At 73.9% G+C, this 57671-nt stretch carries 47 protein-coding genes and 1 pseudogene (2 of these 48 cut by a window edge); 15 read left to right on the forward strand and 33 right to left on the reverse strand.

All coding sequences use genetic code 11. The features are described 5' to 3' along the window. Both LRS74_RS10990 and LRS74_RS10995 read right to left on the reverse strand, forming a co-directional pair. Positions 1-209: the 5' portion of a molybdenum cofactor biosynthesis protein MoaE gene (locus LRS74_RS10990; protein WP_277740837.1), read on the reverse strand. 265 nt of this gene lie to the left of the window's left edge; only the first 209 of its 474 coding nucleotides appear in the window; the start codon lies at positions 207-209; its stop codon lies beyond the left edge, outside the window. Between the two features lie 120 nt (positions 210-329). Then, complete coding sequence (locus LRS74_RS10995) at positions 330-1439, reverse strand: SDR family oxidoreductase (protein ID WP_277740838.1); 1110 nt, start codon at positions 1437-1439, stop codon at positions 330-332. Positions 1440-1628: 189 nt separating this feature from the next. Between LRS74_RS10995 and LRS74_RS11000 the strand changes: the two genes are divergently transcribed. Then, positions 1629-3077, forward strand: coding sequence for a zinc-dependent metalloprotease (locus LRS74_RS11000; RefSeq protein WP_277740839.1), 1449 nt, complete (start codon positions 1629-1631; stop codon positions 3075-3077). Continuing rightward, positions 3074-3595 carry an NUDIX hydrolase gene (locus LRS74_RS11005; RefSeq protein ID WP_277740840.1) on the forward strand — a complete coding sequence of 174 codons (522 nt, stop codon included), beginning with the start codon at positions 3074-3076 and terminating at the stop codon, positions 3593-3595. The genes LRS74_RS11000 and LRS74_RS11005 overlap by 4 nt, the downstream gene beginning before the upstream one ends. Positions 3596-3688: 93 nt before the next feature. On the opposite strand, the gene LRS74_RS11010 is transcribed toward LRS74_RS11005, so the two are convergent. The 4 genes from LRS74_RS11010 to LRS74_RS11025 form a co-directional block, all read right to left on the reverse strand. Then, positions 3689-4444, reverse strand: a complete 756-nt coding sequence (locus LRS74_RS11010; protein WP_277740841.1) for an AIM24 family protein — start codon at positions 4442-4444, stop codon at positions 3689-3691. Between the two features lie 18 nt (positions 4445-4462). Continuing rightward, positions 4463-5146: an AIM24 family protein gene (locus LRS74_RS11015; RefSeq protein ID WP_277740842.1), complete on the reverse strand. Its 684-nt coding sequence runs from the start codon at positions 5144-5146 to the stop codon at positions 4463-4465. Between the two features lie 11 nt (positions 5147-5157). Then, positions 5158-6909 carry a TerD family protein gene (locus tag LRS74_RS11020; RefSeq protein ID WP_277740843.1) on the reverse strand — a complete coding sequence of 584 codons (1752 nt, stop codon included), beginning with the start codon at positions 6907-6909 and terminating at the stop codon, positions 5158-5160. 841 nt (positions 6910-7750) lie between these two features. Next, positions 7751-8374, reverse strand: a complete 624-nt coding sequence (locus tag LRS74_RS11025) for a M48 family metallopeptidase (protein WP_277740844.1) — start codon at positions 8372-8374, stop codon at positions 7751-7753. Positions 8375-8600: 226 nt separating this feature from the next. Between LRS74_RS11025 and LRS74_RS11030 the strand changes: the two genes are divergently transcribed. Next, positions 8601-9752 (forward strand): ThiF family adenylyltransferase, encoded by a 1152-nt coding sequence (locus LRS74_RS11030; RefSeq protein WP_277740845.1) that lies wholly within the window; start codon positions 8601-8603, stop codon positions 9750-9752. 80 nt (positions 9753-9832) lie between these two features. Beyond that, entirely contained in the window at positions 9833-11338 is a 1506-nt protein-coding gene (locus LRS74_RS11035; protein ID WP_277740846.1) for an AarF/ABC1/UbiB kinase family protein, read from the forward strand. A 91-nt stretch (positions 11339-11429) separates the two neighbouring features. Here LRS74_RS11035 and LRS74_RS11040 read toward each other — a convergent pair whose 3' ends face one another. The 5 genes from LRS74_RS11040 to LRS74_RS11060 all read right to left on the reverse strand — a co-directional run bounded on the left by LRS74_RS11040 (position 11430) and on the right by LRS74_RS11060 (position 15286). Beyond that, positions 11430-11627, reverse strand: coding sequence for a hypothetical protein (locus LRS74_RS11040; protein ID WP_277740847.1), 198 nt, complete (start codon positions 11625-11627; stop codon positions 11430-11432). A 178-nt stretch (positions 11628-11805) separates the two neighbouring features. Beyond that, entirely contained in the window at positions 11806-12129 is a 324-nt protein-coding gene (locus LRS74_RS11045; RefSeq protein WP_277740848.1) for a hypothetical protein, read from the reverse strand. Beyond that, positions 12126-12488, reverse strand: a complete 363-nt coding sequence (locus LRS74_RS11050; protein WP_277740849.1) for a WhiB family transcriptional regulator — start codon at positions 12486-12488, stop codon at positions 12126-12128. Before LRS74_RS11050 ends, LRS74_RS11045 begins: the two co-directional genes overlap by 4 nt. A gap of 114 nt (positions 12489-12602) precedes the next feature. Next, complete coding sequence (locus LRS74_RS11055; protein WP_277740850.1) at positions 12603-12887, reverse strand: hypothetical protein; 285 nt, start codon at positions 12885-12887, stop codon at positions 12603-12605. Positions 12888-13036: 149 nt separating this feature from the next. After that, the gene (locus tag LRS74_RS11060) at positions 13037-15286 is read right to left on the reverse strand and encodes an ATP-dependent DNA helicase UvrD2 (protein ID WP_277740851.1); all 2250 of its coding nucleotides are present in this window, start codon (positions 15284-15286) and stop codon (positions 13037-13039) included. Positions 15287-15624: 338 nt separating this feature from the next. Between LRS74_RS11060 and LRS74_RS11065 the strand changes: the two genes are divergently transcribed. Continuing rightward, a complete protein-coding gene (locus LRS74_RS11065) occupies positions 15625-15867 on the forward strand; it encodes a mycoredoxin (RefSeq protein WP_144381398.1) in 243 nt (80 codons plus the stop codon). Positions 15868-15905: 38 nt separating this feature from the next. Here the strand turns inward: LRS74_RS11065 and nudC are convergent, their stop codons facing one another. The 5 genes from nudC to LRS74_RS11090 all read right to left on the reverse strand — a co-directional run bounded on the left by nudC (position 15906) and on the right by LRS74_RS11090 (position 27106). Next, entirely contained in the window at positions 15906-16856 is a 951-nt protein-coding gene (nudC, locus tag LRS74_RS11070) for an NAD(+) diphosphatase (protein ID WP_277740852.1), read from the reverse strand. A 49-nt stretch (positions 16857-16905) separates the two neighbouring features. Then, entirely contained in the window at positions 16906-18327 is a 1422-nt protein-coding gene (locus tag LRS74_RS11075) for a dipeptidase (RefSeq protein WP_277740853.1), read from the reverse strand. Positions 18328-18384: 57 nt separating this feature from the next. After that, positions 18385-22578 carry an ATP-dependent DNA helicase gene (locus LRS74_RS11080; RefSeq protein WP_277740854.1) on the reverse strand — a complete coding sequence of 1398 codons (4194 nt, stop codon included), beginning with the start codon at positions 22576-22578 and terminating at the stop codon, positions 18385-18387. A 59-nt stretch (positions 22579-22637) separates the two neighbouring features. Beyond that, positions 22638-26222 carry an ATP-dependent DNA helicase gene (locus LRS74_RS11085; RefSeq protein WP_277740855.1) on the reverse strand — a complete coding sequence of 1195 codons (3585 nt, stop codon included), beginning with the start codon at positions 26220-26222 and terminating at the stop codon, positions 22638-22640. A 500-nt stretch (positions 26223-26722) separates the two neighbouring features. Next, complete coding sequence (locus LRS74_RS11090; RefSeq protein ID WP_277744700.1) at positions 26723-27106, reverse strand: MGMT family protein; 384 nt, start codon at positions 27104-27106, stop codon at positions 26723-26725. 785 nt (positions 27107-27891) lie between these two features. Here LRS74_RS11090 and LRS74_RS11095 point away from each other — a divergent pair. Beyond that, the gene (locus LRS74_RS11095) at positions 27892-30621 is read left to right on the forward strand and encodes a lysylphosphatidylglycerol synthase domain-containing protein (protein WP_277744701.1); all 2730 of its coding nucleotides are present in this window, start codon (positions 27892-27894) and stop codon (positions 30619-30621) included. A 106-nt stretch (positions 30622-30727) separates the two neighbouring features. After that, complete coding sequence (locus tag LRS74_RS11100) at positions 30728-32320, forward strand: alpha/beta hydrolase (protein ID WP_277740856.1); 1593 nt, start codon at positions 30728-30730, stop codon at positions 32318-32320. A gap of 107 nt (positions 32321-32427) precedes the next feature. Here the strand turns inward: LRS74_RS11100 and moeZ are convergent, their stop codons facing one another. From moeZ to LRS74_RS11150, 11 genes are all read right to left on the reverse strand, one after another. Next, positions 32428-33606, reverse strand: coding sequence for an adenylyltransferase/sulfurtransferase MoeZ (gene moeZ / locus LRS74_RS11105; RefSeq protein ID WP_277740857.1), 1179 nt, complete (start codon positions 33604-33606; stop codon positions 32428-32430). Positions 33607-33666: 60 nt separating this feature from the next. Beyond that, positions 33667-34395, reverse strand: a complete 729-nt coding sequence (locus LRS74_RS11110) for a spherulation-specific family 4 protein (RefSeq protein ID WP_277744702.1) — start codon at positions 34393-34395, stop codon at positions 33667-33669. 26 nt (positions 34396-34421) lie between these two features. Continuing rightward, a complete protein-coding gene (locus LRS74_RS11115; protein ID WP_277740858.1) occupies positions 34422-35516 on the reverse strand; it encodes an NAD-dependent epimerase/dehydratase family protein in 1095 nt (364 codons plus the stop codon). Beyond that, positions 35513-36160, reverse strand: a complete 648-nt coding sequence (locus LRS74_RS11120; protein WP_277740859.1) for a hypothetical protein — start codon at positions 36158-36160, stop codon at positions 35513-35515. Before LRS74_RS11120 ends, LRS74_RS11115 begins: the two co-directional genes overlap by 4 nt. Before the next feature lie 505 nt (positions 36161-36665). Continuing rightward, positions 36666-38501, reverse strand: coding sequence for an ABC transporter ATP-binding protein (locus LRS74_RS11125; protein WP_277740860.1), 1836 nt, complete (start codon positions 38499-38501; stop codon positions 36666-36668). Next, a complete protein-coding gene (locus LRS74_RS11130) occupies positions 38498-39487 on the reverse strand; it encodes an ABC transporter permease (RefSeq protein ID WP_277740861.1) in 990 nt (329 codons plus the stop codon). Before LRS74_RS11130 ends, LRS74_RS11125 begins: the two co-directional genes overlap by 4 nt. Beyond that, entirely contained in the window at positions 39484-40626 is a 1143-nt protein-coding gene (locus LRS74_RS11135; RefSeq protein WP_277740862.1) for an ABC transporter permease, read from the reverse strand. Before LRS74_RS11135 ends, LRS74_RS11130 begins: the two co-directional genes overlap by 4 nt. Next, the gene (locus LRS74_RS11140; RefSeq protein ID WP_277740863.1) at positions 40626-42347 is read right to left on the reverse strand and encodes an ABC transporter substrate-binding protein; all 1722 of its coding nucleotides are present in this window, start codon (positions 42345-42347) and stop codon (positions 40626-40628) included. The genes LRS74_RS11135 and LRS74_RS11140 overlap by 1 nt, the downstream gene beginning before the upstream one ends. A 146-nt stretch (positions 42348-42493) precedes the next feature. After that, positions 42494-42586 carry an Ms4533A family Cys-rich leader peptide gene (locus LRS74_RS33600; protein WP_347178121.1) on the reverse strand — a complete coding sequence of 31 codons (93 nt, stop codon included), beginning with the start codon at positions 42584-42586 and terminating at the stop codon, positions 42494-42496. 340 nt (positions 42587-42926) lie between these two features. Continuing rightward, positions 42927-44666, reverse strand: a complete 1740-nt coding sequence (locus tag LRS74_RS11145; protein WP_277740864.1) for a DUF3152 domain-containing protein — start codon at positions 44664-44666, stop codon at positions 42927-42929. After that, positions 44659-45690, reverse strand: a complete 1032-nt coding sequence (locus LRS74_RS11150) for an alpha/beta hydrolase (protein ID WP_277740865.1) — start codon at positions 45688-45690, stop codon at positions 44659-44661. Before LRS74_RS11150 ends, LRS74_RS11145 begins: the two co-directional genes overlap by 8 nt. A gap of 137 nt (positions 45691-45827) precedes the next feature. On the opposite strand from LRS74_RS11150, the gene LRS74_RS11155 reads away from it, so the two are divergent. The 4 genes from LRS74_RS11155 (at position 45828) to LRS74_RS11170 (ending at position 47748) form a co-directional block, all read left to right on the forward strand. After that, positions 45828-46046: a hypothetical protein gene (locus LRS74_RS11155; RefSeq protein WP_277740866.1), complete on the forward strand. Its 219-nt coding sequence runs from the start codon at positions 45828-45830 to the stop codon at positions 46044-46046. A 134-nt stretch (positions 46047-46180) separates the two neighbouring features. Then, on the forward strand, positions 46181-46825 hold the full coding sequence (locus LRS74_RS11160; RefSeq protein WP_277740867.1) for a TetR/AcrR family transcriptional regulator: 645 nt from the start codon (positions 46181-46183) through the stop codon (positions 46823-46825). Between the two features lie 232 nt (positions 46826-47057). Next, entirely contained in the window at positions 47058-47285 is a 228-nt protein-coding gene (locus tag LRS74_RS11165; RefSeq protein ID WP_277740868.1) for a DUF3107 domain-containing protein, read from the forward strand. Between the two features lie 196 nt (positions 47286-47481). Beyond that, entirely contained in the window at positions 47482-47748 is a 267-nt protein-coding gene (locus LRS74_RS11170) for a hypothetical protein (RefSeq protein WP_277744703.1), read from the forward strand. Between the two features lie 67 nt (positions 47749-47815). Here LRS74_RS11170 and LRS74_RS11175 read toward each other — a convergent pair whose 3' ends face one another. Then, on the reverse strand, positions 47816-48586 hold the full coding sequence (locus tag LRS74_RS11175) for a ferritin-like fold-containing protein (protein WP_277740869.1): 771 nt from the start codon (positions 48584-48586) through the stop codon (positions 47816-47818). Between the two features lie 320 nt (positions 48587-48906). On the opposite strand from LRS74_RS11175, the pseudogene LRS74_RS11180 reads away from it, so the two are divergent. Together LRS74_RS11180 and LRS74_RS11185 are read left to right on the forward strand one after the other, a co-directional pair. Then, positions 48907-51064: pseudogene (locus tag LRS74_RS11180) on the forward strand (DEAD/DEAH box helicase). 113 nt (positions 51065-51177) lie between these two features. Beyond that, positions 51178-52053 carry an alpha/beta hydrolase gene (locus LRS74_RS11185; RefSeq protein ID WP_277740870.1) on the forward strand — a complete coding sequence of 292 codons (876 nt, stop codon included), beginning with the start codon at positions 51178-51180 and terminating at the stop codon, positions 52051-52053. Between the two features lie 105 nt (positions 52054-52158). On the opposite strand, the gene LRS74_RS11190 is transcribed toward LRS74_RS11185, so the two are convergent. Further along, positions 52159-53106: an NYN domain-containing protein gene (locus LRS74_RS11190; protein ID WP_277740871.1), complete on the reverse strand. Its 948-nt coding sequence runs from the start codon at positions 53104-53106 to the stop codon at positions 52159-52161. A gap of 218 nt (positions 53107-53324) precedes the next feature. On the opposite strand from LRS74_RS11190, the gene LRS74_RS11195 reads away from it, so the two are divergent. Then, positions 53325-53477 (forward strand): hypothetical protein, encoded by a 153-nt coding sequence (locus LRS74_RS11195; protein WP_186318845.1) that lies wholly within the window; start codon positions 53325-53327, stop codon positions 53475-53477. 117 nt (positions 53478-53594) lie between these two features. On the opposite strand, the gene LRS74_RS11200 is transcribed toward LRS74_RS11195, so the two are convergent. From LRS74_RS11200 to LRS74_RS11215, 4 genes are all read right to left on the reverse strand, one after another. After that, positions 53595-54200, reverse strand: a complete 606-nt coding sequence (locus LRS74_RS11200) for a MarC family protein (RefSeq protein ID WP_277740872.1) — start codon at positions 54198-54200, stop codon at positions 53595-53597. 237 nt (positions 54201-54437) lie between these two features. Next, a complete protein-coding gene (locus LRS74_RS11205; RefSeq protein WP_277740873.1) occupies positions 54438-55325 on the reverse strand; it encodes a PHP domain-containing protein in 888 nt (295 codons plus the stop codon). Positions 55326-55504: 179 nt separating this feature from the next. Then, positions 55505-56143, reverse strand: coding sequence for a DUF6758 family protein (locus LRS74_RS11210; RefSeq protein ID WP_144381376.1), 639 nt, complete (start codon positions 56141-56143; stop codon positions 55505-55507). Between the two features lie 167 nt (positions 56144-56310). Continuing rightward, on the reverse strand, positions 56311-56943 hold the full coding sequence (locus tag LRS74_RS11215) for a suppressor of fused domain protein (protein WP_277740874.1): 633 nt from the start codon (positions 56941-56943) through the stop codon (positions 56311-56313). 480 nt (positions 56944-57423) lie between these two features. Here LRS74_RS11215 and LRS74_RS11220 point away from each other — a divergent pair, with 480 nt between their 5' ends. Continuing rightward, positions 57424-57671: the 5' portion of a magnesium and cobalt transport protein CorA gene (locus LRS74_RS11220; RefSeq protein ID WP_277740875.1), read on the forward strand. The gene runs 871 nt beyond the window's last position; only the first 248 of its 1119 coding nucleotides appear in the window; the start codon lies at positions 57424-57426; its stop codon lies off the right edge, out of view.

Genomic DNA, 57671 nt, shown 5'->3' on the forward strand with positions numbered 1-57671 from the left:
GCGGAGTAGCCGAGCCCGGCGACCCCGGCGCCGCCGTCGTGGTCACGCACGGTCCCGACGAAGAGCGCGGTACCGCCCGCGGCGGCGTCACCGACCGCCCCGAAGACCTCGTCCACCGACAGCGGGGTGTCACGGATCGCGAGGAGCCGTATCGGGTCGTCTGCCGCCCGCTCACCGGGGTGGTCGTACGTGTGTGCCATGGGGTCCATCGTGCCGCACCCGCTCTCGCGATCGGAATACCGTATTGCGGAAACCGACTTCCACCGTTTGCCCCCGGGACGGGCTCGCGACGCGGAGAGGGGCTCGTGGACCAGACGCGGGCCCGCGGATCAGATGCGGCGGCGTGCCTTACGGGCCCGGCGCACCAGCGCCGCGGTGCCCAGCAGCGCGACGGTCGCCCCGGCGGCCCCCGCGGCGGTGGCGTCCTTGCGACCCAGCCGGCGACCGGCGACCGTGTGACGTCCGGAGACCTCCTCCAGCAGCTCGGCGAGGACCTCCTCGTTCGTCCACTTGGGCCGCCAGCCCGCCGCGTGCAGCCGGCTGCCGCTGACCGCCCAGGGGTGCATGGTGTACGCGAGGTCGCCGGCCGGGGACGGGGTCAGCCCGAGCCGGTGCAGCCGGGAGGCGGCCCCCAGCGCGACGGCCGACGGCAGCTCCATGCGCCGGATGCCGGAGAGCTCCTCGACCTCCTCCTGCTCCAGCCAGCCGTCGCAGGCCACCGCCAGCTCGCCCTCGACCTTCTCCAGCGCCGCGTACTCCAGGGCGCTGACCAGGTCCTCCACATGGCAGAACTGCCAGGTGGGACGGGATCCGGCGACGACCAGCAGGCGCGGGGACTCGAAGTAGCGGGTGAGCGCGGTGTCCGTGCCGCCGACGAGGATCGCCGGACGGAGGATGGTGACGTTCAACCCTGGGTGCGCACGCGGTGCGCGGCGTCCCAGATGTTCTATCTCCAGCAGATCCCCCACGCCGGTGGCCTCGGCGGTGGCACGCAGCTCGGCGTCCTCGGCGAGCGGAACATCGTTGTCGGCCAGCGCGCCGTAGACCATCGCCGAGGTGCACAGCACCACCCGGCGCACCCCGGCGGCCGCGGCGGCCGTCAGCACCGTCTGGGTGCCGCGCACGTTGTACGCGGTCCGCGCGGCCGCGTCGGTCCCCAGGTCCAGGTCGACGGCGAGGTGGACCACCACGTCGGCGCCGCGCAGCTTGTCCGCGATGGCCGGGTCGCGCACGTCCAGGACGTGCCAGTGGGCGGTGATCGCCTCACCGCGCCGCTCGTCGATGGCCAGGACCTGCTTGACCTCCGCGGACTCGGCGAGCCGCTGCGTCAGCAGCGCTCCGACCCCGGACGCGGCACCGGTCACCGCCACGACGGGACGGCGGGCGGCGTGGGCCGTATCGTTTCGCGCTGCGCGAACTTCTCGGTCTGGGGAACTCACCGGGCGACTCCAGCGGTTGTCTTCAGTACACACGCGATGACGCGTACGTACGAGGTGACGTCCATCCTGCCGCAGGCCATGGATCGGCGGAGCACCGAGCCCGGAAACCGGCGAGGTGTCTACGCTGGGTGGTGATGTCGGGCATTCGCCGCCGGCCGGAGCCGGCGGCCCTACGAGCCGAGGAACCCCGTGAGTGACACCCCATTCGGATTCGGCCTTCCGCCGGAGGAGCCGGAGGACGGCGACAACGGTAAGAAGAAGGACGGCCAGAGCGGCGGCCCGAGCCCGCAGAATCCGTTCGGGTTCGGCGCCGGCGGTGCCGGCGGCGCGGACAACCCCTTCGCCGCGATGTTCGGCTCGCTGAACCCCGGCGACCTGGGCGCCGCCTTCCAGCAGCTGGGCCAGATGCTCTCCTACGAGGGCGGCCCGGTGAACTGGGACATGGCCAAGGACATCGCACGGCAGACGGTCGCCCAGGGCACCGCCGACGGCTCCAAGGACGCCAGCGTCGGCGCCGCCGAGCGCTCCGCGGTCGAGGAGGCCGTGCGCCTCGCCGACCTGTGGCTGGACGGGGTGACCTCGCTGCCGTCCGGCTCCGGCACGGCGGTGGCCTGGAGCCGCGCGGAGTGGATCGAGGCGACGCTGCCGGTCTGGAAGGACCTGGTGGACCCGGTCGCGGAGCGGGTCGGCTCGGCCATGGGCGATGTGCTGCCCGAGGAGATGCAGGCCATGGCGGGCCCGCTGCTCGGCATGATGCGGTCCATGGGCGGCGCGATGTTCGGCAGCCAGATCGGGCAGGCGCTGGGCGTGCTGGCCGGCGAGGTGGTCGGCTCCACGGACGTCGGGCTGCCGCTGGGCCCGGCCGGCAAGGCGGCCCTGCTGCCGGTGAACATCGCCGCCTTCGGGTCCGGCCTGGGCATCCCCGAGGACCAGGTGCGGCTCTATCTGGCGCTGCGCGAGGCCGCCCACCAGCGGCTCTTCGCCCATGTGCCGTGGCTGCGCTCGCATCTGTTCGGCGCCGTCGAGGGCTACGCGCGCGGGATCAAGGTCGACACCGCCAAGCTGGAGGACGCGGTCGGCCAGCTCGACCCGACCCACCCCGAGCAGCTCCAGGAGGCGCTGCAGCAGGGCATGTTCCAGCCGGAGGACACCCCGGAGCAGAAGGCGGCCCTGGCGCGCCTGGAGACCGCCCTGGCGCTGGTGGAGGGCTGGGTCGACGCGGTGGTCCACGCGGCCGCCGCCCCGCACCTGCCCGCCGCCGACGCGCTGCGCGAGACGCTGCGCCGTCGCCGGGCCACCGGTGGCCCCGCCGAGCAGACCTTCGCCACGCTGATCGGCCTGGAGCTGCGGCCGCGGCGGCTGCGTGACGCCTCCCGGCTGTGGGCCTCGCTGACCGACGCCCGCGGCATGGAGGGGCGCGACGGGCTCTGGGAGCACCCGGACATGCTGCCGACCGCCCAGGACCTCGACGACCCGGACGGCTTCGTCCACCGCGAGCATCTGGACTTCTCCGAGCTGGACAAGATGCTCGGCGAGGCGGCCCAGAGCGGCGGCATGGCCAAGCCGGCCGCCGACGACTCGGACACCCGTGGCGCCCAGGGCGAGGGCGGGGACGACAAGGGCGACGACGCCCGGTGAGCCTGCACGAAGACGCCGCCCTCGTGCTCCGTGGGTACCCGGGCCAGCCGCAGCTGCGCGAGCTCTACCTGGACCACCTGGCCGGCCACGCGGACGGGATGTGGAAGGCCTGTGAGGCGGGGCACATCACCGCCAGCGCGCTGGTGATCGACCCCTCGCGCGGGCGGGTGCTCCTCACCCTGCACCGCAAGCTGCGCATGTGGCTCCAGATGGGCGGGCACTGCGAGCCCGGCGACACCACCCTGGCGGACGCGGCGCTGCGCGAGGCCACCGAGGAGTCGGGCATCCAGGGGCTCTCCCTGCTGCCCGTCGGGCCGGTGCGGCTGGACCGCCACCCCATCCCGGCGCCCTGCAACTGGCACCTGGACGTGCAGTACGCGGCGGTGGCGCCGCCCGGCGCCGCCGAGGCGATCAGCGATGAGTCCCTCGACCTGCGCTGGTTCGACTACGACGAGGTGGCGGGCGTGGCCGACACATCGGTCGTGCTGCTGACCGAGGCGGCGCGCGCGGCGCTGTAGCGGCGCCGGACACCGCCCGCCCAGGGCATGCGTAAGGGGCGGCCTCCTAGGGAGGCCGCCCCTTACGCGTACGCCTCGGGCGCTGTGGAGCGGTCAGCTCCAGACGTTGCCCTGGTTCTGGCCCCGGGCGCCCTGCTGGCCCATACCGAACTGAGCGGCCGCCCCCTGGCCGATCGTCGCGTTCTGCGGCGGGAGCTGCTCGCTGGGCTGGACGAGCGCGTAGCCCTGGCCCAGGAAGCTGAGCTCCCAGCCCTCGCCGGTGTTACCCCGTCGCCGCCACACGCCCGAGGAGTGCGTCTGGGCCTGCATCTGGACCCGCAGCGAGCTGGACCAGGCGACGATCGCGTCGGCGTCGGCGTTGACGTACTTGTCCGGCGTGACCTGGAGCACCAGCGGCTGACCGGAGGTCATCAGGGCGACCTTGCCCTGCCCGGAGATGTTGAGGTTGTACTTACCGGAGCCGGAGATGCCGAACTGGCTGTCCACCGCGATCACTTCCCAGTGCAGGGTGGAGTCCAGCGCCAGCACGTAGGCGCTGTCGACGGTCAGCCCGTCCCGGTCGACGTCCACGATGTGGATGTACTGGGCGAGATTGGCGAAATAGATGCTCCCCTGGCCCGAGCAGCGCATCAGGTCCAGGCCCTCGCCGGTGTTGGCGCGGGCGCGCCGCTGCGACTGGGTCTGGAACTCGGCGTCGAACTCGATCAGCCCCTGGTAGGCGACCATGGACCCCTTACGGGCCAGGACGTCCTCATGGCCGCTGAGGGTGACCCGCAGCAGCTGCGGGTTCTGGATCGCGTACCGGTCCTGCGACTGGTTCTCGGTGTGGGCGAAAAGCGGGCTCTGCATGGTGTGGTTCGCTCCCCCTCAGCCCCGGGCCCGGAGCCGGTCGGTACTGTCCTCGCTGGGCTGCACGACGACGAAGCCCTGCCCGGAGAAGCCGAGCTGGTACGCCTCGCCGCTGCCCCGGCCGATCATCGACGAGGCCTTGAAGCTGCGCTTGCCCTTCATCTTGAGGCTGGTGGACCAGGCGACGAGCGCGTCCGGGTCCACGTACGTCTCGTCCTCGCCGCGCCCGCAGTCGACGACGATCGGCGTGCCGCGCGAGGTGAGCGCGACCCAGCCGGTGCCCGAGACGGCCACGTTGAACAGGCCCTGTCCGGCGAACTTGGCCATGCCCTTGACCCGCTGGACGCCCCACTGGAGGTGCGCGTCGAAAGCGAGCAGATTGGTGCCGTTGACGGAGAGCGAGTCGCCGTTGAGGTTCACGCAGACGACGTCCGCGCCGTAGTCGGCGAGGTAGAGCAGCCCGTCACCGCTGCACTTCATGAGCGGGGCGCCCTCGCCGGTGAGCCACTGGGAGGCCATCTGGCGCACGGCGGGCGGGTTCGGCTCGTACTGGACGAAGCCCTCGTACGCCACCATCGAACCGGTCCGCGCGAACAGGTCCTGGCCGCTCTGCATGGCGACCTTGAGCATGCTGCTGCCGTGGTTCTCCATTCGGGCGGCCACCGGGGTCGGGGCGTAGCCCGCGATCATTTGCTGGTCCATGACGGGCTCCCTCAGACCTCGTAGGGCTGGACGACGATGAAGTTTCCGGGCGCGCCCCGGAACTGGAGGTTCACGGCCTCCCCGGTGTGGCCCGGGTAGGACGTGCGGCGCAGCCTGACCTGGCTGGAGATGATCACCTGCGAGCCGGCGGACCAGGCGACGATGGCGTTGCTGTCCGCGAAGGTGGTCGGGGTGACCGGCAGCACGACCGGGGTGCCCTGGGTCTTGACGACGAGGGTGCCGGTGCCCTGGAACTGCATGGTGAACAGCGCGCCACCGGGGATGCCGTGGCCCTCGATCCTGCGCACCTCGTACTGGAGCGACTCGTCGAAGGCGAGCACGCTCTCGGCGGAGACGCAGATGGCCTCGCCCTGGAGCTCGATCGGGTGGACTTCCGCGGCGTTCTCGGCGAGGAAGACCTGACCGTAGCCGGAGCAGCGCATCAGCTGCATCTCCTGGCCGGTGGCGTTGCCCACGATCCGGCCGCGGAAACCCGCGCCCTTGTAGCCGAAGTCGACCTTGCCCTGGTACAGCACCATGGAGCCCTGCCGGGCGAGCACGGGCTGGCCGCCGATGCTCAGGTCGACGCGGACCAACCTGGGGTTCTGCGGGGTCCAGCGCTGGCCGGTGGGCGCCTCACGGTACTTGGCGAGCGCGGCCTGCACACCGGGCGCGGCGGCGCCCTGCGGGGGCATGCCGGGCGGGGCCATGCCCTGCGGCGGCATCCCGGGCGGGGCCATGCCGGGCTGCTGGCCGGGGAACTGGCCGGGCTGGCCAGGCTGGCCGTACGGGCCGGGCTGGGCCGGGTACTGGCCGGACTGCTGCCCGTACGCCGGCTGGGCGGGCGCGCCGTGACCGTACTGCGGCGGCTGGCCGGGCTGGCCGGCCGGCGGAACGGTGCCGCCGGGCGGCGTCAGCGGCCCGACGAGGGTCGGCGCCGTGTGCACCTGCTGCGGGGTGCCCTGCTGCGGCGGCGCGGCCGGCGGCGGGGTGCTGCCGGGCGGCGGCGCGAAGCCCTGCGCGGCCGCCGGCTGCGGGGCCGGCGGCACCGGCGGAGCCGGCTGCGGCGCGGTCGCGCCCTGCGGCGGGCCGAAGTCGGGGGCCGGCTGCGGCGGCGGGGCGGGCTGCGGGGGCGCGGCGGCACCCGGCGGCGCGAAGGACGGCGCGGGAGTGGGCTGGCCCGGCGGGGCGAAGCCGGGGGCGCCGGCCGGTTCGGGCGCCGGCGCGGGCTCCTCCTCGGCGACCTCGCCGCCGAAGTTCCGCAGCAGCGCCTCCAGGCCGCCGTCGAAGCCCTGGCCCACAGCGGCGAAGCGCCAAACGTCCTTGAGGTAGAAGTCGCCGAGCATCACGGCCCGCTCGGTGCTGAACTCCGCTCCGGTGAAGGAGTACCGCACGACCTCCTCGCCACCCGCGACGACCCGGATGTAGCCGGGGCCGATCTGCGACATCTGGCCCTCGCCGTCCAGCGTCGCCGTGAAGGACAGCTTGTGGATGTGGGACGGGATGCCGTCGAGGGTGACCCGGAACGACTCGGCGTCGCCCGCCTGCGGCCCGAGCTGCTGAATCGCCTCTTCGGGGGACTTGGGCTGGTTGTAGAAGATGAAGTACCGGTCGTCGGAGAGCCGCTCGTCGGCGTCGAGACCGAAGCAGCTGATGTCGAAGGTGAGCCCGGGCCCGGCGATCTGCACACCGATGTACAGGTCCCTCCCGGCTGTCAGGTCACTGATCTTGGCCTTGTGGCCGCGCTGGAATTCCCTGGCCATACGTTACGACCGTCCCCCATCCCGAACCGGTGAGTGCATTGCGCGCCAGGCTAACCGCTGCCGCCGACTGTGAGCGACGCCGGGGCGAGGGGGCCCGGTTCCTTCCCGTCGAGCCGTGCGCGCCGTCCGCCCGCGCCGTAAGCGCCGCTCAGACGGTCGGCGCACGCCGTTCCTTGGGATGACGCGCCCCCACTGACGGGGCGCGAGCGCCGTCCGGGGCAGGACCGGAGGCGGCAGCCGAGGGGGCGGGAGCGGTGGCCGGGGCGGGACCGGAAGCGGCAGCTGAGGGGGCGGGAGCGGCGCCCGGGACGGGACCGGTGCGGCGGCTGAGACGGGCAGGGTCAGCCGTGATGGGCGGGGCGCGGTCGTCTTCGGGGTCCGCGGCGTCCGCGGGGGCGCCGGGCGCGGGGGTCTTCAGCCCGCCGGGCGCGGGCGTCTCCAGCCCGCTGGGGGCGAGTGCCTTCGGTCCGCTGGGCGCGGGCGTCTTCGGTGCGCTGGCGGCGGCACCCGGGGCGCGAGGCGCGCGGACACCTCCGGGACCGTCCGGGCGTCAGCCGGGGCGCCGGTCCGGGGCGTTACCAGGGGGCGGCACCCGGGGCACCGAGGCGCGGGCATCTCCGGGTCCCCTGCGTCAGCCGGGGCGCCGGGCACGGGCGTCTTCGGCCCGCCGGCGGCGGCACCCGGGGCGCGAGGCGCGCGGACGTCTCCCGGACCGGCCAGGCGTCAGCCGGGGCGCCGGTCCCGGGCGTTACCAGGGGGCGGCCCCCGGCGCCGGCCGTTGGCCTTGGCGGGGCGTCCGCCCGGAACACACGTCTCGACCGCGCGGGTCGCGGCTCCGCCGCTACTCGCGGCGCGCGGCGGGGAGGTGCGGCAGCCTGCCCGCGGCCACCACGCCCTCCAGATAGCCGCGCGCCCGCTCGGTCCGCGGATAGGGCTCCAGAAGCCGCCAGAAGTCCGGACCGTGACCGGGCACCAGCAGATGCGCGAGTTCGTGGAGGAGCACGTAGTCCACGACGTACTCCGGCATGCCCTGGAGCCGGTGGGAGAGACGGATGCTGCCCTCGGCCGGGGTGCACGAGCCCCAGCGGGTGTTCTGGTTGGTCACCCAGCGGACGGTGGCGGGCCGGGCCCGCCCGCCGAGGTACTGGTCCGACAGCCGCTCGGCGCGGTCGGCCAGATCCGTGTCGCCCAGCATCCGCTTGCTCTCCTGGGCGGCGAGCTTGTCGAGCATCACGCCCACCCAGCGCCGCTCCTCCGCCTCCGACATGCGGGCCGGGATGAGGACCACGGTGCGGTCGCCCTCGCGGTACGCCGAGACCGTCCGGCGGCGCCGGGAGCTTCTGCGGACCTCGACCGCGCTCGCGCGGGAGCCGCGGGCCTGCGGGCTCGGGGCGCCGGGCGGTGGCGGCGCCGCACGGTCCGGGGGCGTCTCGCCGGCGAGGCGAGGGGAAGGGTCGGCGGGCACGCCCCGACGTTACCGGCTGACGGTGGCGGAAGTCCCGCCCCGCACGCCGTGGCCGGGCGGACCGCCACCCGCCCCCGCTTGTACGACTAATACCCGAGGCTGTGGATAACTCCGGGCGCCGTGGGCGGCGGGGCGCGCATGCTGTGGGCGTGGCGCCGCTGTGGCGCGACGCGGATCCGCGGGGGACACGGGCGGATCCGCCCGAGAGGGACGGGGGACCGCGGTCATGCATCCGATGCTCAAGCCCGCGCTGCGGCGCGGCTGGCGAAGCCGGGACACGGTGCGGTTCGGGGTGGCCCCGGCGCACGCCGTGGTGCTGGGGCCGCTGGACACCGCCACCGGCTGTTTCCTCGAACTGCTCGACGGCACCCGCGGGCTGCCGCTGCTGCGGGAGGAGGCACGGGCGATGGGGCTGCCCGAGGGACGGGCCGACGCGCTGGTGGAGCGGCTGGCCGCGGCCGGGCTGCTCGACGACCCGACGGGCGGCGGGGCGGCGGCGCAGGCGCTGCGGGAGCGGCGGGGCGTGCTGGAGCGGCTGCGCCCCGACCTGGCCTCGCTGTCGGTGCTGCACCCCGTCCCGGGCGCGGCGCTGCGGGCGCTGGCCGCGCGGCGGGAGATGCGGGTGCGGGTCAAGGGCGCCGGCCGGGTCGGCGCGGCGGTCGCGGCGGTGCTCTCCGCCTCCGGTGTGGGCCGGGTCGAGGTGATGGACGGCGGCCGGGTCGAACCCTGGGACGTGGCGCCCGGCGGGCTGACCGCCGAGGACATCGGCGAGCGGCGGGAGGCGGCGGCGCGGCGGATGGTGCGTCGGGCCGCCCCCGAGGACCGGGCGCGCCGGACGGTGCCCGCGGCTCGGCGCCGGGACACCGCCGGAGAACCGGGCCTGACGCTGGTGGTGATCGCGCCCCGCGACGGGCTCGCGGCGTACGCGCCGGACCCGGCCGAGGCCGAGCCGCTCATCGCTGCGGGAATCCCGCATCTCTACGCGGGGGTCATCGAGGCGACCGGGGTCGTGGGGCCGCTGGTGCTGCCGGGCCACACCCCCTGCGCCGGGTGTCTGGCCGCGAGGACCGCGGAGCGGGAGCCGGACTGGCCCCGGATGGTCGCCCAGTGGCGTTCGGGCCGCCGTCCCGCCGCTCCGGCCTGTGACACGGCGCTGGCGACGGTGGTCGCGGGGCTCGCCGCGGTCCACGCCTTGGGCTTTCTCGACGGTCAGCTTCCTGCCAGCGCCGGTGCCCGGTTGGAGCTGCCGATGCCCGCTGCCGCCTGGCATCCACGCCCGTTCGAGGCCCATCCGGAGTGCGTCTGCGGAGCGGCGATGTCAGGGGATGGGGGATATCCCGCAGGCTCCCGGACGCCGCACGCAACAATGGCCGGGTGACCGGCGTCCGCTGGGTGGGCGACGGGACCCGGGGGTGCCGTTCCCCGGGATGGCTCGGTTGCAGGTAGTTGGAGGGGCGCATGTCTGATCTTCCGCGCAAGGCGATCACCCGTACCGCCAAGTTGGCCTCGCTGCCACTCGGCTTCGCCGGGCGTGCCACCTGGGGTCTCGGTAAGCGGATCGGCGGCCGGTCGGCGGAGATCGTCGCCCGGGAGCTGCAACAGCGCACGGCGGAGCAGCTGTTCAAGGTGCTCGGCGAGCTGAAGGGGGGTGCGATGAAGCTGGGCCAGGCGATGTCGGTCTTCGAGTCGGCGCTGCCCGAGGAGATCGCCAGGCCCTACCGCGCCGCTCTGACCAAGCTCCAGGAGGCGGCGCCGCCGATGCCGGCCCGCACGGTGCACACCGCCCTGTCCGAGCGGCTTGGCCCGAACTGGCGCGAGCTGTTCCTGGAGTTCAGCGACAAGCCCGCCGCGGCGGCCTCGATCGGCCAGGTGCATCGCGCGGTGTGGCACGACGGGCGCGAGGTCGCCGTCAAGGTGCAGTACCCGGGAGCGGGCGAGGCGCTGCTGTCGGACCTGAACCAACTGAGCCGCTTCGCCAAGGTGCTGGGGCCGCTGGTGCCCGGCATGGACCTCAAGCCGCTCATCGCCGAGCTCCGCGACCGGGTGTCCGAGGAGCTCGACTACGGCCTGGAGGCGCAGGCCCAGCGGGCTTACGCGGAGGAGTTCGCCGACGACCCCGACGTCCTGGTCCCGGACGTGGTGCACCAGGGCGACCAGGTGCTGATCACCGAGTGGATGGAGGGCACGCCGCTCTCCCAGGTGATAGCCGAGGGCACGCCGGAGGAGCGGAACCGGGCTGGACAGCTGCTGACCCGCTTTCTCTTCTCCGGGGTGTCCCGCACCGGGCTGCTCCACGCCGACCCGCATCCGGGCAACTTCCGGCTGCTGACCTCCGACGCCCCGGACGGTCCGGCCGAGAAGTGGAGGCTGGGCGTCCTGGACTTCGGCACGGTGGACCGGCTTTCCGAGGGGCTTCCCCCGACCATCGGCATCGCCCTGCGGCTGGCGCTCGCCGGCGAGGCCGACGCGGTGTACCAGCTCATGCGGGAGGAGGGGTTCGTCAAGGAGAAGTTCGAGCTCGACCCCGACGCGCTGTTGGCGTATCTGCTGCCCATCATCGAGCCCGCGCAGGTGGAGGAGTTCGCGTTCACCCGCGGCTGGATCCGCGGCCAGGCCGCGCGGCTGGCCGACCGCAAGTCCCCCCTGTACGAGCTGGGCAACCAGCTCAACCTGCCGCCGTCCTACCTGCTCATCCATCGGGTCAGCCTCAGCACCATCGGCGTGCTCTGCCAACTCGACGCCACGGTGGGGATGCGAGGGGAGCTGGAGGACTGGGTACCCGGCTTCCTGGCGGAGGACGACAGCGACGACGGCGTGGCGGAGGACGGCGCCGAGGAGATCGGGGAGGACGGGGAGGACGGCAGCGAAGCCGACCGGGAGGGCCCGGAGGACGCGGCGGAGGACGCCGAGCGGGGGGCCACGGCGGACGGCGGGCCGGCGCGGGCCGAGGGGGCCTCCGCCTGAGGGCCCCGCCCAAGCCGGCCGGGCCTGGCGCCTCCGCTCACGCACCGGCGGTGCGGCTCGCCTCCGGCCTCGAGAGGGCCGGGGGCGCGCGTCACCACCAGGAGGAGTCGAGACGCCCCTCGATCGCCCGGAGGTTGGCGCGGGCGCAGTCGTCGCAGAAGTAGCGGCGTGTGCCGTTCTCCACGGAGCAGGTCCAGGTGAGCGGCGTCCCCTCGGCGACGGCGCCGCAGCGGGCGCACACCGGGTTCTCGGACTCCAACGGCACGGGGTCATGCGTCTTCTGGTCCACCTGGCGACGATATCCCCGCCCGTGGTGGGGACCGTGCTAACGCGCCCTCAATCACCCCCCTTCGGGGGGAGGAGAGGCCGAAGGGCCGGTCACGTGAACCGGCCCTCGGGTATGCGGGGTGTGGTGGTGTGCCCACCGGGACTCGACGTCGGTGTCCCGGAGGTCAGCGCCCCGGTGGTCAGTGCATGACCGCCATCGCCAGAGCGCGGCGGGCACGGCGCGAGGCGCGCTCGGCTCGGCGCTGCATCCGACGGGCGGTCACCAGCCGGAGCGCCCTGCGTTGGGAGTCGGCCTCGCGCAGGCGATCTTCCATGTGTGCGCGAGCCAGGGCTTCTGGGATGAGTTGCATGGCGCGGGTCCTGTTCTGGCGCGACTCGATCACGCCGGTGGTGGTGCGTGCGGTGGTTTCTGGGGATCGCTCGTCAGTGGACGGCGTCATGATCAGTTCCTGCTTCTTCGGGTCGTGCGCCGCTGGGCGGTCGATGGTGCCGGCGGAGATCATGCCGAGACCGGGTTCTTGCGCGGGCGGCCACGCGGCCGCTTGCGGGCCACGACGACCCCCTGGACGAACAGCTCGCCGCCCCAGACGCCCCACGGCTCGCGGCGGTCCTTGGCGCCGGCGAGGCAGGCCTCACGGAGCGGGCAGGTCTGGCAGAGCGACTTGGCGTACTCCACGTCCTCCGGGGACTCGGCGAAGAAGACCTCCGGGTCGTAGGAGCGGCACGGGACGGCTACGCCGAGGTTCTCGATGGCGTCATCGAGCTCGGTGAGGGCGGTGAGCGAGGTCAAGGGGTCCTCCGAGGAGTCAGGCGGGGGGATCAGGTCGGTCGATACGGACGGGGTGTGCGCCTTGAGTTGCACGGTGTGTTCCTCGTCTCTTCGTTCCGGCTGGTGGCCGGGCTGGTGGCAAATCAAAAGGGCCGCGGATCCCGGTAGGGGTTCCGCGGCCCTGGAAGGTGCCGACCTGATCCTGGATCAGGTGCGATAACTCCAGGGTTTGAGCCCACGGAAGGCCCACATCGGGTGCTGCTGCTGAGCGGTCGTCAGGGATCCGGCACCATTGGCCGCCACCGCGAAGGCAAAGGCATAGGTGGGAGCCGTCGCCACGGTCACTGCCGCAGGTGCCTGGGTCGGTCGCTCACTCACGACGGATTCCAGGACGGAGGACAGACCGGTGCCCCGGAGACGCGAAGCGCCGAGCGGGCAGGCGGCGATGACCGGGCGATCGGTCATTTTGATCGTCTTGATGAAGCTGGTCATTGTCTCCGCCTCCTCTCGGCGTCTCGGGGGGCTGGCCGCAGCCAGTCCACGGGGTTTTCAGTACAGCAGCGCAGCAGGTTCGAACGCGCCCCGAAAGGCTCGTTCTCTCCTGCTCGGAAGGCTATGGGTACGGCCTCCGCGTGCGCAAACTATTTTTCCAGCGAGTTCTTTTCGTCTGCGCGGGGCATCTCGCCGCTACAGAGCGCGAGGACATCGGCACCGAACGCGTCGAGCTTCCGCCTCCCCACACCAGAGATGGCGGAAAGCTCCATTTCGGTTCCCGGAACGGCCTCCGCGATCGCGAGCAGGGTCTTGTCGGTGAAGACGCAGTAGGCCGGCTGGCCCAGTTCGCGGGCGCGCGCGGACCGCCACTCGTGCAGCCGCTCATAGAGCCCCTCGTCCAGCTCGCAGGGGCAGTCCTCGCAGCGCATGAGCTTGATCTCGCCGGCGTCGGTCAGCGTCCTGCCGCACACCCGACAGCGCACCGGCGCCCGGCGCCGGCGCGGCCCGCCGCCCCGCTCCCCGGGGCCGTGGGCCGAGGACGGCGCCCCCGACTCCAGGCCCGACCCTCGGCCGCCCGCGGAGGCGGCACGGCCGCCCGCCGGCACGGTGCCCGGCCGTAGCCCGTGCAGAAAGCGGCTGGGGCGACGCCCGCCACGGCTGCCCGGGGCCCGCGACAGGGCCCAGGACAGGGAGAGATGGCGGCGCGCCCGGGTGACCCCTACATAGAGGAGCCGCCGCTCCTCCTCGATCTGCTCGTCGGTCCTGGCGTAGGTGATCGGCATCATGCCCTCGGTGAGACCGACCAGGAACACCGCGTCCCACTCCAGGCCCTTGGCCGCGTGCAGTGAGGCGAGCGTCACACCCTCCACCGTGGGGGCGTGTTGCGCCGCGGCCCGCTCGTCCAGCTCGGCGACCAGGTCGGCGAGGGTGGCCCGCGGCCGGGACCGGACGAAGTCCTCGGCGAGCCGCACCAGCGCCGCCAGCGACTCCCAGCGGTCCCGGGCCGCACCGGAGCCCGCCGGCGGCTCGGCCGACCAGCCGCGGGTGCCCAGCACCGCCCGCACCTGCGAGGGGACGTCCACATCCGTCAGCGTCGGGTCCGCAGCTCCGGCGCGGGCCGCGCCGCGCAGCAGCAGCCCGGCCTCGCGCACCTCGGGCCGCTCGAAGAAGCGCTCAGCGCCGCGCAGCTGGTAGGGCACCCCGGCGTCCGCCAGGGCCTGCTCGTAGAGCTCGGACTGGGCGTTGACCCGGAAGAGCACGGCGATCTCGCTGGCCCGGACGCCGGAGTCGAGCAGCGCCCGGATGCGCCGGGCGACGCCCTCGGCCTCGGCGGGCTCGTCCCCGTACTCCGTGTAGTTGGGGGCGGGGCCCGGCTCGCGCTGCGAGACCAGCTCCAGCCGGTGCTCCGCGGCGCGGCCGCGCGCCTGGGCCAACACCCCGTTGGCCAGGTGCACCACCTCGGGGGTGGAGCGATAGTCGCGGACCAGCTTGACCACCGTGGCGCCGGGGTGGCGCCGGCGGAAGTCCAGCAGATGGTCCGGGGTGGCGCCGGTGAAGGAGTAGATCGTCTGGCTGGCGTCGCCGACCACGCACAGGCTGTCCCGGTCGCCCAACCACAGCTCCAGCAGCCGCTGCTGGAGCGGGCTGACGTCCTGGTACTCGTCCACCACGAAGTGCTGGTACTGGCGGCGCACCTGGTCGGCGATGTCGGGCCGGTCCTGGAGCACCGCCACCGTGAGCAGCAGCACGTCCTCGAAGTCGATCTGGCCGCGCTCGCGCTTGAGCTCCTCGTAACCCGCGTACACCCGGGCGATCTCGGCGGGGTCGCGCGGGGCCTCGCGGCCCGCCCTGGCGGCGGCCGCCGGATAGTCCTCGGGGACGGTCTGAGTGACCTTGCACCACTCGATCTCGCCGGTCACATCGCGCAGCTCGGTGCGGTCCAGCCGGAGCCGGCAGCGCGCGGCGGCCTCCGCGACCAGCTGCGCCTTGCGCTCCACCAGCCGGGGCAGCTCGCCACCGACCGCCTTCGGCCAGAAGTACTGGAGCTGGCGCAGCGCGGCGGAGTGGAAGGTGCGGGCCTGGACGCCGGCCGCGCCGAGCTGACGCAGCCGCCCCCGCATCTCGCCCGCCGCGCGGTTGGTGAAGGTGACGGCGAGCACACTGGCGGGCTGGAGGATTCCCGCCTGCACCCCGTAGGCGATCCGATGGGTGATGGCGCGGGTCTTGCCCGTGCCCGCGCCGGCCAGCACGCACACCGGACCGTGCAGCGCGAGGGCGACCTCACGCTGCTCCGGGTCGAGGCCCTCCAGCACCGCGTCGGCGTCACGCGGCGTCGCCGCGTACTCGCTCGGCGCGGAGGCCGGCGGGAAGAGGGTGGAAGGCGTTGCTGGTGTCACCCCGCCATGCTGCCAGGTCCGCCGGGACACCTGAGCCGGTTGTCCACAGGTGAGTGGTCGCGGTCATACGAATACCGGTCCCCCGCCCGCCATCGGATGTCCATCCAGCGTCTACCGTTGGCCCCTGCGGCCGGCGGGCCACGGCGGGGCCGGGCCTCGCCCACGCCTCGCCCGCGGTCCCTGCGCCCGGCGACCGGCGACCGGTGCGGAATGCGACGTTTCGCACATCGGGTCGGCGTTCCAGGGGACGGGCCCGGGAATGGTGCGGTCCGGCCGCACGTTGGACCACTGGAACCGCGCCAAGCGTCCCCTCACACCCTTAAGGAGCACCGAGACCGATGTCGGGCACTGTGACGATGTACAGCACCACCTGGTGCGGCTACTGCCGCCGTCTGAAGAGCCAGCTGGACCGCGAGGGCATCACCTACCACGAGATCAACATCGAGCAGGACCCCGAGTCGGCCGCCTTCGTGGAGAAGGCCAACGGTGGCAACCAGACGGTTCCGACCGTCCTGTTCGCCGACGGCTCGACGCTGACCAACCCGTCGCTCGCGCAGGTGAAGGCGAAGATCAGCGTCTGACCGGCCGTCGGTGCGGCGCGCCCCGCGGCCCGCGGGCGTCAGCCCTGGCGGCCGACGCCCGACGGCAGGGGCTCGCCGTACCAGCGTTCGATCAGGTGGGCCGCGATCGAGATGCCGGACGGAGGGAGCACCTCCCCGACCTCGAACGCGGCCCGCAGCTCCTCTCGGGAGAACCAGCGCGCCTCGTGGATCTCCTCCCCGTCCACGTCGATCCGGTCGGACGTGGCTCGCGCCATGAAGCCGAGCATCAGACTGGACGGGAACGGCCAGGGCTGGCTGGCCACGTACTCGACCTCGCCGACGGTCACGCCCGCCTCCTCGGCCACCTCGCGGACGACGGCCTGTTCGATCGACTCCCCCGGCTCCACGAACCCGGCCAGCGTGGAGAAGCGCCCCTCGGGCCAGTGCATCTGGCGGCCCAGCAGCGCCCGGTCGTGATCGTCGGTCACCAACATGATCACGGCGGGGTCGGTACGCGGGTAGTGCTCGGCGCCGCACGCCGGGCAGCGCCGGACGTGGCCCGCGGCCGCGATGACCGTGCGCTCGCCGCAGCGCGAGCAGAAGCGGTGCAGCCGCTGCCAGTTCTCCAGCGCCACGGCATGGGTGAGCAGCGCCGCGTCGCGGTCGGAGAGCAGCGCGCCCGCCTCCCGCAGTCCGGCCGGCCGCGCGGACTGGTCCATCCGTCCCGGCAGCGCGTCCTTCTGCAGCGCGAAGTAGCGCACGCCGTCCTCGTCGGTGCCGAGGAAGTAGCGGTGCGTCTCGGTGAGCGGGGCCTCGAAGGCCGGGGTCATGACCAGCTCGGTGCGGCCGTCCGGGCCGTCGTCGACCAGCGCCTGGCCCCCGGAGACCACGAACACTCGGGTCGTGGGGTGGCTCCAGGCCGCCGCCAGCCATGCCTCGTCCAGGCGATGGTGTGCCGCGCGGTCGATCCCGCTGGCGCTGGTGAGCGCGATCGGATGGTCGACGGTGCGTTCGGTCCAGATGGTCACGACGGTTTCCTACTCCCCCTATGACGGCTCGTTCTCTTGCTCGCCCGCATCACGGCGCGGGCCGTCCGGCCGATGCGGGGCGCCAGGTGTCCGCGAGGTCCCCCCACAGGTACGCGGTGGTCTCGACGCCCTTCATCAGCAACTCCAGTTCGACCTTCTCGTTCGGCGCGTGCCAGCCGTCCGAGGGCACGGAGATCCCCAGGAAGAGCACCGGCGCGCCGAGCACGTCCTGGAGGTCGGCGGCCGGTCCCGAGCCGCCCTCGCGGGTGAACCGGATCGGCTGTCCGAAGGCCCGCCCCATCGCCCGCACGACGGACTGGAGGGCCGGGTGGTCGAGTGGGGTGAGACAGGGTCGGGTCGCGCCCCAGAAGGTGATCTCGTGCCGGATGCCGGCGGGCAGCCGTTCGGCCACCCAGGCGCGCACGGCGTCCTGGACGCGCTCCGCGTCCTGGCCCGCGACCAGCCGGAAGGACAGCTTCAGCTGGGCGGTGGACGGGACGATGGTCTTGCCGCCCGGCCCCTGGTAGCCGCCGCCGATGCCGTTGACCTCGGCGGTCGGGCGGGCCCAGATCCGCTCCAGGGTGGTGTGGCCCGCCTCGCCCAACGCGGCGTGCGAGTGGGCGGTGCGCAGCCAGACGTCCTCGTCGAAGGGCAGCTCGGCCAGGAGTTCGCGCTCCCGGTCGGTGAGCTCCACCACTCCGTCGTAGAAGCCGGGGACCGCCACCCGGCGCTCGGAGTCGTGCAGCGCGGCGGCCAGCCGGGCGGCCTCGGTGGCCGGGTTGGGCACGGCGCCGCCGAAGGAGCCGGAGTGGATGTCCTGATCGGGCCCGTACAGGTCGATCTGGCAGTCGGTGAGGCCGCGCATACCGGTGCACACGGTCGGGGTGTCCTCGGACCACATGCCGGTGTCGGAGACGACCACCGCGTCGCAGGCGAGCCGGGCGGCGTGCGCGCGCACCAGGTCGGGGAAGTGCGGAGAGCCGGACTCCTCCTCGCCCTCGACGAGCAGCTTGAGGTTGACGGCCGGGGCGGTACGCCCGGTGGCGTGCAGATGGGCCCGCAGCCCCAGGGTGTGGAAGAACACCTGGCCCTTGTCGTCGGCGGCGCCCCGCGCGTACATCCGGCCGTCCCGGACGACCGGTTCGAAGGGGTCGGTGTGCCAGCCGTCCTCCCGCGCGGCGGGCTGCACGTCGTGGTGGCCGTAGACCAGCACCGTGGGCGCCTGCGGATCGCCGGAGGGCCACTCGGCGAACACCGCCGGAGCACCCGCGGTCTCCCAGATCTCCACCGTCGGGAAACCCGTCGCCGTCAGCCGGTCCGCAAGCCACTCGGCGCTGCGCCGGACGTCGTCGGCGTGACCGGGATCGGCCGATATGGAAGGAATGCGCAGCCACTCGGCGAGGTCGTCGAGAAAGGCGGCACGGTGGCCTTCGACGTAGGCGCGGACAGCGGCGTCCGGGGTGGTGCTCATGCCGACGAGCCTATCCGGCCCACGCCGCGGGCCGGGCAGCGAGCTCTGAGGCGCTCGTCACCCGGCGCCACCCTCGTCCGCACCCCCGGCCGCGTCCGGGCCGGCCCCGTCCGGGCCCCCGGTCTGATCCACTCCCCCGGTCCGGTCCCTCCGCTCCGCGCCCGCGGCCCCGCCGACCTCCGGGGTGCCCTCCGGCACGGCGGGCTCGCCCGTCAGGATGCGCTCCAGCTCCGCGCGGTCGGGCAGCGACCGCGGCCGTACGATCTCGCCGCCGCGCACGTACAGGAACGCCGCCGTGACCGCGGACAGCGGCACGCCGCGCTGCTCGGCCCAGGCGACCCGGTAGACGGCCAGCTGGAGCGGGTCGGCGTCGTGGAACCGCCCGGTCTTCCAGTCGACGATCTCGTAGCTGTCCCCGCGCGGGCCGCGTTCCCGGTAGACCGCGTCGATGCGGCCGCGGATCGTACGGCCGGCGAGCACCAGCTGGAACGGCGCCTCGACGCGGTACGGGGTGCGTCGCGCGTACGGGGTCCGGGCGAACGCCTCCTTGAGCGCGGCCAGCTCCCGCTCGTCGGCGATCTCCGCGCCGGCCAGTCCGTCGTCGGCGCCGCCGGGCAGCTCGTCGGGACCGAGCATGGGCAGCGGCAGCTCCTCGAAGCGCGACTCCACCCACGCGTGGAAGCGGGTGCCGCGCCGCGCGGCGGGCTGCGGCGGGCGCGGCATCGGCCGGGCCAGCTCCCGCGCGAACCCGTCGGGGTCGGCGGCCAGCCGCAGCAGCTGCGAGGCGCTCAGCACCGGCGGGACGGGGACGTCCCGCACCACCGCGCGGGCGCGCCGCAGCTCGCCGGCGAGCGCCTCCAGGTCGCGATCCCAGGAGGCGGCCAACCGCGCCTCCTCGGGCAGCAGGCGTTCGCCGCGGCGCCACCGCCCACCCCCGGGCGCGGCAGTCCCGCGCGGGGCGTCGTCCGCGGGCCGGGGCCGCGCGTGGGGTATGACCGCGCGCGGCCGGCCGCGGTCGCCACCGCTCGGACCGGGGTCGTCGTCGGGGTGCGACGAAGGCTCGGGAGCCCCGCCGGCCACGGGCGGCGGCACGGCGTCCCCGATGCCGTAGGCGTCGCCGGCGTCCTCGACGTAACCGGCGTCCTCGATGTCGTCGATGCCGTCGGTGTTCCCGGTGTCCTCGGTGGCCTCGGTGGCCTCGGTGGCCTCGGTGGCCTCGGTGGCCTCGGTGGCCTCGAAGTGTGCGCGGGCCTCGACGTCGTCGGGGCGTGCGACGTCGGCCGGCGCACCGGGGCCGGCCTGGGCCGGCAGGCGCACGTCCACGGCGGGGACGGGGCGCTCCGTGCTCCAGGCGTCCCAGTCGGCGGGGTCCTCCGCCCCCTCGGCGTACGGGTCGTCCTCGGGCGGCTCGTCACCATAGGGGGCGTCGTCGTACGCGTCGCCATACGAGCCGTACGGGTCGCCGTGGGACGCGTCCACGTGAGGCGCGGCCGCGCGGGGGGCGCCGGAGGAGGGCTCGTCGCCGAACGGCCCTCCGTGGGGCTCGTCCTCGGGCTCGTCGTCCGGTGGCGGCGGCCAGTCCGGGTCCGGGACGGTCGCGGGGTGCTCGACGTCATGGGCGACCGGAATCCGCGCGGGGGCGGCGGCGTCCTGATCCGCGTCGGCGCTGTCCGCGACGGCCTCGTACGCGTCGTCCTCGCCCCCGCCGCTCTCCTGGTCGGCGCGCGCCGCGGCCTCCAGCCGCCTCAGGTGGCGCAGGACGATGTCGCGGGCGCGGCGGCGGCGGGCCAGTGCGTCCGGGTCCAGCGGAAGCGGCCAGGCGCTGTCGGCGGTGTCCGCGCGGAGCGCGGGGTTCTCGTCCTCGTCCCCCGGCTGATCCGCCCACGCCTCCACCTCGCCGTGGGCCGGGTCCGTCTCGCAGTGCGCGCGCAGCGCCTCCAGGAAGGCGGAGGGCCCGCGCGGGCGCTTCTGGCTGGGACCCCACCAGTGGCCGGAGCCCAGCAGCAGGGAGCGGGGGCGGGTGAACGTCACATAGCCCAGCCGCAGCTCCTCGGTGTGCTGGTGCTCCTTCATCGCCTCCTTGTAGGCCGCCATGCCCTTGCTGTCCCAGGCGTCGACGTCCGGAAGCGTGGCGGCGTCGCCGCGCAGGGCGTGCGGCAGCACCTTGGCGTGCGCCGTCCAGGACTCGCGCCCCTGCTCGCTGGGGAACTGCTTGGCGACCAGGCCCGGCACCGCCACCACGTCCCACTCCAGGCCCTTGGACTTGTGCGCGGTGAGCACCTTGACGGTGTTCTCACCGCCGGGCAGGGCGTTGTCGAGCCCCTTCTCGTACTGCGCTGCCGTGCGCAGGAAGCCCAGGAAGGCCAGCAGGGTGGTCTCCCCGTCCAGGGCGGCGAAGTTCGCGGCGACGTCGAGGAAGTTGCCGAGCGTCTCGCGGCGGCGGGCGGCGAGGGCGTGCGGCGAGGCGGAGAGCTCGACCTCCAGGCCGGTGACGGCCAGCACCCGGTGCACCACGTCCATCAGCGGGTCGGCGAGCGAGCGGCGCAGCTCGCGCAGCTCGGCGGCGAGCCGCGCGAAGCGGAGCCGGGCCTCGGGCGAGAAGGGCAGCCCGTCCTCGTGGCCGCCGTCGCCCAGGAAGGTGTCGAGCCCGTCGGCGAGCGAGACCACCTCCGCGGGGTCGACCCCCTCGACGGCCTCGGCGAGCCGCCGCTGGGCGTCCCGCGCCGCGTCCCCGCTCGGCTCCTCGCCGGCGCGGCCGTCGCGCACCAGCGCGCGGGCGCGCCGACCGAGCAGCGCCAGGTCGCGCGGGCCGATGCGCCAGCGCGGGCCGGTGAGCAGCCGGACCAGGGAGGCGTTGGCCGACGGGTCCTGGAGCACCTCGCAGACGGCGACGAGGTCGGCGACCTCCGGCAGGTGCAGCAGGCCGGAGAGGCCGACCACCTCCACCGGCACATCCCGCTCCACCAGGGCGCCCTGGATCTGTGCGAAGTCGGTGGCCGTGCGGCACAGCACGGCGATCTCGCCGGGGGCCGTCCCGGTGCGCACCAGGTGCGCGATCGAGTCGGCGAGCCAGGCCAGCTCCTCGGCGTGGGTGGGCAGCAGGGCGCAGCGCACCACACCGTCCCGCTCGGCGCCCGGGGCCGGGCGCAGCGCCTCGACCCCCTCGTGCATGGCCCGCAGCGGCGCGGCCAGCCCGTTGGCGAGGGACAGCAGCCGGCCGCCGCTGCGCCGGTTCTCGCTGAGCGCGAAGCGCCGGGCCGGCCGACCGTCGGCGTGCCGGAAGTGCTCGGGGAAGTCGTCCAGGTTGGCGACGGAGGCGCCGCGCCAGCCGTAGATGGCCTGGCACGGGTCGCCGACGGCGGTGACCGCGTGTCCCGTGCCGCCGCCGAACAGCCCGGACAGCAGCAGCCGCTGGGCGACGGAGGTGTCCTGGTACTCGTCCAGCAGGACGACCGCGAACTCCTCCCGCAGCATCCGGCCGACCTCGGGGCGGCCGCGGGCCAGGGTCGCCGACAGCGCGATCTGGTCGCCGAAGTCCAGCACGTCGCGGGCGCGCTTGTGGTCGCGGTACGCCTCGACCAGCCCGAGCAGCTCGAGCCGGGCGCGGGCGGCCTCGGGCACCCTGCGCAGGTCGGCGTTGCTGAGCCTGGTGCCCTCCAGGGTGCGCAGCAGCTCGGTGTCGTGCGCGCGCAGCCGCTCGGCGGGGACCAGGTGCTCGGCCAGCTCCGCGTCGAGCGCGAGCAGGTCGGTGACGAGGTCCGCGAACGGGCGGGTGAGTGCCGGGTAGGGGCCGGGCGCGGTGCGCAGCACCCGCGCGGCGAGCTGGAAGCGGGTGGCGTCGGCGAGCAGCCGCGCGGAGGGTTCGAGGCCGACGCGGAGCCCGTGGTCCTTGAGGAGCTGCCCGGCGAAGGCGTGGTACGTGGAGATCCGCGGCTCCCCCGGCGGCTGGTCGGGGTCGACCGGGTCCGGGTCCGTCACCCCCGCCTTGACCAGGGCCTTCCGCACCCGCTCCGCCAGCTCCCCGGCGGCCTTGTTGGTGAAGGTGAGGCCCAGCACCCGCTCCGGGGCGACCTGCCCGGTGCCCACCAGCCAGACCACGCGGGCGGCCATCACCGTCGTCTTCCCCGACCCGGCGCCGGCCACGATCACCTGCGGAGCGGGCGGCGCGGTGATACACGCCATCTGCTCCGGGGTGAACGGGATGCCGAGGAGCTCCTTGAGCTCCTCGGGGTCGCTGAGATGTGGGGACACCCTGCGAGGCTAACGGGTGGGTCCGACATCCCCGACCACCTTCGTCCGGCGGCCCGGGGTCACTCCACGATGTGCCGGCCCTCCGGCTGGGCGCTGCACGAGGCCCGGAAGGCGCAGCGGGCGCAGTGGTCGCCGGTGCTGGGGGCGAAGCGCTCGTCCAGCACCCGGCCGGCGGCCGTGGCGAGGAGCTCGCCGACCCACTCTCCGGTCAGCGGCTCCTGGGCCTGCACCTTGGGCAGGCCCTCTCCGCCGTCCCTCTTGGCGGCCCCCTGGCGCAGCTGGACGAGCTCGGCGCCGCCCGGCTCCAACCTCGTCACTCCCGTGTCCTCCGCGCGGACCGTGCCCTCCGCGCGGACCTCGCCGTCCCCGGCGTCCCCGGGGACCGTGCCCTCGGGGTGGACCCCGCCGTCCGCTCCGTCCGCTCCATCCGCGCGATCCCCGTCGACCGTGTCGACCGGGAAGAGGCCGTCGACGGCGCCCTCCCGCACGGCGAGCTGGTAGACGGCCAGCTGGGGGTGGCGGGCGACCGCGTCGCGCGAGACGGGCTGCTTGCCGGTCTTGAAGTCGACGACGTACGCGCGCCCCGCGCGGTCGGTCTCGACGCGGTCCATGCTGCCGCGGATGCGCACCTTGTAGTCGTCGGCATCCAGGGTGACGTCGAATCCGTGCTCGGTGGCGACGGGGGTGCGGCCGCCGCGCTCCATCACGTGCCAGTGCAGGAAGCGCTCCAGGGCGGCCCGCGCGTTCTCCTTCTCCTGACGCGACTTCCAGGGCGCGTCGAAGGCGAGCGCGTCCCACACCGAGTCCAGCCGCTCCATCAGCACGGAAAGGTCGGCCGGCGTCTGTCCGGAGGCCACCTCGTCGGCCAGTACGTGCACCACGTTGCCGAAGCCCTGGGCGGCGGTGGCCGGCGCGTCCGCCTTGACCTCGCGGCCCAGGAACCACTGCAGGGAGCAGGTGTTCACCAGCTGATCGAGGGCGCTGCCGGACAGCGCCACCGGCCGCTCGGGGTCGCGCAGCGGCACCGCGCTGCGCGTCGGCTCCTCCAGGCCCCACCAGCGGTACGGGTGGGCCGCCGGCACCAGCGGCTGCCCCTCGTCGTCGCGCAGCGCCGCCAGCCGGGCCAGCCGGAGCGCCGCGGCGTCGCGCAGCGCCTCCGACGCCTCGGGGTCGACGGTGGTCGCCCGCAGTTCGGCGACGAGCGCGGCCACCGACAGCGGGCGGCGCGGGCGGTGGGTGACGTCGACCGCCTCCACGCCCAACTCGCCCAGGAACCGGGACGGCTGGTCCCCGTCCTCCGCGGCCGCCTTCACGGCGGTGACCACCAGGCGCTGCTTCGCGCGGGTCGCCGCCACGTAGAAGAGCCGCCGCTCCTCGGCCAGCAGCGCGCCCTGGGAGAGCGGTTCGGCCAGGCCGTCCCGCCCGATCCGGTCGGCCTCCAGCAGCGATCCGCGCCGCCGCAGATCCGGCCACAGGCCCTCCTGTACGCCCGCGACCACCACCAGCCGCCACTCCAGGCCCTTGGAGCGGTGCGCGGTCATCAGCCGCACGGCGTCAGGGCGCACCGCGCGACGGGTGAGCGTGTCGGCGGCGATGTCCTGCGCGTCGAGCTCTTCGAGGAAGTTGAGCGCGCCCCGGCCGCCGCTGCGCTGCTCCGCGCGGGCGGCGGTTTCGAACAGCGCGCACACCGCGTCGAGGTCGCGGTCGGCGTTGCGCCCCGCGGCCCCGCCCCGGCGGGCGGCCCGCTCCAGCCGGCCCGGCCAGGACGTGCCGTCCCACAGCGTCCACAGGGCCTCTTCCGCGGTCCCGCCGGCGGCCAGCAGCTGCCGCGCCGTGCGCAGCAGCTCACCCAGCTGCCGGGCGCCGCGCGCGTACGCGGAGTCGTGCGCGACCAGCCGCTCCGGCTCCGCGAGCGCCTGCGCCAACAGCTCGTCCGACGGCGGCGGCACGGCCTGTCCCGCGGCCCGCGCCTCCTCCCGCAGCGCCCGGCCCAACCGGCGGAGGTCGGTGGCGTCCATGCCGGCGAGGGGCGAGGCGAGGAGGGTCAGGGCGGTCTCGGTGCCGAGCCGGGCACCTCCCGGCGCGAAGTCGTCGCTCTGCTCGTCGCCGGGGGAAGCGGCCCGCCCCTCCGGGGCGTCGTCGCCTCCCGACGCGGGGTCGTGGGTGTCCTCTCCCGACGCGGGGTCGTGGGTGTCCTGGGTCCGCGCCTCCGGCGCGGGGGACTCGCCCGCCGGCCCGGCCCCCTCGCGCGAGGGGGCGCCCGTGGGGGTGTCGGTCAGGGCGGCGGTCGCGGCGGCGCGGAGGGCGGTCAGCAGGGGGGCCACGGCGGGTTCGTGGCGAAGCGGGATGTCGTCGCCGTCGATGTCGACGGGGACGCCGGCGGCGGTGAGGGCGCGACGGAGGGCGGGCAGGGAACGGGCGCCCGCGCGGACCAGGACGGCCATCTCACTCCAGGGCAGGCCGTCTTCGAGGTGGGCGCGGCGGAGCACGTCGGCGATGTTGTCGAGCTCGGCGCCGGCCGTCGGGTAGGTGTACACCTCGACGTGGCCCCCGGGGCGCTCGGCCGTCAGCTCCCGGTGGGCCCGCACCGCGTCCGCCGGGAGGCGGGTGAGGGGCATCCGGCGGGCGATGAGCCGGGTGGCGGCCAGGAGCGCCGCGCCGGAGCGGCGGCTGGTGCCGAGCACCTCGACCGGGGCCGGCTCCCCGTCGGTGCGCCGGAAGGAGTGCGGGAAGTCGAGGATGCCGTTCATGTCGGCACCGCGGAAGGCGTAGATCGACTGGTCGGGGTCGCCGAAGGCGACGAGGGTGCGGCCACCGCCCGCCAGCGCCCGCAGCAGCCGTGTCTGGGCCGCGTCCGTGTCCTGGTACTCGTCCACGAAGACCGCGTCGTAGCGGCCGGCAAGCCGGCCGGCGACCTCGGGGCGCTCGGCCAGCAGCACCGCGCGGTGCACGAGTTCGGCGTAGTCGAGCACCCCCTGGGCGTCCAGCACGTCGAGGTACTCGGCGAGGAAGGCCGCCGCGGCGCGCCAGTCCGGCCGTCCGGTGCGGGCGGCGAAGGCGTCCAGCGCGTCGGGGCCGAGCCCCAGTTCGCGGCTGCGCGCGAGCACCGCGCGGACCTCGTCGGCGAAGCCGCGGGTGGTCAGGCAGGCGCGCAGCTCGTCCGGCCAGCGGACCGCGGCGCGCCCCTCGCGCTCCAGCTCGGTCTGGCCGGCGAGCAGCTCGCGGACGACGACGTCCTGCTCCGGGCCGGACAGCAGCCGCAGCGGATCGGCGAAGAGGTCGGCGTCCTGGTGGGCGCGGACCAGCGCATAGCAATAGGAGTGAAAAGTCGTGGCCTGGGGTGCGTGTGCGCCCCCCAGGCGCGCCGCCATCCGGTCCCGCAGCTCCACCGCCGCCTTCCGGCTGAAGGTGAGCACCAGGATCCGATCCGGGTCCACGCCCCGCCCGACGCGCGCCGCCACGGCCTCCACCAGCGTGGTCGTCTTGCCGGTGCCCGGCCCCGCCAGCACCAGCAGCGGTCCTCGGGTGTGCTCAACCACGGCGCGCTGCCGAGCGTCCAGGACAGGAGGAGTCGCCGGCTCCGGCGGGGTGCGCACCAAGCGGTACGGTCCCGAGGACGGCTCTCCCCCGCGCGGCTGCCCCATGGATCGCGATCGCGCGGACGACGGACGCGGCTGCCGTGTCTGCCGCGGTTGTCGTTGCCCCGCAAGGGACGAGGAGGAGGAGCTCACGTGGATCGCCGGTCCTGGTGGGTGTGCTGGGTGTGGTCGGGCGGACCCGCCTGCCGTACGGGGCGCACGGCACCCGCGCGCCGGGAGGTGGCCGGGCGGTGACGAGGGCCGGTGTGCCGTGGGCGCCTGGCGCGCCGCGAGCGGCGGAGGTCGCCCCCGACGCTACGCCAGGCGAGGCGTCTCGCGCATACGCCTCCCGACGTACGGCCGGCGACCTCCCGCGCCCCGGCGGAGGCGTCTCGCGCGTCCGAAGCGGTGGGAACGGGAGCCTCCAGCCGCTCGTCGGTGCCGGCGGCCCCTCCGCCGACGGCGTCCGGAAGCCCCAGCCCGTCCCGGTCGCGTCCGCTCGGCCGCCGATCCTCGGCGCGCGGGTCGCGCCCGGCACGCATGGGCGGGCCCGCTCGCGGAAGGTGTCAGGTGTGAGCGATGTCTCCGTCGTGCCCGTCGACCCCGTCGCGCCCCTGGTGCCGGCGGTCCGTCTCGGACGCCCCGTCCCAGCGCGCCCGGGCGAGGTCCACGCGCGGCAGGTGGCCTTCGGTGGAGCGGGCCGGTCCGCGCAGCGGGGTGCCCTCCTCGCGGTAGTGGGCGAGGGCGCGGAGCTCATGGCCGGGCAGCAGGGTGCCGTCCGCGCGGATCACACGCCACCAGGGGACGGCGCCCCCGTAGAGCGCCAGCACGCGGCCGACCTGGCGCGGGCCGCCCTCCTCCAGCCACTCGGCGATGTCGCCGTAGGTCATCACCCGCCCGCGCGGGATCAGCTCGACGACCTCCAGCACCCGCTCCGCGTACTCGGGCAGCTCCGCGCCGGGCGGCCCGTCGGTGCGGACGGGCCGGGCGCCGGCGGGCCGGTCCCGCCCCCCGTCCCGCGGCCGGCTCCGCGTCTCGTCCCGCGGACCCCTCCGGCCCCTGCTCTTCGGACTCCGGTCGTTGCTCTGCGGACTCATCCGAACCATCCTGCCGCACCCCACCGACACCACAGGCGACACCGGCCACAACCCGTCGCCGTGCGTGCACCAGACGACTACAGGGCGTACGATCCGAATTTCACGCCCCCGAAATGCACCCTGATGCCCACCTCCGCAGCCCGGGCGTGCCACCATCTTCCGGGCGGTGACTGGTGATACGAGATCGAGAAGAGACGGCCGAGCAGCAGGGTGCGCAACCTCCGGAGGAGGCCCGCGCCCCTGACGCGCTGCCGCGCTCCGACGCCCGGCGACCGGCCGAGGCGCTGGCTCCACGCCTCCCCGGCGCGGGCGAACACCGGCCCTCCACCGGGGACGCGGACCGCTCGCACGGCGCACACGACGCGGGCGCCGACCGCCCCACCGGCGCCGGCCCGTCGTCCCCCGCCAACCGACCGCCCGACCCGGATCGACCGCCCCACCCGGACGGACCGTCCAGCCCCGAGCGACCCTCCGACCCCGACCGGTCGTCCCGCGCCGACCACCCCGCGGGTGCCGACTCCTCGTCGCCCGCGCAGCACCCGACCACCGCGGCGGACCCGCCCGAGGCGGACCCCGCCCCCGGCGCGGACCGTGCGTCCGGGGCGGGCAGGAGCGGCGACGGAACCGAGCCGCCCGGCGTGGACCGGGTCTCCGGGGACGAGCCGCTGCTGCCCGCGCGGGTGCACCGCCCCTCCGACCTGCTGCGGCTGCTGCTCGGTATCCTCGGCATCGCGGCCGTCCTGGCCATCGCCGCGTTCGCCCACCGCACCACCCAGGGCCTGGAACAGGACATCGGCCAGAGCACCGACGACGCGCCCCGGCTGCTGATCGACTTCGCCGGCTTCTCGGCCAGCGTGGCGGTGCTCATCCTGCCGGTGGCCTTCGCCATCGAGCGGCTGATCAAACGGGACGGGCTACGCATCGCGGACGGGGTGCTGGCCGCCGTGCTCGCGCACGGCGTCTCGCTCGCCACCGACCTGTGGGTGGCCGAGGGCGCCCCGCCGTCGATCCGTGAGGCGCTCACCCAGCAGTCGCCGGGCGGCACCCTCAGCGACCCCGTGCACGGCTATCTGGCGCCGGTCATCGCCTATATGACCGCGGTCGGCATGGCCCGCAGGCCACGCTGGCGCGTCGCCATGTGGTGCGTCCTGCTGCTGGACGCGTTCGCCGTCCTGGTCGGCGGCTACACCACCCCGTTCTCCATCATCATCACCGTCCTCATCGGCTGGACGGTGGCCTTCGGCACGCTCTACGCCGTCGGCTCGCCCAATGTGCGCCCCACCGGCCAGCACCTGCTGGCCGGGCTGCGGCGGGTCGGCTTCAACCCGGTCAGCGCGGCCCGCGCGGAGGACGTCCAGCCCCCGGCCGGCCAGGCCGACGAGCTGACCGGCGGGGCACGGGCGGGCACCGGTCAGCCGGCCGCAGCCAACCAGGTGCCACCCCCCGAGCGCGGCCGCCGCTACCTCGTCACCCTGGAGGACGGCCCGCCGCTCGACGTCACCGTCGTCGACCGCGAACAGCAGGCGAAGGGCTTCTTCTGGCGGGTGTGGCAGCGACTGGCGCTGCGCAGCATCACCCAGCCGCGCGGGCTCCAGTCGCTGCGCGAAGCGCTCGAACAGGAGGCGCTGCTGGCGTACGCGGCCATCGCCGCCGGGGCCAACGCACCCAAGCTGATCGCCACCTCCGAGCTGGGCCCCGACGCCGTCATGCTGGTGTACGAGCACACCGGCGGACGCCCCCTGAACTCGCTGCCCGACGAGGCGGTCACCGACGAGCTGCTGGCCGGCGCCTGGCACCAGGTCAGGGCGCTGCACTCGCGGCGCATCGCGCACCGCAGGCTCGACGGGGAAGCCCTGATGGTGGATCGTTCCGGCACGGTGATGCTCACCGACCTGCGGGGCGGCGAGATCGCGGCGGGCGATCTGGTGCTGCGCATGGACATCGCGCAGCTGCTGACCACGCTCGGGCTGCGGGTCGGCGCGGAGCGCTCGGTGGCCGCCGCGGTCGCCGTGCTCGGCCCGGACACCGTCGCCGACAGCCTGCCCCTTCTCCAGCCGCTGGCGCTCAACCGCTCCACCCGCGCGACGCTGCGGCAGCTCGCGCGGGAGCGCGCCGAGCGGGAGCGCGAGGCGGTGCTGGATGCCTCCCGCGCGGCCAAGGAAGCCAGAGAGGCCGAGAAGGCCGACCGCGCGGAGAAGGCGGCTCGCGCCGAACGGCCCGAGGCGGCCGAGGGCGCCGGGCGAGCCGAGCGGACGGAGAAGACCGAGAAGGCGGACCGCAAGGCGCTCAAGGCGGAGCGGCAGGCCGAGAAGGCCGAGCAGCAGGCCCAGAAGCGGGCCATAGACGAGGCGCTGGAGGAGGCGCGCGAGGAGGACCTGCTCTCCCAGATCCGGCAGCAGGTGCTGCTGATCCGCCCGCAGGCGCCCATAGAGCCGGTACGGCTGGAGCGCATCAAGCCGCGCACCCTGGTCAGCTTCGTGGCCGGCGCCTTCGCCGCGTACTTCCTGCTGTCCCAGTTCACCCACATCCAGCTGGGCACCGTGGTCGGCGGCGCCAACTACATCTGGGTGGTGATCGCGCTGCTCTTCTCCGCGCTCACCTATGTGGCCGCCGCGATCAGCCTGCTCGGCTTCGTCCCGGAGAAGGTGCCCTTCTGGCGCACCGTGCAGGCGCAGGTCGCCGCCTCGTTCGCCAAGCTGGTGGCGCCGGCCGCGGTGGGCGGCGTGGCGCTCAACGCCCGCTTCCTCCAGCGGGCAGGGGTGCGGCCGGGGCTGGCGGTGGCCAGCGTCGGCGCCTCGCAGCTGTTCGGTCTGGCCAGCCACATCATCCTGCTGATGACCTTCGGCTACATCACCGGCACCGAGCGCACCCCGGCGCTCTCCCCGTCCCGCACGGTGATCGCCGGGCTGCTGACGGCGGCGGTGCTGGCGCTGGTGGTGACCGCGATCCCGGCCCTGCGGAAGTTCGTCGCCACCCGGGTGCGGTCGCTGTTCGCCGGCGTCGTGCCGCGCATGCTGGACGTGCTCCAGCGCCCGCAGAAGCTGTTCGCCGGCATCGGCGGGATGCTGCTGCTGACAGCCGCGTTCGTGATGTGCCTGGACGCCTCGGTCCGGGCGTTCGGCGGCGAGCTGAGCTACGCCAGCATCGCGGTCGTCTTCCTCGCGGGCAACGCCCTGGGGTCGGCGGCGCCCACCCCCGGCGGCGTCGGCGCGGTCGAGGCCGCGCTGATCACTGGTCTGACCTTCGCCGGGCTCCCCTACGAGACGGCGACGCCGGCGGTGTTCCTGTTCCGGCTGATGACCTTCTGGCTGCCGGTGCTGCCCGGCTGGCTGTCCTTCACCCACCTCACCCGCAAGGAAGCGTTGTAGCGGCCCGCGCGGGCCGCCGTCGCCGCAACCGAGCGGCCCGCTGGTGCGTCCACCCCCTACGCCCCCCGTCTTCCATCCGACCAGCCCTGGTAAGGAAACACCCGATATGTCACGCTCCTCACGCACCATACGGACCAGGGCGCTGGTCTCCGCGGGCCTCGTGATCGCCCTCGCCGCGCTCACCGGCTGCAACGGCGACGACGGCGACAAGGACAAGAAGGGGGCGGGCTCGGGCTCCGACACCCCGTCGTCCTCGGGTCTCCCGGCCTCGCTCACCGGCCAGCAGCCGGCCTGGAAGAAGTGCGCCGCGCCCACCGCGGCGCAGGGCATCGGCGAGGCGCCGGGCGACGACTGGGAGTGCGCCACGCTCAAGGCCCCGCTGGACTACGCCAAGCCCGACGGCGAGACCATCGACCTGGCGTTGATCCGCGCCAAGGCCACCGACTCGAAGAAGCGCATCGGCTCGCTGGTGTTCAACTTCGGCGGCCCCGGCGGCTCCGGCGTCTCCTCGCTGCCCAGCTTCGCCCAGGACTACGAGAACCTGCGCACCCGCTACGACCTCGTGAGCTTCGACCCGCGCGGTGTGGGCGAGAGCGCCGGAGTGACCTGCCTGAGCGACAAGGAGCTCGACGCCTCCCTCCAGATCGACGGCACCCCCGACGACGACGCCGAGCTCAGGACGGCCCTGGCGGAGCGCGCCAAGTACGTCGCCGGCTGCAAGGAGAAGTCGGGCACGGTCCTGCCGTACGTGGACACCGTCAGCGCGGCCCGCGACATGGACCTGATGCGCGCGGTGCTCGGCGACAAGAAGCTGCACTACTTCGGCATCTCGTACGGCACCGAACTCGGCGGCGTCTACGCGCACCTGTTCCCGAAGAACGTGGGCCACGCCGTGCTGGACGCGGTCGTCGACCCGACCGAGGACCCGGTGTCGGGCGCCCTGGGCCAGGTCGAGGGCTTCCAGCTGGCGCTGGACAACTACATGAAGGACTGCGCCAAGAAGGGCAAGATGTGCCCGACCGGCAAGGGTGGCGCGGAGGGCAACGCGAAGATCGCCTCGCTGCTCAAGGAGATCGACGCCAAGCCGCTGCCCACCCGGAGCGGCCGTGAGCTCACCGGCGACCAGGCACTGAACGGGATCGCCGCCGCGCTCTACTCCGAGGAGGCGTGGGAGTTCCTGTCGATGGGCCTGACCGAGGCGTCGAAGCTGCACCGGGGCGACATGCTCCAGCTGCTGTCCGACTCGATGACGGGCCGCCACACCAGCGGGCGGTACAGCAACATCCAGGCCGCGAACACGGCCATCAACTGCGTGGACGACAAGCAGCGCTACACCGTCGAGGACGTGAAGGCGAAGCTGCCGGAGTTCCGCAAGGCCTCGCCGGTCTTCGGCGAGTTCCTCGCCTGGGGCATGCTGGGCTGCACCGACTGGCCGGTGAAGGGCACGACGGACGGCCCGGAGGTCTCCGCCAAGGGCGCGGCGCCCATCCTGGTCATCGGCAACACCGGCGACCCGGCGACCCCGTACGAGGGCGCGCGCAAGATGGCGCGGGAGCTGGGCGACGGCGTGGGCATCGAGCTCACCTTCAAGGGTGAGGGCCACGGCGCCTACAACAGCGGCAACGAGTGCATGACCAAGGTCGTCGACGGCTACCTGCTGGACGGGAAGGTGCCCGCGAAGGGCACCACCTGCTCCTGACGGACCGATCGACGAACCGACCGAGGGCCGGCCCCCCGTGTGGGGGCCGGCCCTCGGCGTTCGTCCTGTCGCCCCGGGCGCGTCGACGCGTCCCGCGGGCCCCGGTGCTAGTAGACCGGCTTCTCGGGCTCGATCTGGTGGACCCAGCCGATCACGCCGCCGCCGACGTGGACGGCGTCCGCGAAGCCCGCGGACTTCAGCACGGCCAGCACCTCGGCCGAGCGCACGCCGGTCTTGCAGTGCAGAACGATCTTCTTGTCCTGCGGCAGGTCCTGGAGGGCGGTGCCCATCAGGAACTCGTTCTTCGGGATCAGCCGGGCGCCCGGAATCGAGACGATCTCGTACTCGTTCGGCTCGCGGACATCGATGATGTCGATGTTCTCGCCGTCGTCGATCCACTCCTTGAGCTGCTTGGGAGTGATGGTCGAGCCGACGGCGGCCTCCTGGGCCTCCTCGGAGACGACACCGCAGAACGCCTCGTAGTCGATCAGCTCGGTGACGGTGGGGTTCGGACCGCAGACCGCGCACTCCGGGTCCTTGCGGACCTTGACCTGGCGGTAGGTCATCTCCAGGGCGTCGTAGATCATCAGTCGGCCGACCAGCGGCTCACCGGTGCCGGTGAGCACCTTGATGGCCTCGGTGACCTGGATCGACCCGATGGAGGCGCACAGCACGCCCAGCACGCCGCCCTCGGCGCAGGAGGGCACCATGCCCGGCGGCGGGGGCTCCGGGTACAGGCAGCGGTAGCAGGGGCCGTGCTCGCTCCAGAAGACCGACGCCTGGCCGTCGAAGCGGTAGATCGAACCCCACACGTACGGCTTGTTCAGCAGCACGCAGGCGTCGTTGACCAGATAGCGGGTGGCGAAGTTGTCCGTGCCGTCCACGATCAGGTCGTACTGGGAGAAGATCTCCATGACGTTGTCGGCTTCGAGCCGCTGCTCGTGCAGCACGACGTTCACATACGGGTTGATCCCCAGCACCGAGTCACGCGCGGACTCGGCCTTGGATCGGCCGATGTCCGACTGGCTGTGGATGATCTGCCGCTGCAGGTTCGACTCGTCGACCTCGTCGAACTCCACGATGCCCAGGGTGCCCACGCCAGCCGCGGCGAGGTACATCAGCGCGGGCGAGCCGAGGCCGCCCGCGCCCACACACAGCACCTTGGCGTTCTTCAGCCGCTTCTGCCCGTCCATCCCCACATCGGGGATGATCAGGTGGCGGGAGTACCTGCGGACCTCGTCGACGGTGAGCTCGGCAGCCGGCTCGACCAGGGGTGGCAGCGACACGGGGACTCCGTAAGAGGTAGGAGCGTGTTTGTTCTCCTCGTAACACTGCCACGCCCCCTCTCATTCCGAGACACCCGGTCCGACTCGCGAGACGATCTCGTCCCAGTAGCCGGGCAGCGCCTCCCAGGGGTCGGCGGCCCCGGTGTCCTCGCCCGGCCGGGTGGTGTGATCCGTGAAGTAGATCGTGCCGGCGCCCTGCCAGCGGGCGATGCGCAGCGCCTCCTCCAGGTGCGCCCGCGGAACGCCGTGCACCAGGTGGCAGAAGCGCTCGGGAGCGTGCCGCGCGGTCCACTCCGCGGCCTGGGACCAGCGGTACTCGGCCCAGCGACCGCGGAAGGTCACGAGCTGCTCGGCGAGGTCCGCGTACCCGGGGTGCGGATGCACGCCGTGGCCCAGCACGAGGTGGGCGCCGGACCGCAGGGCACGCAGCGTCGTCGTCATCCGGCGCACCCCGGACAGGCCCGAGCGCTCCACCGGACTGCGGTCCAGATAGAAGCCGTCGACCCGGTACCAGTCGAGGAAGCGGTGCGCCTCCGCGACCAGTTCGCCGAACGGGCGGGCGCCGAACCGTAGGTCCAGGTGGCCGAGGAGACGCACGCCTGCGCCCCGCAGCCGGCTCGCGGCGCTGAGGCAGTGCGGGTCGCGGCGCGCCCCGGGCCCCCGCGCGACGTTGAGCACGGCCCAGTGCAGCGGGGTGCCCGCGCGGGCGAGTTCGGCCCACTCGCCGGGGGCGACGAGGGGGTGGGCGCAGCCGGGCACTCCGAATCGCAGGCGGTCCGCGGCGGGCATCGGGGAGCGCCGCGGGCCGGTGGAGGTCAGATGCGACACGCCGCCTCCATCCAGATGTCGGCGAGCGACTCCTCCAGGTTGATCCGCGGCCGCCAGCCGAGCCGGTCCCGCGCGGTGCGCACATCCGCCTGCTGCCAGACGCCGCAGCCGTCCGGATAGGGGAACGCCGTCGTGGACGGAGGCGTCGCGGAGCCCCCCTCGGCCGCCGCGCCGAGGCCGACGGCGGCCGGGCCGTGTCCATGGGAGTGGCCGTGGCCGTGGCCGTGAGGGTGGCCATGCCCATGGAGGTGGCCGTGGGCCGGTCCGTGGCCCGCGGCCGCGAGCTGCTGCGCGGTCGGCTGGTGCAGCGGGTTCCGGGACTGGGGCGGGGCGTCGACCTCGTGCAGCGCGCCGCCGAAGCCGGCCACCCGCGCGAGCACGGCGGCCGCCTCGCGCAGCCGCACCGCGCGCCCGGTACCGATGTTGACCACGCCCTGGGCGGCCGACAGCGAGGCGGCGTGCACCGCGCGGGCCACGTCCCGCACGTCCACGAAGTCCCGCTGCACCCCGAGGCCGCTCAGCTTCAACTCGCTGTCTCCGCCCTGGATCGCCCGGCGCATCGCCTCCGCCAACCGGCCCAGCGGCGAGCCGGCGGGGGTGCCCGGCCCGACCGGTGAGAAGACCCGCAGCACGATGGCGTCCAGGCCGGAGCCCAGCACCAGCTCGGTCCCCGCCAGCTTGCTCACCCCGTACGGCCCCCCGGGGCGCGGCACGGCGTCCTCCGCCGTCGAGGAGCCGGGCTGTGAGGGTCCGTACTCGGAGGCGCAGCCGATCTGGACGAGCCGCGCGGCGCAGCCGCTGCGGCGCAGCGCCTCGCAGACGGTCGCCACGGCCACGGTGTTGTGCCGGGTCAGCTCGCGGGCGCCGCCGCGGGTCGCCCCGGCGCAGTTGATGACGACTCCGGGGTGGACGGCGTCCAGGAACCGGGTCAGCGCCCCGGGGCTGCCGGTGGACAGGTCGAAGCGGACGTCGGCGTCGTCGCCTCGGCCGAGCGCGGTGAGCTGGACGGACGGGTCGGCGAGCAGGTGGTCGGCGACATAGCGGCCCAGGTAGCCGTTGGCGCCGAGCAGCAGGACTCTCATCGGTCACGCTCCCGCCGTGGTGCGGGGTGGACGGTCATCTTCGTCGCTCTCCTCGTGGGTCGTGGGTCGGTCGGCGCCGGGACGGCGTGGCGGGGCGTGGAGAGCAGCGGGGTCCCGAAGAAGCGTGTGGCCGGTGGGCGTGGGAGCGTGGCCGGACCGCCGGAGGCGGCATGGCTGAGGTCCAACCCCACCGGCCCGCTCCCCGCCGCCTCTGTCGGCCCGCGCCCCGCCGCGCCCGGGGGCGAGGCGCCGTGACCGTCCGCGCCCGGCGCCGGCGGGCCGACATCGCCGCCCCGCGCGGCCCCCGCGTCGCCGTACCGGTCCAGCGAGAACGGGCGCGGCGCGCGCTCCCGCGGCGCGACGGCGGTCGGCGGGTCCGCGGCCCGCGCGAGGCGGGCGCCGCCCGGCACGCCGGGCGTGCGGCAGGTGTCCTCCGACTTGCGCGGCGCATGCTCGGAGCGGAGCGCGACGGGCGGCCCGCCGCGCTCGCGGGCGAGTGCGGCGAGGCCGTGGAGACCGCTGGCGAAACGGTCCGCCTGAGCTCGCTCGCCACCGGCTCCCCGCGCGGCTCCGGCCTTGAAGCCCGCCCCCTCGCCGCCTGTTTCTCCGACGCCCGCCCCGGCCGTCGCCCCCGCCGCGGTCACCGGCGCCCGGACGTACTCGGCGAACCGGTGTCTCTCGCGCCGCCCGCACGCCCCATGCGCCCCCCGCACCCGGCGCACGCCGCCCGTGGGCCGGGCCGGCTCGCCCCCCGGGGGCGCGGGCGCCACGCGGGCACGGCCGGGGAGGCCAGCCCCTCCCGCGTCGCCCTCGGCGTGTCGACGGGCGCTCCGCCTCGGCGCGCGAACCTCGAAACCGCGCTGGTGAAGGCCCCGGAGGAGCCGGTCCCACCACAGCCCGGCCTCGCCGGACGCATACGGACAGCCGCCCTCCGTGAGCAGTGCCACGCGCACGAGCGCACCCCCGATCCTCCCAGGCCGTTCCTGTGGGAAGCCGCCGTGCGGCGGCGGGAGCACGTTATGCGCGCATGCCGGTGGTGCGACGGACGGTTGTCCGTCGCACCACCGGAAGGGGTGAACGCCCGTGACCTTCACCCTGCGCACGCGTTATTGCGCAATACGCCGGAGGACCCCGGAGTCAGTGCCTCCGTTACGCCGCCACCGGGGTCCGCTCGAGCAGCGGCACAGCGGCCAGCAGCCCTTGGGTGTACGGGTGTTGGGGATCGTCGTAGACCGCGTCGGCGGTTCCCTCCTCGACGATCCGTCCGGACCGCATCACGGCCACCCGGTCACTCACCTGGCGGACCACGGCGAGGTCGTGCGCGATGAACACCAGGGACAGGCCCAGGTCACGCTGGAGCTCGCCCAGGAGCCGGACCACCTGCGCCTGGGTGGTGACGTCCAGCGCGGACACCGGCTCGTCGCAGACGATGAGCCTCGGCTCGGGCGCCAGCGCCCGCGCGATGCCCACCCGCTGCCGCTGCCCGCCGCTGAACTCGTGCGGATAGCGGTGGTACCAGGCGGGGTCGAGGCCGACCCGCTCCAGCAGCTCCCGCACGCGTGCGACCACCGCGGCGTCGTCCAGCCCGCCGGCCGCGCGCAGCGGGTCGGCGATGGACTCGCCGATGCTGCGGCGCGGGTTGAGCGAGGAGACGGGGTCCTGGAAGACCATCTGGAGCTCGCCGCGGAAGGGGCGCAGCGCGCGCTCGGGCAGCGTCCCGATGTCCTTCCCCCGGTAGCGCAGCGTGCCGGCGCTGGGCTCCAGGAGCCGTACCAGCATCCGCCCCAGCGTGGTCTTGCCGGAGCCGGACTCGCCGACGATGCCGAGCGTCTCGCCGCGCCGCACCGTCAGGGAGACCCCGTCCACGGCGGCGAACTCGGCCTTCCTCCTGCCGAAGACGCGTCGCAGGTCGACCGCCTCCACCAGCACGTCCTCGTCGGCGACGGCGGCACCCTCCGCCGGCCGGGTCGTCGCCGGGGCGGCCGTCGCGGTGGACACCGCCGGCGTGGAGACCGTCGGCTTGGAGGCCGTCGCCCGCGCGGTCTCCCCCAGCCCATCGACCGCCCGCGCGGCATCCACACCCGAACCGTCCTTCCGCGCGGTGTCCCCGCCTGAACCGACCGCCCGCGCGGCGTCGCCCGAACCGGGCTCCCGCGCGGCGTCCACACCCGAACCGTCCTTCCGCGCGGCGTCTACGCGCGGGATCGCGTTCAGCAGCGCGCGCGTGTAGGGCTCGGCGGGCTCGGCGAGCACCGCACCCACCGGGCCGTGTTCGACCGCCCGGCCGCCCCGCATGACCAGCAGCTCGTCGACGTTGCCGGAGGCGACCGCCAGGTCGTGGGTGACCAGGATCAGCCCCATGCCGGTCTCCGCCCGCAGCTCGCGCAGCAGGTCGAGGACCTGCGCCTGCACGGTGACGTCCAGCGCGGTGGTCGGCTCGTCGGCGATCAGCAGCCGGGGCCGCAGCGCCAGCGCCATGGCGATCAGGGCGCGCTGTCGCATGCCGCCGCTGAACTCGTGCGGGCGGGACCGCGCGCGGCGCGCCGCGTCCGGGATGCCGACGCGGTCCAGGACCTCCACCGCCCGCGCCCGCGCGGCGCGCCGTGAGGCGTCACGGTGGTGCACCCGGTAGACCTCGGCGATCTGGTCGCCGATGGCCAGGTACGGGTCGAGCGAGGAGAGCGGGTCCTGGAAGACCATGGCCCCCACCCCGCCGCGCACCCGGCGCAGCGCGGCGTCGTCGGCTGCGAGCACGTCGTGCCCGGCCACCCGCACCGCGCCGCCGACCCGCGCCCCGGTCCCCCGGTGCAGGTCGAGCAGCGCGTAGGCGACCGTGCTCTTGCCGGAGCCGGACTCGCCGACGATGCCCAGCGCCTGCCCGGCGCCCAGCTCGAACGAGAGCCCGTCCACGGCCCGTACGTCCGCGCCCTCGGCGACCGGGAAGGCCACCGTGAGGTCCCGCACCTGCACCAGCGGATCGGTCATGTCAGGGCCACCCTTCGGTCGGTGACGGCGTAGAGGATGTCCGCGACGATGTTGGCGAGCGCCACGGCGGCTCCGGTCACCAGCACCACGCCGACGATCACCGGTAGGTCGATCACCCGGACCGAGTGGACCAGCAGCTGCCCCAGGCCCGGCAGGCCGAACAGCGTCTCCGTCAGCACCGCGTTGCCGAAGATCGTTCCCAGGTCGAGCGCGCTGAGCGCGATGACCGGGGGCAGCGCGCCGCGCAGCGCGTGCCGGCCGACCAGGGAGCGCTCACGCACCCCGTACGCGCGGAACGTGCGGATGTGGTCCTCGGCCAGCGTCTCCAGCACCGCGCTGCGGGTCAGCCGGGCGTACTTGGCCGACTCGATGAGCGCCAGCGCGGTCCACGGCAGCAGCAGGTTCCACGCCCACTGCTCGGGGTCCTCGGTCAGCGGCACATAGGACGGGAACGGCAGCCACTGCAGATAGGCGCAGAAGAGCATGAGCAGCAGCAGCCCGATGACGAAGACCGGCGTCGCGGTCCCGGCCAGCGTCAACGAGGTCAGCACCCGGTCGGTGATCCCGCCCCGGCGCAGCGCCGAGATCAGCCCGGAGCCGACGCCCAGCAGCAGCCACAGCACCATCGCTCCGAAGGCGAGCGAGGCGGTGACCGGCAGTCGCTGCGTGATCAGCTCGGTGACCTGCTGGTCGTTCTGGTACGAGAGGCCGAAGCAGGGCGCGTCGCAGTGCAGCACCGCGGTGCCGGTGGAGTAGTCGTGGCCGACGAACAGGCCCTGCAGGAAGTGCCAGTACTGCACGTACACCGGCTCGTCGACGCCGAGCTGCTCGCGCACCTGGGCGATCTGCCGCGGGTCGCAGCGCGGGCCACAGGCGAGCTTCGCCGGGTCGCCGGGGGCGAGGTAGAAGAACGCGTAGACGAGGACGGACAGCGCGAGGAGCACGAACAGCGCCCCGCCGATCCGTCGCAGCACATAGCCGGTCACGTCAGCTCCTTCCCGACTCCGGCCGCGGATCCGGTCGCCGCGCCGGCGGGCGCCGCGGCGGACGCGGAGGCGGTGGCTACGGAAGCGGCGGAGGTGGCGGACACGGAAGCGGCCGATACGGAAACGGCCGATACGGACGCCGAAGCGCCGCCCGCGCGGTCCGCCTTCCGCTTCGCGCGCTCCCTGCCCACCCGCAGCCGCGAGGCCGCGCGCGGGTCGAGCGCCGCGCGCAGCCCGTCGCCCAGCACGGTGAAGGCGAGCACGGTGAGGAACAGCATCGAGGCCGGCAGCAGCACGTACACGGGGTCCGCGCGGAACCAGGTGGTCGCCGACGACAGCATCTGCCCCCAGGACGGGGTCGGCGGCTTGACGCCGACGCCCAGGAACGACATCGCGGCTTCGACGGTCATGTTGACCGGCACCAGCAGCGCCGCGTAGGTGATCACGGGCGCGGCGAGGGAGGGCAGCAGCTCGCGGCGGGCGACCCGCCAGGGCCCCGAGCCGGCGAGCCGGGCGGCCGCCACGAAGTCGAGGTTCTTCAGCGCCAGCGTCTGCGCCCGCACCACGCGTGCGACGTTCACCCAGCCCAGCAGGCCGATGACGATCGCGATCAACAGCGGACGGGGGAAGTCGGCGGGGGCGATCGCGGTCAGCGAGATGGCGATGACCAGCATCGGCAGCGAGACGAAGATGTCGCCGAGGCGGGTGAGCAGGGAGTCCGCCCACCGGCCGCCGAGCCCGGCGGCCAGCCCCAGCAGCAGCCCGAGCAGCACCTGCACCGCGGTGGCGCCGACGGCGACGGCCAGCGAGACCCGGGCGCCGTACAGCAGTCGGACGAACAGATCGCGGCCGGTGCCCGGCTCGACGCCCAGCCAGTGGTCGGCGCTGACGCCGCCGAAGGCGCCCAGCGGCACCCCGCCGCGCGCGGAGTCGACCAGGTCGTCGTGGTAGGCGTCCGGGTCCTGTCCCTCCAGGGCCGCCAGCAGCGGGGCGGCGAGGGCGAGCAGGATCAGGAGCGCCAGCACGGCGGCGGCCGACACGGCGGACGGCCGGGCGCGCAGCCGCCGCCACACCTGTCGGGCGCCGGAGGCGGGGGCGGTCGCGGCCCCCGCCTCGCGGGTGGTGAGCGGATCCGTCATTACTTGACCGCGACCTGCGAGACGTCGAGCACACCGGTCCAGTCGCTGATCACGATGTTCTTGACGTCCTTGCCGTAGAGGCGCTTGTAGACGGGGTGGAACAGCGGCACGGTCAGCGCCTGCTCACCGATCTTCTTGTCCAGCGCGCCCCACCGCTCGGCCGCCGTGTCCAGGTCGGTCAGCTTGTTGATCTCGTCGATCTCCTTGTTGACGGCCTTGTCGTTCAGGAACGCGTGGTTGTAGTTGGAGCCGTCCTCGACGATCTGCCGGCCGTCGAAGATGGGCGCGACGAAGGGGCCGCCGGAGGGCCAGTCGGCACCCCAGTGAGCGAGGAAGAGACCCGGCTCGTCCTTGGCGCTGTGCACCTTCTGGTCGTACTCGTTGTCCTCCAGCCCCTGGAGCTTGACCGTGATCCCGGCCTTCTTCAGCCCGTCCTGGATGGCGGTGGCGATCTCCGGGCTGGTCTCGAAGTCCTTGTCGGTGGAGTGGGTGAGGGTGATGGTCAGCCCGTCCTCGTAACCGGCCTCCTTCAGCAGCTCCTCGGCCTTCTCCGGGTCGCCGGTCCTGCCCGCCGGGAAGTGGTCGTAGGGGGTGTGACCGAAGGACTTCTGGTCGGGCAGGAAGGTGGTGGCGGGCTCGGCCAGCGAGGAGCCGCCGGCCGCGTTGACGACGCTGGTGCGGTTGATCGCGTAGGAGATCGCCTGGCGCACCTTCGGGTCGTCGAAGGGCTTCACCTTCGGGTTGAAGGCGAGGTAGTTGGTGTAGCCGAAGTGCCCCGTGCCGACCCGGCCGGCCAGCTCCTTGTCGCCGCCGATCTGGGCCAGCTCGGCCGGGCCCAGATTGGTGTCGGTGGTGACGGCGGCGGCGTCCGCGCCGCTGCCGGTGGAGAGCCGCTGGTTGATCACGGCGGAGTCCAAGCCGGACTGCACGTGGATCCGGTCCGGATAGGCGTGCCGCTCCTCGTCGGTCTTCTCGGACCAGTGCGGGTTGCGCTCCAGCACCAGGCGCTCGCCGTCTCCGGTGTTCTCGACGACCTTGTACGGGCCGGACGAGACCGGGTGCTCCTCGTACTTGGTGCCGGTGTCCTTGGCCTTGGGCACCGGGGCGAACTGCGTCTGCGTGGCCAGGTAGGGGAACTCGCCCTCGGGCTTGCGCAGATGGAAGACGATGGTCTTCTCGTCGGGGGTCTCGATCGAGTCCAGGCCCTTCTTCTCCTTGTACGGGCCCTCGTAGGAGTCGCCGCCGACCAGCCAGTCGCGCAGGTAGGGGGCGCCGCCGGAGAGCTCGGCGGCGAAGGAGCGCTCGATGCCGTACTTGATGTCGGCGCTGGTGATCTCCGTCCCGTCCTCGTACTTCAGCCCGTCCTTCAGCGTGTACGTCCACACCGTGGCGTTCTTGCTGGGCTTGCCGAGGTCCGTGGCGAGGTCGGGCACGACCTTGGCGCCCGCCTCGCCGCCCTCGCGGTTGCGCGTGGTGAGGGTGCGGAAGACCAGCGAGGGAACGTTTCCGCCGCCGGAGGTGTACAGCCGCGCCGGGTCGAAGTCCTCCTGCGGCTGGGAGTTGAGGATGGTGAGCGTGCCGCCCTTCCCCGGTCTCCCCCCGCCACCGCTCTTGCTGTCGCCGTTCTTGTCCTCGGGGCCGCAGGCGGCGGCAGCGCCGACGAGGACGACGCTGACGGCGGTGGCGGCGACACGGCGTGCGGTGACGGACAGACGAGACATGGCGGTGGGGCCTTTCGCAGCAGGAAACGCCGGCGGAAGGCGGTGTGATGGGCGCGCGGACGAAAAGCGAGCGCGAGAGGACCGCCCCCGGCGGAAGGATGGGAACGCGCACGACGGCGCGGAGAACGCGGGGAGTTGGGCGGGTCTCAGCGACAGTCGATGTCGGCGACCGCGTGCGCGGCCACGCCGATCAGCGCCAGCTCAAAGGCGGCGGTGTCGGAGGCGTGGCGGTGCGGCATGCGCAGAACACTGAACGAATTTTCGGCCCAAGGCAAAGCCGTCTCGCCATCAGAGACGTCACATCTCGCGATGCGGTACGCACCGGGGGTCGCCCGCCCCGCCGCGGCCTCGGGGGGCCTCGACGCGACGGGGCCTCACCCCGGGCGCCCGGAGGGTGGACACCGCCGTGGACACGCCCATGGACATGGCTACGGGCACGCCTGTGGACACGACGGCCGCGCCTGTGGACACGCCACGGACGACTCCGCGGCGTGTCCGGGACGCCCGGCGGTCACGCGAGACACCGGGTGGACCGCGGGGCGAGCGCCCCGGAACCAGCCCGCGACCGGGCGGGGACGATCAGCCGGAGCCGGTGCCGGAGCCGGTTCCGCCCTCGTCCGCGTCCCCCTTGGGGAACGGCCAGGGATTGGGTCGGCAGGTGGCGCCGTCCGTGGTCAGGAACTTGGTCTGCTGCATCATCACCGGCGCCAGCGCGCCGTCCTTGGCGCAGGTCTCGTGGCCGTGTCCGAGCCGGTGCCCCACCTCGTGGTTGATCAGCATCTGGCGGTACGCGTGCATCGCGCGGTCGCCGAAGGTCTCCGCGCCCTGGGCCCAGCGGAAGGCGTTGATCATGACGCGCTCGGTGGCCGCGGAGTCGCAGGAGACGTTCTCCTGAGCGGTGTCCAGATCCGACTTCGCGCACCACTTCGCGGTGGTCCCCGGGCTCGCCAGGGTGATCACGAAGTCGGCGCGGCCGGAGGAGACCCGCTCGAAGCCGCGTCTGCCGTCGCGGCTCCAACTGCGGTCGTCGTTCAGCGTCTTGTGCACGGCTTCCGCGAAGAGCTCGCCGTCCAGCGGCAGCCCCTTCTCGACGTCCACGCGGTAGCGCTTCACCTCGCCGCTGATCGCGCGCGGGGGCTTGTCGTGCCCGGCGACGGTCGTGAAGGAGCCGGACCCCTGCAGCTTGGGGTCGAGCGGATACGTCTTGGCCATCTTCTGGTCGTACGTCAGGGCGGCGGCGCGCGCGGCCCCGTTCGGCGTGGCCCGCCCCTGGCCGCGCGAGGCGGTGTCGTCGACCCCGCGCTCCACGTCCTGGCGGGTGTCGGTGTCGCCGGCGCCCTTCTTTCCGTCGGCGACCTGCCCCGCCACCACGACCGCCAGCACCGCGGTCACGGCCGCGGCGGCGACCCCGGTGATCGCCCGGGCCTTGCCGCCCCGGCCGGCGGGGGTCCCCCCGCGGGCGTGCGCCGAGACGCCTGTGCCGGAACCGCCGCCCGCGCGGGCGGGCGCGGGGATCCGCGACCCATCGTCGGATATGCCGGATATGGGGCCGGCGCCGCCGTCTCCCCCGCCGTGCCCGGCGGGGCCCCGGGTGTCCCAGGTCGGGGCGGCGGGGCCGTCGAACGCGTCCAGGTGCTCCCTGCGCGGCCCGGGAATCCGCGCCCCACCCTGCGGGCCGGTGGAGATCGGCGACTCTCCCAGCGCGCCCCAGCCGCCGCCCGGCTCACGCTGCTCGGGGTGGCCACCCCGCACCGACGCGCCTCGCGGCGGGCGCGCCGCCCCGTGCGGCGGCGTGCCCCACTCGGCCCCGGAGGCGGTGCCCTCGGGGGATGTGGCGGCGGGGGTGGATATGGAGGCGCCGGGGATCGCCGGGCCGCCCGGGGCCGCGTCGGCGGCTATGGAGGCGCCGCCGGGAGGAGGCCCACCAGGAGCGAAGGCGTCCGCGGGCAGGCCGTGACCCCCGGCGTCCTGGACCGCGGCGTATCCGCCGGTGCCCTCGACCGTCGGATACCCCCCGGTGTCACTCGTCGTGGCGTACCCGCCGGTGTTCTGGAGCGTCGCGTACCCGCCGGTGTCGTAGCCCTCCGGGTAGCCGACGGCGTCGTATCCGCCGGAGCCGTGGGCGGCTGGCTGCCGGCCCGCCTCGTACCCGAGGGGGTAACCACCGGACTCGTACTCGCCGGTGTCGTACTCCCGGATGCCGTACGCCGCGGCGTACCCCCCGGTGTCGTATCCGGCGGGCGATCCCGCGTCGGGATCGCCGGACCCCTCGCGGCCGTCGCGCCCCTCCCGGCTGCCACGTGCGCTGTGTTTACCCACGTGCCGCACCGCTCCCGTCACGTTCCTCGGCCATGTCGTCCATTCCCGCGCCGGTGCCGGCGCCGCCCCCGCCGGCCTCATCGAGCAGCCCGATGAACGCCTGCGCCACCTCTTCGGGGTACTCCATCATCGCGACGTGCCCCGCGTCGACCAGGGTCAGCAGCCGGGAGTCGCGGAACGTGGCGCTCGCGCGGTGCGCCATACGGTGCCCGACCAGCCGGTCCCGCAGACCATAGACCAGCAGCGTGGGCGCGAGCACCCGCTCCGCCTGGCGCCACAGGGAGTGCTGGCCGCCCAGAGTGTAGGCGTCCACGACGCCCCGCGCGGAGCGCGCCATCGCGTCCCAGAAGTAGGGGAGCCCGGCCCGGCGCTCCTGCTCGGCCACGGCCGCGGCGAGCGCCTCCGGGGTCACTCGGGAGGGGTCGCCGTAACAGAGCGCGAGTACCTCACGGGTGCGACGCTCGACGGTCCAGTCCTGCGTCGCCCGAACGAAGAGCCGCGCGACACCGGGGACCGCCAGCAGGGCGGTGGGCCAGGCGGCGCGCTGGGCGCGCAGCTCGGGCAGGGCCGGGGAGATGAGGGTGAGGGTGCTCACCAGATCGGGCCGGACCGCGGCGACGCGGGTGACGATCGCGCCGCCCATGGAGTTGCCGAAGAGGTGCACCGGGCCCCGCCGGCTCGCGTCCAGGTAGCGGATGACGGCCCGGGCGTGACCGGTGAGGGAGTAGTCGCCGTCGTCCGGTGGCGGGGAGTCGCCGAAGCCGGGCAGATCGAGAGCCTCGCCGTCGACGCGGTCCGCGAGCAGTTCCATCAGCGCGGACCAGTTGAGAGAGGAGCCGCCGAGGCCGTGCACGTACAGCGCCGGCGGGAGGCCCGCGCGGGACGGCGGACGGGACCGCACGGAGAGCGTCAGCCCGGGCAGACTCGCGGTCCGCAGCGCCTCCCCCGCTCCGACCCGCACGCCCCGCACAGGCGGCACCACGGGCACTACGGTGCCGGCATCCGGCGACTCTGTCGAAGACATGCGGCAATGTTACGAGACGATCACGTAGGCGATTGTGTGTTCGCCGTCACAGACCGCATAGCGTCTGGAACCGACCTCTCCTAGGCTCGTAGACATAAGTGCGACCGCACCCGCAATCCGCCGAGAGGCCGGTGCCCATGCCAGTCGACCCGAACGAACCCGAGAGCTTCGAGGATGAGGAGGACGCCACCCCGATCGACGTGGAGGCCCCCGAGGCCGACGCCGCGGAGCAGCAGGCCGACCTGTCCCCGCACCGCGACGATCCACTGATCGGCGTCGACCGGGCGTCGGCGAACGACGCCGACCGCGCCGAGCAGGCTCGCGTCGTCGAGCTCAACGAGGACGAGTACCGATGACCTGCACCTTTTGTCGGCTTCCTACAGAGTCCGATCCGTGAAATTCTCCGCACGGACCGCGCGCGTCCCAGTTACCCAAAAGTACGATGGCGTGCGCGGTGCACACCGCGCATGAACAATCCATGGGAGGCGGCGTGACAGCCATCGAGCAGACCGAGGTGCGCGCACGAGGCACGCGCCTTCCGCGCCGAGCCCGACGCAATCAACTCCTGGGTGCGGCCCAGGAGGTCTTCGTGGCACAGGGCTACCACGCGGCGGCGATGGACGACATCGCCGAGCGCGCGGGCGTCAGCAAGCCCGTGCTCTACCAGCACTTCCCCGGCAAGCTGGACCTCTACCTCGCCCTGCTGGACCGGCACTGCGACGCGCTGCTCCAGGCGGTGCGCACGGCGTTGGCGTCCACCTCGGAGAACAAGCAGCGCGTCGCCGCGACGATGGACGCCTACTTCGCGTACGTCGAGGACGAGGGCGGCGCCTTCCGGCTGGTCTTCGAGTCCGACCTGACCAACGAGCCGGCGGTGCGCGAGCGCGTGGACCGCGTCTCATTGGAGTGCGCCGAGGCCATCAGCCAGGTCATCGCCGAGGACACCGGACTCTCCAAGGACGAGTCGATGCTCCTCGCCGTCGGCCTGGGCGGTGTGTCCCAGGTCGTGGCGCGCTACTGGCTCTCCAGCGAGAGCACGGTGCCGCGCGAGACGGCGGTTCAGCTGCTCACCTCGCTGGCCTGGCGGGGCATCGCCGGATTCCCGCTGCACGGCAACGAGGTCGCGGAGCGCTGACCCGCCACCGGCGACGTCGGAACGCCACCCGCCTGTAGACCGCGCGCGCCGGGAACGGCGGGGGCGGCCGTCGCGGGTGGCGGACGCGTGGGACGCTCTGGCCCGCATCGGATCGCGTGTTCGCTGCGGGCGTGCGCCCAAGCGGCTCGGCTGATCCCCACGCCGGGCTAATGTGTGCTCCGTACGGCGCGGTAGGCCGCGCACCTCAACTGACCGTCGGAGGGACATAGCCGTGGAGGTCAAGATCGGCGTGCAGCACGCGCCCCGCGAGATCACCCTGGAGAGCGCGCAGTCTGCCGAGGAGGTCGAGCGCGCGGTGTCCGACGCGCTCTCCGGCAAGGCGCAGCTGCTGAGCCTGGTGGACGACCACGGCCGCAAGGTCCTGGTCCCGGCCGACCGCCTCGCGTATGTCGAGATCGGCGAGCCGACCACCCGCAAGGTCGGCTTCAGCGCGCTCTGAGCGACAGCCCGCACGGGCGAGAACGGCGGCGGGGTCCGGTGTACGCACACCGGACCCCGCCGCCGTTTGTGCAGATCGTGTGTGCGCCCAGGGTTGCCCGTGGCGGACCGCGGGTAAGACCTGCCACGACCGGGCGCTCCTGGCGCCCGGCGGCACTCCGGTCAGCTCCGGTCCACGGGAGGGACGCGCCATGATCCTGGTCTGGGAAGCGCTCGGCTCGGTCGCCATCGGCCTCGCCCTGGCGTACGCGGCGCTGCGCTGGCTGCCCCGGCGGCTTCCTCCCCGATCCCTGGTGCTCTCCACCGGCCCCGTGGCCGCCCTGCTCGGCGCGCTGCTCACCCACGCCGTGCTCGGCCCCGGCCACACGCTGGCGACGCTGATCGCGGCCTTCGGCATGACCGCCGCCATGCTCTCCGTGCTCGTTCGCACCGATCCGCGCCTTCGCCGATCAGCCACGGCGTGACCCCTCGGGCCCGTGCGGCCCGAGGGTCAGCTGAGGGCGGTGCGCCGGGCGGTCCGGCCGGCGAGTCTCAGGCCGCCAGGCCCAGCGCGGCCATCCGCTTGGTGTGGGCCTCGGTGATCCGCGAGAACATCCGGCCGACCTCCGCGAGGTCGAACCCGTCCGCCACGCCGCCCACGAGCATCGTCGACAGCGCGTCGCGGTCCGCGACCACCCGCTGGGCCTGCGACAGGGCCTCCCCCATCAGTCGCCGCGCCCACAGCGCCAGCCGCCCGCCGACCCGCGGCTCCGCCTCGATCGCTGCCCGCACCTTCTCCACGGCGAAGCTCGCGTGGCCGGTGTCGTCCAGCACGCTCAGCACCAGCGCGCGGGTGTCGGCGTCCAGCCGTACCGCCACCTCGCGGTAGAAGTCGCTGGCGATCGAGTCGCCGACGTACGCCTTGACCAGGCCCTCCAGCCAGTCGGAGGGTGCGGTCTGACGGTGGAACTCGTCCAGCGCCGCCGCGAAGGGCTGCATGGCCTCGGTCGGCTCCTCGCCGATCGCGGCCAGCCGGTCCCGCAGCTGCTCGAAGTGGTGGAACTCGGCGGAGGCCATCTTCGCCAGCTCGGCCTTGTCGTCCAGCGTCGGCGCCAGCTTGGCGTCCTCCGCCAGCCGCTCGAAGGCGGCCAGCTCGCCGTAGGTCAGGGCACCGAGCAGGTCCACCACGGCGGCCCGGTACTGCGGGTCGGCGGAAGCCTGCGCCCAGTCCTGGGCGGCGATGCCGGTGGCCGTGGGCTGCCCGGCGTCGGCGGACTTCCCGGCGTCGGCGATGGTGTTCTCTGGCTTGTCAGGCGTCTCCATACGGCGCACAATAGCCCGCTGGTCGCCGCTGGGAAGGGCCTGGTCAGCCAGCGCCCTCCTCCTCGCGCGTTCGGCTGCCCGGTCACACATGGGCGTTTCCGGGGTACAGTGATATAGAGCCCGTCGAGTATCGGCGGGTCGTTCCACGAATGCGGATGCCCGGTCGGTGGCCCGATCGGCTCCAAACCGACCGCCTTCCGCGCGCGCATCGACTGCATGCGCGTAGGAAGGACCCGCTCGTGGCGTGAGTGCTGGAGCGAAGGCAGTGGTCCCGCGCCGACATCGGCCGCCACTTCGCGCGGCCGGCCCACCAGGGCGCGGTGCGACCCCTTTCGCCGCCTCACGCCGCGTCTCACAGAAGAGGCAAACATCCTGACTACTTTCCGAGACCTCGGGATTCTCCCCGAGACCGCCGAGGCCCTGGAAGCCGTCGGCATCACGTCCCCGTTCCCCATTCAGGAGATGACCCTTCCGGTCGCCCTCTCCGGCACCGACGTCATCGGCCAGGCCAAGACCGGCACCGGCAAGACGCTGGGCTTCGGCCTCCCGCTGCTGGAGCGCGTCACCGTCCCCGCGGACGTCGAGGCGGGCCGGGCCAAGCCCGAGCAGCTGACCGACACCCCGCAGGCGCTCGTGGTCGTCCCCACCCGCGAGCTGTGCCAGCAGGTCACCAACGACCTGCTCACCGCCGGCAAGGTGCGTAACGTCCGGGTCCTCTCGATCTACGGCGGCCGCGCGTACGAGCCCCAGGTCGAGGCCCTCAAGAAGGGCGTCGACGTGGTCGTCGGCACCCCCGGGCGGCTGCTCGACCTCGCCGGGCAGAAGAAGCTGACGCTCTCCTCCGTCAAGGCCCTCGTCCTCGACGAGGCCGACGAGATGCTCGACCTGGGCTTCCTGCCCGACGTCGAGAAGATCATCCAGCTGCTGCCGGCCAAGCGGCAGACCATGCTGTTCTCGGCGACCATGCCGGGCCAGGTCATCTCGCTGGCGCGGCGCTACATGTCGCAGCCCACCCACATCCGCGCCACCGCGCCGGACGACGAGGGCGCGACCGTGGCCAACATCACCCAGCATGTCTTCCGGGCGCACTCGCTCGACAAGCCGGAGATGGTCTCCCGCATCCTGCAGGCCGAGGGCCGCGGGCTGGCGATGATCTTCTGTCGCACCAAGCGCACCGCCGCCGACATCGCCGACCAGCTGAGCCGTCGCGGCTTCGCCGCCGGCGCGGTCCACGGCGACCTCGGCCAGGGCGCCCGCGAGCAGGCGCTGCGCGCCTTCCGTAACGGCAAGGTCGACGTGCTGGTCGCCACCGACGTCGCCGCGCGCGGCATCGACGTCGAGGGTGTGACGCACGTCATCAACTACCAGTCGCCCGAGGAAGAGAAGACCTATCTGCACCGCATCGGCCGCACCGGCCGCGCGGGCGCGTCGGGTACCGCCGTCACGCTGGTCGACTGGGACGACATCCCGCGCTGGCAGCTGATCAACAAGGCGCTGGAGCTCTCCTTCCACGAGCCGGAGGAGACCTACTCCACCTCGCCGCACCTGTACGAGCTGCTGAACATCCCCCAGGGCACCAAGGGCATCCTGCCGCGCGCCGAGCGCACCCGCGCCGGGCTGGCCGCCGAGGAGATCGAGGACCTCGGCGAGACCGGCGGCCGCGGAGGCCGCGGCCGTGGCGGCCGTGCGGACTCGTCGACCAGCGAGGAGCGGCCCAAGCGGACCCGCGCCCCGCGCCAGCGGCGTCGCACCCGCGGCGGCGTGGATCTCGACGCGACCGCGACCGGCGCGGAGGCCGCGCAGACCGCCGTCGACACCGCCGAGGGGACCACGGCGGCCGCCGACACCGTCGACGTGCCTCGTCAGCCCCGCCGCCGGCGCCGCACCCGTGCCGGAGCGGGCAGGGCGACCACGGAGACCGTGGCCGTCGAGGCTCCCGCCGCCGCGCCGGCCGCCGAGGCCGTCGTCGCCACCGCGGAGGGCCCGGCCGAGGTGATCGCGGAGGCCGGCACGGCCGCCGAGGCCGCCCCCGCCAAGCCCCGCCGCCGCCGTACGCGCGCCGCCGCGGCGACCACGGCGGAGACCGCCGAGGCCGCGGTGGAGACGGTGGAGGCACCCGCCGAGGCCGCCGAGGCCCCGGCCAAGCCGCGCCGCCGCACCCGCGCCAAGGCCACCGCCACGGAGGCCGCCGAGGCCGCGGTCGAGAGCGCCGAGGGCGCCACCGAGGCCGCCGAGGCCCCGGCCAAGCCCCGCCGCCGCACCACCCGCGCCAAGGCCACCGAGGCCGCGGTGGAGACGGTGGAGGCGCCCGCCGAGGCCGCCGAAGCCCCGGCCAAGCCCCGCCGCCGCACCACCCGCGCCAAGGCCACCGCCACGGAGGCCGCCCCCGCGGAGGTCGCGTCCGAGGAGGCCAAGCCGGTGCGCCGGCGACGGACGACGCGTGCCGCGGCCGAGTCGACGGCGAACGCCGAGAGCTGACGCCGGCACAGCGCCCGGGGGAAGGGCCCGATCCGCGACGCGGGTCGGGCCCTTCCGCGTGCCGCCTCCGGCCCTCGGGACACGCCCGCCGGACAGGCCCTACCCTCGGGGCCATGAGCACACCGCCCACCCTCACGCTCCCTCCGTGCGCCGGCGCCTACCGGCTGGAGACGGCGCGCGGATCGTTCGCCGTGCACGACGCGCGCCCCGTCCCGGGGGCCGGGCCGGTGCGCGGCACGGCGCTGCTGGTGCCCGGCTTCACCGGGAGCAAGGAAGACTTCATCGCGCTCCTGGAGCCGCTGGCCGCCGCGGGCTTCCGCGCGGTCGCGGTCGACGGGCGCGGCCAGCACGAGAGCGGCGGTCCCCGGGACGAGGCCGCGTACGCACAGGACGAGCTGGCCCGGGACGTCCTGGCGCAGGCCGCCGCGCTCGGCGGCGGGCGGGTGCATGTGCTGGGGCACTCGCTGGGCGGGCTGATCGTGCGCGCCGCCGTGCTGCGCGACCCCGCCCCGTTCGCCTCGGTCACCCTGATGAGCTCGGGGCCGGCCGCCATCTCCACTCCCCAACAGGCCCGGACGAAGCTGCTGCTGGACGCGCTCGCCGTACTCGACATGGAGGCGGTCTGGCAGGCGATGCGCGAACTCGACCCGCCGGAGGCCGCCGAGTCGGGCACGCCCGCGGACATCCGGGAGTTCCTGCACCGCCGCTGGCTGGGCACCGTACCCGAGCAACTGATGGCCACCGGGCGGCAGTTGCTGTCCGAGCCGGATCGGGTGGCGGAGCTGTCGGAGGCGCCACTGCCCAAGCACGTGCTCTCCGGAGAGGCCGACTACGCCTGGCCGGTACCGCTGATGGACGCGATGGCCGAGCGGCTGGCGGCGCACCGCACGGTGATCGCGGGTGCGGATCACTCCCCCAACGCGGAGCGGCCGCGCGACACGGCCCAGGCGCTGTCCCGCTTCTGGCAGGGTGTCAGCGCGGACGGCTGATCCGTCGACGGCGGCGCCCCGCGGTCGTCGGCGTGCGCGACGTCGCACGGCCGGGGCCCGCTCCGGCCCGCCGCCGGGGACGGCCCTCGTGTGTGGTCGTCCGGCTCAGTACTGCGCCTGGAGGTGCTCCCAGAAGCCGTCGCGCAGCGCGCGCCGCAGGTCGGCGTGGGCGCGCAGGGAGAGCCGCAGCAACTGCTCGGCCTCGATGAGCAGCTCCTGGTCGACCGAGCCGGGCAGATAGGGCCGACCCGGGAGCAGGTCGGCGAGCGCCTCGCGACCGCGCGAGGAGAGCCACTGGGCCGCGACCTGGGCGCCGACGAACCGCACCTCGTCTCGGGGCGGCACCGCCCCGCCGCCGGGTTGCTCGCCGTGCGGCTCGTAGCCCACCGCGCGGCGGGTGAGGTACGGCTTGCAGAAGTCGAGGTCGAAGATGCGCTGGCTGTCGACCTCCCACAACAGGGGCTCGGCCTGGTTCCGCCCCTCGACGGCCTCGATGCCCCACAGGTGCACCCGCGCGCCGTAGCCCTGCGCGGCCTCGACGGCGGAGACCAGGTCCTCATCCCCGCCGATCAGCACGGCGTCGCCGATGGCGCGGTGCCGGGCGAGCGATTCGAGGTCGTTGCGGATGAGGGAGTCGACGCCCTTCTGCTGGTTGTTGGCGTTGAGGTTGCCGAGCCTGACCTTGACGTCGGGGAGCTCGGCGATGCCCTGCTGCTCGGCGGTGTGGATGCGCCGCCGGGCGCCGTCGTACCAGTAGACCCGCAGCAGTCTGCTGTCCGGGAAGATCATGCGGGCCTTGTCGATGAACGCCTCGATCAGCCCCTCGGCGTCCAGCTCGAAGGCTCTGCGGTCCTCCGTGCCCGCCACCAGCCGACCGGTCGCCGCGTAGACATACCCCGCGTCGACGAATATCGCATGGGTGGAGGGCGTGGTCGCGACCTCGGCGAGCACCCGTTGCAGCAGCTCGTTGGTGCGGTCGAGCGCGGCGACGATCCCGCTGAGGTCCGGCTGCGCGGAGGGCTGCGGCTGGCCCGAAGGCGTGACGTGATTCATACGCGGCTCATTGTCCTGGCGGTTGCGCGGGCCGCACAAGGCGTGCCGCCCGCAACGAATCCTTTACGCATCAGTAATTAGTCTCGCGAAAATTTTCGTTAGCGTAGGGAATGTTTGCAGGGTGCACCCCGTTGTACACCTACGGAGCGCACGGCACGGTAGCCGTACGCGTCCATTCCATCAGTTCTCCGCAGGAGGATCAGACGAAGGGAGAAGCCATGCGCTTCGAGATCATGCGCCTCGACGACACCGACGGCCTCGCCGTGGACAGCACCGTCGTGGACGCCGCCTCCGTCGACCGGATCGTGCAGCAGGCCGCAGCGATAGGCCAGCGCATCTACATCCGCCCAGCCGAATCCGCCGTCCGGTAACCGCCGGGCCGGCACGGCACCCCACGAACGTCGAAGCGCCCCCGTGCCTGTGTGCACGGGGGCGCTTCGTCGCCGCGTTGAACAGCGCAGGTCAGACGGTGGGGCGAGCGGGCGACGTCAGGACGACTGGATCACCTGGGTGACGCCGTTGATGATCTGCTGCACCGCCAGCGCCGAGAGCATCATGCCCGCCAGACGGGTGACCAGCACCACGCCGCCGTCCTTGATCACCCGGATGATCAGCAGCGAGTAGCGCATGGTCAGCCACAGCACCACGTGCATCGCCACGATCGCCGCCCACACGGAGATCTGACCGCTGACGCCGTCCGCGTTCTGGACGGCGAGGATCACCGAGACGATGGCGCCGGGACCGGCCAGCAGCGGCATGCCCAGCGGCACCAGCGCGGCGTTCACGTCCTTCGTCTGCGTCGGCTCCTCGGACTTCCCGGTGAGCAGGTCGAGCGCGATGAGCAGGAGCAGCAGTCCGCCCGCGATCATCAGCGCCGGGACCGAGACATGCAGGTAGTCGAGGATCTGCTGGCCCGCCACGCCGAAGACGGCGATGACGCCGAAGGCGACCGAGGCCGCCTGCCAGGCCATCTTGCGCTGCGTCTTGACCGGACGCCCGGAGGTCAACGCCAGGAAGATCGGCGTGATCCCGGGCGGGTCCATGATGACAAAAAGGGTGAGAAAGAGGGATCCGAAAATGGCGGTGTCGAACACGATGATGGCCTTGCGAGGTGGTACGAGCAGGGGCGGTGGCGGCCGCGCGAGGGCGCGGGGCGCGCCGGCGGCACTACGAAGTCGGGAGGGGAGACAGGCGGACGGGGTCGAGCACGGGGGACGCCGCCGATGCGGGGGCGCGCCGCTTTCACGCGGGACGCGTCGCTCGAACGGCTCAGCCGGTGGTGACGACCTCGCCGGACCCGTCGGCTCCGCTCAGCGGAGGCCCGGGGCGGATCAGCCGCCCGTGCCCGGGACCGGGAACGCCCCGGTCGCCCGGCGTGTGATCTCGCCGTAGATCTCGGGGTCGGTCGTGTACTCCCCGAGTCGACAGGTCTTGCGGCTGCCGTGGTAGTCGCTGGAGCCCGTGGCGAGCAGGTTGAAGTCGGCGGCCAGGCCGCGCAGCCGGGCGCGGGTGGCCTCGTCGTGCTCCATGTGATCGATCTCGATGCCGTCGAGGCCCGCGGCGGCCAGTTCGGCTATCGCGCTCTCGGGCACGCACTGCCCGCGCTTGACGGCCAGCGGGTGCGCGAAGACGGCGACCCCGCCCGCGCCCTTGATCAGCCGGATCGCGTCGAAGGGGTCGAGCTCGTGCTTCTCCACGTACGCCCGGCCGCCGTCCGCGAGCCAGTCGCTGGTGAAGGCGTCCGAGACGCTCGCCACCACGCCCAGCTCCACCATGGCGGTGGCGACGTGCGGACGTCCGACGGCCACCCCGTCCGATGTGCCGCCGCTCCGCCCGCTCGGGATACCGGCGATCTCGGCGACCCGCTCCCAGGTGATCGGCACCCCCAGCTCCCGCAGCTTGGCGACCATGCCCTGGGCGCGCGGCACCCGGTCGTCGCGCACCAGCTCGCGCTCGCGGGCCAGCTCGGGCTCGTACGGGTCGAAGAGGTACGCCAGCATGTGCAGGCTCACGCCGTCGAGTCGGCAGGACAGCTCGGCTCCGGTGACCAGGGTCAGCCCGGGCGGCAGCGCGGCCTTGGCCTCGTCGTGGCCGGCGACCGTGTCGTGGTCGGTGAGGGCGACGACGTCCAGCCCGGCCGCGGAGGCGGCGCGCACCAGTTCGGCGGGGGTGTCCGTGCCGTCCGACGCCGTGGAGTGGGTGTGCAGATCGATGCGCACGACGCGTACTCCAAGCTGTGGCAGACGGGGGGACGGGACGCTCTACTCTACCGGGACTTGGGCACATCCCCGGAACGGCGTCATCCGCCCGGAAGATCCGCGGCGGTGACGCGGCGGCGGCATCGGACCGCGGTCCTCGGGCGAACTCGCCGGGACCCGCTCTCGGCCTCCCGGCGTGCCTAGCCGATGATCCGGGGCGACAGCGCCCCGCACGGCAGCAGATCCGTCTCCGCCCCGGCGTCCCGCAGGTCGGTGAGGACCAGTTCGTCATAGAGCATCAGCCCGGACTGCTCGGGCCACACGACCGCCCACAACCACAGTCCGCGCGCCTCGCCCGCGAACACCGCGCGGTCGTCCGGCGTGCCCTCGACATGCCACAGCGGGGTCGGCCGCCCGGCGGCGAGCACCTTGACGTGCGGCGGCCGGTTCACACACATGGACGGGCCAGGGTCCGGGCCGTCGATTCCCGCATAGCGCGCGCCGAGCCCCACGCCGAGCTCCTCGGCGATCAGCAGCAACTCCCCCGGACCGCCCAGCGGGCCGGGGCCGGAGCAGGCCACGGCGGTGGCCCGGCCGCCGCTGCGGTCGTCACCCGCGGCGGCCACACCGGTGAACAGCCAACCGATCGGCAGTGGCCACGGCATCCACACCGGCACCCGCGCTCGGTTCACCACGACCGCCAGTGCTTCGACGCTCGGCGGCACCACCGGCTGCAGAGGGTGCACGGTGCCGTGCACGCCGCACTGCCAGGAGTCGGCAAAGAGACCGGGCGCCCGCACCCGGCCACCGCACTTCGGGCAACTGGGTTCGCCCCTCATAGGGCCCCACGGTCCTCCGTGGTCGCCGTCACGTCAAGGACGATCACCCGTCCGGAGGGAGTCTCCGCCCATGCGGCCCGCACGCGGACGCCTGACGCCCGCCCGAACGGCGCACGGTCCGCACGGCCCGCGCGCACCGCTCCGGTCGCCGCGCCGCCGCCGCGCCCCTAGTCGCTCAGCCGCACGCCCTCGCGCAGCGGGTCCCGCAGATCGGTGCCGTGGCGCAGCCAGCGCTCCCGCAGGGCCGCGGCGCCGTGCACCCGCTTCCAGGCGGCCTCGTTGGGCGTCATGGGCAGCAGCGGGAGGAAGCGCACGGGCTCGCGGGGCGCGTCGAGCTCCAGGTCGGGTACCAGACCGCCGGGTTCCGCGACCAGCACCGAGCTGAAGGGCGCTCCCGGCCACAGCGGCTCGCCGAGGTCCAGGGAGTTGCCGGGGGCCACGACCAGGCCCTCGACCTGGGGCGAGGCGGCGAACACGGCCAGCGGGCGGAGCACCTTGTCCAGGTCCGCGCCGGGCACCCGGCCGACGCGCACCGACAGCACCAGCTCCGCGCGCGGGCCGCGCAGCGGGTCGGCGACGACGGCGGTGGGGTCGGTCATCGGGCGGTCCGACATCCCGAGCGTGGCGTAGCGGACGATGTCCTCCCCACCGGTCACATCCGCCGGCCCGTCGCCCGAGCCACCGCTGAAGCGGAGCACCTCGATGCGGTCCGTGCCCAGGAAGGTCACCGCCGCGCGGGCGTCCGGTTCACCCAGCGCGGAAAGCAACCGGGCCTCGACCAGCTGAAGAACGTCAGACATGGATCGAGCATAGGTCGCGTATCGAACAAGCAAAGCGGCGAGTAAACGTTCTGTCGGCTGGTAGCCTTGACGCCTGCCCAGGAGAGTACGTCGTCCCCCAGCGGGGACCGGCCGGAGGAGGTGGGGCTGCGGTGGATCCTAGTCGACCGTGCAGTACCGACGGCTCTTCCGTCCTCCCACCTGGTCGCGTTCTCCGGTGCCCTTGATGATCCCAGCCCTTCCGTACCCCACCGCTCAGCGGTGAAACCCAGGAAGTGGCCCGGCGCCCGCAGCACTTGACGGTAGACGACGGTTGAGCGTCTCGCCCCGCTTTACCCGTTCTTCTGCGAAATTCTGCGAAGTCCCGTCAGTGTCACCGCGCACTGGAGTGCCGCCCGCTTTGCGGGCGTACGGCCGTGATCCTTCCCGTACGTCCACCTTCCGGGCCGCGCTGCGCCCCGCGCGAGGCATGCTGACGGCCGGCCCGTGAAGGAGCCCGCCATGTCGATGATCCGCGACCTGCGCGCAGCCGTCCGCCCCGCCCTGCGGCGCGGCCACACCCCGCACGAGTACGACCGGTACGACACCACCCGTGACCCCTCGGCATCGAGCGCGATCGTCGACTGCGCCGTCTACCGCGAGGGCAAGCGGGTCAGCGACCACATCACCCCCTCGGAGGCGATGGCGCGGGTGCGCGCCGACGGCGGCTTCGCGTGGATCGGGATGCACGAGCCGACGGAGCATGAATT

Source organism: Streptomyces sp. LX-29, from assembly GCF_029541745.1.
In the GTDB taxonomy this organism is placed as follows: domain Bacteria; phylum Actinomycetota; class Actinomycetes; order Streptomycetales; family Streptomycetaceae; genus Streptomyces.

Excerpts from the sequence above, each read along its gene's own strand:
- LRS74_RS11010 (WP_277740841.1), bottom strand. The coding sequence starts at position 4,444 with ATGCAGAGCCCGCTTTTCGCCCACACCGAGAACCAGTCGCAGGACCGG.
- LRS74_RS11015 (WP_277740842.1), bottom strand. The coding sequence starts at position 5,146 with ATGGACCAGCAAATGATCGCGGGCTACGCCCCGACCCCGGTGGCCGCC.
- LRS74_RS11020 (WP_277740843.1), bottom strand. The coding sequence starts at position 6,909 with ATGGCCAGGGAATTCCAGCGCGGCCACAAGGCCAAGATCAGTGACCTG.
- LRS74_RS11030 (WP_277740845.1), top strand. The coding sequence starts at position 8,601 with ATGCATCCGATGCTCAAGCCCGCGCTGCGGCGCGGCTGGCGAAGCCGG.
- LRS74_RS11035 (WP_277740846.1), top strand. The coding sequence starts at position 9,833 with ATGTCTGATCTTCCGCGCAAGGCGATCACCCGTACCGCCAAGTTGGCC.
- LRS74_RS11045 (WP_277740848.1), bottom strand. The coding sequence starts at position 12,129 with ATGATCTCCGCCGGCACCATCGACCGCCCAGCGGCGCACGACCCGAAG.
- LRS74_RS11055 (WP_277740850.1), bottom strand. The coding sequence starts at position 12,887 with ATGACCAGCTTCATCAAGACGATCAAAATGACCGATCGCCCGGTCATC.
- LRS74_RS11065 (WP_144381398.1), top strand. The coding sequence starts at position 15,625 with ATGTCGGGCACTGTGACGATGTACAGCACCACCTGGTGCGGCTACTGC.
- LRS74_RS11075 (WP_277740853.1), bottom strand. The coding sequence starts at position 18,327 with ATGAGCACCACCCCGGACGCCGCTGTCCGCGCCTACGTCGAAGGCCAC.
- LRS74_RS11085 (WP_277740855.1), bottom strand. The coding sequence starts at position 26,222 with ATGGGGCAGCCGCGCGGGGGAGAGCCGTCCTCGGGACCGTACCGCTTG.
- LRS74_RS11100 (WP_277740856.1), top strand. The coding sequence starts at position 30,728 with ATGTCACGCTCCTCACGCACCATACGGACCAGGGCGCTGGTCTCCGCG.
- LRS74_RS11110 (WP_277744702.1), bottom strand. The coding sequence starts at position 34,395 with ATGCCCGCCGCGGACCGCCTGCGATTCGGAGTGCCCGGCTGCGCCCAC.
- LRS74_RS11115 (WP_277740858.1), bottom strand. The coding sequence starts at position 35,516 with ATGAGAGTCCTGCTGCTCGGCGCCAACGGCTACCTGGGCCGCTATGTC.
- LRS74_RS11125 (WP_277740860.1), bottom strand. The coding sequence starts at position 38,501 with ATGACCGATCCGCTGGTGCAGGTGCGGGACCTCACGGTGGCCTTCCCG.
- LRS74_RS11135 (WP_277740862.1), bottom strand. The coding sequence starts at position 40,626 with ATGACGGATCCGCTCACCACCCGCGAGGCGGGGGCCGCGACCGCCCCC.
- LRS74_RS11140 (WP_277740863.1), bottom strand. The coding sequence starts at position 42,347 with ATGTCTCGTCTGTCCGTCACCGCACGCCGTGTCGCCGCCACCGCCGTC.
- LRS74_RS33600 (WP_347178121.1), bottom strand. The coding sequence starts at position 42,586 with ATGCCGCACCGCCACGCCTCCGACACCGCCGCCTTTGAGCTGGCGCTG.
- LRS74_RS11150 (WP_277740865.1), bottom strand. The coding sequence starts at position 45,690 with ATGTCTTCGACAGAGTCGCCGGATGCCGGCACCGTAGTGCCCGTGGTG.
- LRS74_RS11155 (WP_277740866.1), top strand. The coding sequence starts at position 45,828 with ATGCCAGTCGACCCGAACGAACCCGAGAGCTTCGAGGATGAGGAGGAC.
- LRS74_RS11175 (WP_277740869.1), bottom strand. The coding sequence starts at position 48,586 with ATGGAGACGCCTGACAAGCCAGAGAACACCATCGCCGACGCCGGGAAG.
- LRS74_RS11185 (WP_277740870.1), top strand. The coding sequence starts at position 51,178 with ATGAGCACACCGCCCACCCTCACGCTCCCTCCGTGCGCCGGCGCCTAC.
- LRS74_RS11190 (WP_277740871.1), bottom strand. The coding sequence starts at position 53,106 with ATGAATCACGTCACGCCTTCGGGCCAGCCGCAGCCCTCCGCGCAGCCG.
- LRS74_RS11195 (WP_186318845.1), top strand. The coding sequence starts at position 53,325 with ATGCGCTTCGAGATCATGCGCCTCGACGACACCGACGGCCTCGCCGTG.
- LRS74_RS11210 (WP_144381376.1), bottom strand. The coding sequence starts at position 56,143 with ATGAGGGGCGAACCCAGTTGCCCGAAGTGCGGTGGCCGGGTGCGGGCG.
- LRS74_RS11215 (WP_277740874.1), bottom strand. The coding sequence starts at position 56,943 with ATGTCTGACGTTCTTCAGCTGGTCGAGGCCCGGTTGCTTTCCGCGCTG.